Source organism: uncultured Roseibium sp. (genome assembly GCF_947499295.1).
In the GTDB taxonomy this organism is placed as follows: domain Bacteria; phylum Pseudomonadota; class Alphaproteobacteria; order Rhizobiales; family Stappiaceae; genus Roseibium.
On record NZ_CANMNP010000013.1, the window covers coordinates 1 to 57671 of the forward strand.

The 57671-nt window shown below is 54.3% G+C and carries 50 protein-coding genes, 2 tRNA genes and 2 pseudogenes; 23 read left to right on the top strand and 31 right to left on the bottom strand.

Annotated elements, in window-relative coordinates; translation table 11 throughout:
• Positions 1-128, bottom strand: a pseudogene (locus Q0835_RS18890) (carbohydrate ABC transporter substrate-binding protein); the annotation flags it as partial.
• 324 nt (positions 129-452) lie between these two features.
• Here Q0835_RS18890 and Q0835_RS18895 point away from each other — a divergent pair.
• On the top strand, positions 453-869 hold the full coding sequence (locus Q0835_RS18895) for a VOC family protein (protein ID WP_298963736.1): 417 nt from the start codon (positions 453-455) through the stop codon (positions 867-869).
• 118 nt (positions 870-987) lie between these two features.
• Here Q0835_RS18895 and Q0835_RS18900 read toward each other — a convergent pair whose 3' ends face one another.
• Together Q0835_RS18900 and Q0835_RS18905 are read right to left on the bottom strand one after the other, a co-directional pair.
• A complete protein-coding gene (locus Q0835_RS18900) occupies positions 988-1227 on the bottom strand; it encodes a hypothetical protein (RefSeq protein ID WP_298963737.1) in 240 nt (79 codons plus the stop codon).
• A 38-nt stretch (positions 1228-1265) separates the two neighbouring features.
• A complete protein-coding gene (locus tag Q0835_RS18905; RefSeq protein ID WP_298821694.1) occupies positions 1266-1502 on the bottom strand; it encodes a hypothetical protein in 237 nt (78 codons plus the stop codon).
• Positions 1503-2184: 682 nt separating this feature from the next.
• Between Q0835_RS18905 and Q0835_RS18910 the strand changes: the two genes are divergently transcribed.
• A complete protein-coding gene (locus Q0835_RS18910) occupies positions 2185-3315 on the top strand; it encodes a hypothetical protein (protein WP_298821696.1) in 1131 nt (376 codons plus the stop codon).
• 7 nt (positions 3316-3322) lie between these two features.
• Here the strand turns inward: Q0835_RS18910 and Q0835_RS18915 are convergent, their stop codons facing one another.
• Entirely contained in the window at positions 3323-5056 is a 1734-nt protein-coding gene (locus Q0835_RS18915; RefSeq protein ID WP_298963738.1) for a caspase family protein, read from the bottom strand.
• A 282-nt stretch (positions 5057-5338) separates the two neighbouring features.
• Between Q0835_RS18915 and Q0835_RS18920 the strand changes: the two genes are divergently transcribed.
• Positions 5339-6538 carry a pyridoxal phosphate-dependent aminotransferase gene (locus Q0835_RS18920; protein ID WP_298963739.1) on the top strand — a complete coding sequence of 400 codons (1200 nt, stop codon included), beginning with the start codon at positions 5339-5341 and terminating at the stop codon, positions 6536-6538.
• 60 nt (positions 6539-6598) lie between these two features.
• Here Q0835_RS18920 and Q0835_RS18925 read toward each other — a convergent pair whose 3' ends face one another.
• From Q0835_RS18925 to Q0835_RS18940, 4 genes are read right to left on the bottom strand one after another with little or no spacing between them, the layout of a single operon-like run.
• The gene (locus tag Q0835_RS18925) at positions 6599-7510 is read right to left on the bottom strand and encodes a hypothetical protein (RefSeq protein WP_298963740.1); all 912 of its coding nucleotides are present in this window, start codon (positions 7508-7510) and stop codon (positions 6599-6601) included.
• Positions 7511-7547: 37 nt separating this feature from the next.
• Positions 7548-8318 (bottom strand): class I SAM-dependent methyltransferase, encoded by a 771-nt coding sequence (locus Q0835_RS18930; RefSeq protein ID WP_298963741.1) that lies wholly within the window; start codon positions 8316-8318, stop codon positions 7548-7550.
• Positions 8315-9844: a hypothetical protein gene (locus tag Q0835_RS18935; RefSeq protein WP_298963742.1), complete on the bottom strand. Its 1530-nt coding sequence runs from the start codon at positions 9842-9844 to the stop codon at positions 8315-8317. The genes Q0835_RS18930 and Q0835_RS18935 overlap by 4 nt, the downstream gene beginning before the upstream one ends.
• On the bottom strand, positions 9828-10829 hold the full coding sequence (locus tag Q0835_RS18940; RefSeq protein ID WP_298963743.1) for a glycosyltransferase family 2 protein: 1002 nt from the start codon (positions 10827-10829) through the stop codon (positions 9828-9830). The genes Q0835_RS18935 and Q0835_RS18940 overlap by 17 nt, the downstream gene beginning before the upstream one ends.
• Positions 10830-11373: 544 nt before the next feature.
• Between Q0835_RS18940 and Q0835_RS18945 the strand changes: the two genes are divergently transcribed.
• Positions 11374-11853 carry a DUF992 domain-containing protein gene (locus Q0835_RS18945; protein ID WP_298963744.1) on the top strand — a complete coding sequence of 160 codons (480 nt, stop codon included), beginning with the start codon at positions 11374-11376 and terminating at the stop codon, positions 11851-11853.
• 76 nt (positions 11854-11929) lie between these two features.
• Here Q0835_RS18945 and Q0835_RS18950 read toward each other — a convergent pair whose 3' ends face one another.
• Entirely contained in the window at positions 11930-12226 is a 297-nt protein-coding gene (locus tag Q0835_RS18950; RefSeq protein WP_298963745.1) for a hypothetical protein, read from the bottom strand.
• Positions 12227-12702: 476 nt separating this feature from the next.
• Between Q0835_RS18950 and Q0835_RS18955 the strand changes: the two genes are divergently transcribed.
• Together Q0835_RS18955 and msrP are read left to right on the top strand one after the other, a co-directional pair.
• Complete coding sequence (locus tag Q0835_RS18955) at positions 12703-14766, top strand: elongation factor G (protein ID WP_298963747.1); 2064 nt, start codon at positions 12703-12705, stop codon at positions 14764-14766.
• Between the two features lie 270 nt (positions 14767-15036).
• On the top strand, positions 15037-15999 hold the full coding sequence (gene msrP, locus Q0835_RS18960) for a protein-methionine-sulfoxide reductase catalytic subunit MsrP (RefSeq protein ID WP_298963748.1): 963 nt from the start codon (positions 15037-15039) through the stop codon (positions 15997-15999).
• Positions 16000-16500: 501 nt separating this feature from the next.
• On the opposite strand, the gene Q0835_RS18965 is transcribed toward msrP, so the two are convergent.
• From Q0835_RS18965 to Q0835_RS18975, 3 genes are read right to left on the bottom strand one after another with little or no spacing between them, the layout of a single operon-like run.
• Positions 16501-17397, bottom strand: coding sequence for a LysR family transcriptional regulator (locus Q0835_RS18965; protein ID WP_298821722.1), 897 nt, complete (start codon positions 17395-17397; stop codon positions 16501-16503).
• A gap of 54 nt (positions 17398-17451) precedes the next feature.
• Entirely contained in the window at positions 17452-18420 is a 969-nt protein-coding gene (trxB, locus tag Q0835_RS18970) for a thioredoxin-disulfide reductase (RefSeq protein WP_298963750.1), read from the bottom strand.
• A gap of 47 nt (positions 18421-18467) precedes the next feature.
• Complete coding sequence (locus Q0835_RS18975; protein ID WP_298963751.1) at positions 18468-19469, bottom strand: mitochondrial fission ELM1 family protein; 1002 nt, start codon at positions 19467-19469, stop codon at positions 18468-18470.
• Positions 19470-19682: 213 nt separating this feature from the next.
• Between Q0835_RS18975 and Q0835_RS18980 the strand changes: the two genes are divergently transcribed.
• Entirely contained in the window at positions 19683-20150 is a 468-nt protein-coding gene (locus Q0835_RS18980; protein ID WP_298821728.1) for an Lrp/AsnC family transcriptional regulator, read from the top strand.
• 17 nt (positions 20151-20167) lie between these two features.
• Here Q0835_RS18980 and Q0835_RS18985 read toward each other — a convergent pair whose 3' ends face one another.
• From Q0835_RS18985 to Q0835_RS19000, 4 genes are all read right to left on the bottom strand, one after another.
• On the bottom strand, positions 20168-20638 hold the full coding sequence (locus Q0835_RS18985) for a hypothetical protein (protein ID WP_298821730.1): 471 nt from the start codon (positions 20636-20638) through the stop codon (positions 20168-20170).
• Positions 20639-20749: 111 nt separating this feature from the next.
• Positions 20750-21223, bottom strand: a complete 474-nt coding sequence (gene greA / locus Q0835_RS18990; protein WP_298821732.1) for a transcription elongation factor GreA — start codon at positions 21221-21223, stop codon at positions 20750-20752.
• A gap of 121 nt (positions 21224-21344) precedes the next feature.
• On the bottom strand, positions 21345-24707 hold the full coding sequence (gene carB / locus Q0835_RS18995) for a carbamoyl-phosphate synthase large subunit (RefSeq protein WP_298963752.1): 3363 nt from the start codon (positions 24705-24707) through the stop codon (positions 21345-21347).
• A gap of 171 nt (positions 24708-24878) precedes the next feature.
• The gene (locus tag Q0835_RS19000) at positions 24879-25157 is read right to left on the bottom strand and encodes a helix-turn-helix transcriptional regulator (protein ID WP_152500641.1); all 279 of its coding nucleotides are present in this window, start codon (positions 25155-25157) and stop codon (positions 24879-24881) included.
• Between the two features lie 864 nt (positions 25158-26021).
• On the opposite strand from Q0835_RS19000, the gene Q0835_RS19005 reads away from it, so the two are divergent.
• The gene (locus Q0835_RS19005; RefSeq protein WP_298821738.1) at positions 26022-26459 is read left to right on the top strand and encodes a MerR family transcriptional regulator; all 438 of its coding nucleotides are present in this window, start codon (positions 26022-26024) and stop codon (positions 26457-26459) included.
• An 89-nt stretch (positions 26460-26548) separates the two neighbouring features.
• Here the strand turns inward: Q0835_RS19005 and carA are convergent, their stop codons facing one another.
• The gene (gene carA / locus Q0835_RS19010; RefSeq protein WP_298963753.1) at positions 26549-27736 is read right to left on the bottom strand and encodes a glutamine-hydrolyzing carbamoyl-phosphate synthase small subunit; all 1188 of its coding nucleotides are present in this window, start codon (positions 27734-27736) and stop codon (positions 26549-26551) included.
• Positions 27737-27983: 247 nt separating this feature from the next.
• Between carA and Q0835_RS19015 the strand changes: the two genes are divergently transcribed.
• The 4 genes from Q0835_RS19015 to Q0835_RS19030 all read left to right on the top strand — a co-directional run bounded on the left by Q0835_RS19015 (position 27984) and on the right by Q0835_RS19030 (position 34384).
• On the top strand, positions 27984-28484 hold the full coding sequence (locus tag Q0835_RS19015) for a GatB/YqeY domain-containing protein (RefSeq protein WP_298963754.1): 501 nt from the start codon (positions 27984-27986) through the stop codon (positions 28482-28484).
• A gap of 130 nt (positions 28485-28614) precedes the next feature.
• The gene (dnaG, locus tag Q0835_RS19020) at positions 28615-30555 is read left to right on the top strand and encodes a DNA primase (protein WP_298963755.1); all 1941 of its coding nucleotides are present in this window, start codon (positions 28615-28617) and stop codon (positions 30553-30555) included.
• 531 nt (positions 30556-31086) lie between these two features.
• The gene (gene rpoD, locus Q0835_RS19025) at positions 31087-33081 is read left to right on the top strand and encodes an RNA polymerase sigma factor RpoD (RefSeq protein WP_298821745.1); all 1995 of its coding nucleotides are present in this window, start codon (positions 31087-31089) and stop codon (positions 33079-33081) included.
• A 175-nt stretch (positions 33082-33256) separates the two neighbouring features.
• Positions 33257-34384, top strand: coding sequence for a DUF930 domain-containing protein (locus Q0835_RS19030; RefSeq protein ID WP_298963756.1), 1128 nt, complete (start codon positions 33257-33259; stop codon positions 34382-34384).
• Between the two features lie 15 nt (positions 34385-34399).
• Here the strand turns inward: Q0835_RS19030 and Q0835_RS19035 are convergent, their stop codons facing one another.
• From Q0835_RS19035 to Q0835_RS19065, 7 genes are all read right to left on the bottom strand, one after another.
• Positions 34400-34966 carry a hypothetical protein gene (locus Q0835_RS19035; RefSeq protein ID WP_298963758.1) on the bottom strand — a complete coding sequence of 189 codons (567 nt, stop codon included), beginning with the start codon at positions 34964-34966 and terminating at the stop codon, positions 34400-34402.
• Positions 34967-35036: 70 nt separating this feature from the next.
• Positions 35037-35936 (bottom strand): M91 family zinc metallopeptidase, encoded by a 900-nt coding sequence (locus tag Q0835_RS19040; protein WP_298821752.1) that lies wholly within the window; start codon positions 35934-35936, stop codon positions 35037-35039.
• A gap of 163 nt (positions 35937-36099) precedes the next feature.
• Positions 36100-37569 carry an MFS transporter gene (locus Q0835_RS19045; RefSeq protein WP_298963759.1) on the bottom strand — a complete coding sequence of 490 codons (1470 nt, stop codon included), beginning with the start codon at positions 37567-37569 and terminating at the stop codon, positions 36100-36102.
• A 236-nt stretch (positions 37570-37805) separates the two neighbouring features.
• Positions 37806-38960 (bottom strand): slipin family protein, encoded by a 1155-nt coding sequence (locus Q0835_RS19050; protein WP_366142364.1) that lies wholly within the window; start codon positions 38958-38960, stop codon positions 37806-37808.
• 396 nt (positions 38961-39356) lie between these two features.
• Positions 39357-39421 (bottom strand) — tRNA-Leu (locus Q0835_RS19055).
• 1 nt (position 39422) lies between these two features.
• A tRNA-Thr gene (locus Q0835_RS19060) sits at positions 39423-39497 on the bottom strand.
• Between the two features lie 291 nt (positions 39498-39788).
• A complete protein-coding gene (locus Q0835_RS19065) occupies positions 39789-40115 on the bottom strand; it encodes a helix-turn-helix transcriptional regulator (protein WP_298821758.1) in 327 nt (108 codons plus the stop codon).
• A 75-nt stretch (positions 40116-40190) separates the two neighbouring features.
• On the opposite strand from Q0835_RS19065, the gene Q0835_RS19070 reads away from it, so the two are divergent.
• On the top strand, positions 40191-40664 hold the full coding sequence (locus tag Q0835_RS19070) for a DUF6428 family protein (protein WP_298963760.1): 474 nt from the start codon (positions 40191-40193) through the stop codon (positions 40662-40664).
• Positions 40665-40730: 66 nt separating this feature from the next.
• Here Q0835_RS19070 and Q0835_RS19075 read toward each other — a convergent pair whose 3' ends face one another.
• The gene (locus tag Q0835_RS19075) at positions 40731-42878 is read right to left on the bottom strand and encodes a di-heme-cytochrome C peroxidase (RefSeq protein ID WP_298963762.1); all 2148 of its coding nucleotides are present in this window, start codon (positions 42876-42878) and stop codon (positions 40731-40733) included.
• A gap of 291 nt (positions 42879-43169) precedes the next feature.
• Entirely contained in the window at positions 43170-44075 is a 906-nt protein-coding gene (locus Q0835_RS19080) for a LysR family transcriptional regulator (RefSeq protein ID WP_298963764.1), read from the bottom strand.
• Between the two features lie 158 nt (positions 44076-44233).
• Here Q0835_RS19080 and Q0835_RS19085 point away from each other — a divergent pair, with 158 nt between their 5' ends.
• From Q0835_RS19085 to Q0835_RS19125, 9 genes are all read left to right on the top strand, one after another.
• Positions 44234-44539: a DUF1330 domain-containing protein gene (locus Q0835_RS19085; RefSeq protein ID WP_298963766.1), complete on the top strand. Its 306-nt coding sequence runs from the start codon at positions 44234-44236 to the stop codon at positions 44537-44539.
• Positions 44540-44612: 73 nt separating this feature from the next.
• Positions 44613-45407 carry a CmcJ/NvfI family oxidoreductase gene (locus Q0835_RS19090; RefSeq protein ID WP_298963768.1) on the top strand — a complete coding sequence of 265 codons (795 nt, stop codon included), beginning with the start codon at positions 44613-44615 and terminating at the stop codon, positions 45405-45407.
• A 90-nt stretch (positions 45408-45497) separates the two neighbouring features.
• Positions 45498-46466, top strand: a complete 969-nt coding sequence (locus Q0835_RS19095; RefSeq protein WP_298963770.1) for an LLM class oxidoreductase — start codon at positions 45498-45500, stop codon at positions 46464-46466.
• A 10-nt stretch (positions 46467-46476) separates the two neighbouring features.
• Positions 46477-47283 (top strand): SDR family NAD(P)-dependent oxidoreductase, encoded by an 807-nt coding sequence (locus Q0835_RS19100; protein ID WP_298963772.1) that lies wholly within the window; start codon positions 46477-46479, stop codon positions 47281-47283.
• A 123-nt stretch (positions 47284-47406) separates the two neighbouring features.
• Positions 47407-47739 carry a metalloregulator ArsR/SmtB family transcription factor gene (locus tag Q0835_RS19105; protein WP_298963774.1) on the top strand — a complete coding sequence of 111 codons (333 nt, stop codon included), beginning with the start codon at positions 47407-47409 and terminating at the stop codon, positions 47737-47739.
• Complete coding sequence (locus Q0835_RS19110; protein WP_298963776.1) at positions 47732-48844, top strand: permease; 1113 nt, start codon at positions 47732-47734, stop codon at positions 48842-48844. Before Q0835_RS19105 ends, Q0835_RS19110 begins: the two co-directional genes overlap by 8 nt.
• A gap of 7 nt (positions 48845-48851) precedes the next feature.
• Positions 48852-49703, top strand: coding sequence for a transglutaminase-like domain-containing protein (locus tag Q0835_RS19115; RefSeq protein ID WP_298963778.1), 852 nt, complete (start codon positions 48852-48854; stop codon positions 49701-49703).
• 132 nt (positions 49704-49835) lie between these two features.
• Positions 49836-50933, top strand: a complete 1098-nt coding sequence (locus Q0835_RS19120) for an FAD-dependent oxidoreductase (RefSeq protein ID WP_298963780.1) — start codon at positions 49836-49838, stop codon at positions 50931-50933.
• Positions 50934-51392: 459 nt separating this feature from the next.
• Positions 51393-53402: a HAMP domain-containing methyl-accepting chemotaxis protein gene (locus tag Q0835_RS19125; RefSeq protein WP_298963782.1), complete on the top strand. Its 2010-nt coding sequence runs from the start codon at positions 51393-51395 to the stop codon at positions 53400-53402.
• Positions 53403-53504: 102 nt separating this feature from the next.
• Here Q0835_RS19125 and speE read toward each other — a convergent pair whose 3' ends face one another.
• Together speE and speD are read right to left on the bottom strand one after the other, a co-directional pair.
• Positions 53505-54377 carry a polyamine aminopropyltransferase gene (gene speE / locus Q0835_RS19130; RefSeq protein ID WP_298963784.1) on the bottom strand — a complete coding sequence of 291 codons (873 nt, stop codon included), beginning with the start codon at positions 54375-54377 and terminating at the stop codon, positions 53505-53507.
• Positions 54374-54931: an adenosylmethionine decarboxylase gene (gene speD, locus Q0835_RS19135; protein WP_298821778.1), complete on the bottom strand. Its 558-nt coding sequence runs from the start codon at positions 54929-54931 to the stop codon at positions 54374-54376. The genes speE and speD overlap by 4 nt, the downstream gene beginning before the upstream one ends.
• Before the next feature lie 183 nt (positions 54932-55114).
• Here speD and Q0835_RS19140 point away from each other — a divergent pair, with 183 nt between their 5' ends.
• Positions 55115-55702: a GNAT family N-acetyltransferase gene (locus Q0835_RS19140; RefSeq protein ID WP_298963786.1), complete on the top strand. Its 588-nt coding sequence runs from the start codon at positions 55115-55117 to the stop codon at positions 55700-55702.
• A 117-nt stretch (positions 55703-55819) separates the two neighbouring features.
• Here Q0835_RS19140 and Q0835_RS19145 read toward each other — a convergent pair whose 3' ends face one another.
• The 3 genes and pseudogenes from Q0835_RS19145 to Q0835_RS30375 form a co-directional block, all read right to left on the bottom strand.
• Entirely contained in the window at positions 55820-56923 is a 1104-nt protein-coding gene (locus Q0835_RS19145) for a methyl-accepting chemotaxis protein (RefSeq protein ID WP_366142372.1), read from the bottom strand.
• Between the two features lie 12 nt (positions 56924-56935).
• Positions 56936-57106: pseudogene (locus Q0835_RS30370) on the bottom strand (PAS domain-containing protein); the annotation flags it as partial.
• A 36-nt stretch (positions 57107-57142) separates the two neighbouring features.
• Complete coding sequence (locus tag Q0835_RS30375) at positions 57143-57298, bottom strand: hypothetical protein (RefSeq protein WP_366142365.1); 156 nt, start codon at positions 57296-57298, stop codon at positions 57143-57145.
• Between the last annotated feature and the right edge of the window lie 373 nt (positions 57299-57671).

The following is a 57671-nucleotide window of genomic DNA, read 5'->3' on the forward strand; positions in this document are numbered from 1 at the left end:
TTCGCAAACTCAGCAACAGCCGCAGCCTCTCCACCAGACGTCCACCAATGCGTAACTTCCAAATCCGTCGCATGGGCAAAAGAAAGAGCTGCTGCGCTCACCGCAGTGGCCAGGAAAAGTCGTTTCATATTATCCTCCCAGATTTCTGATTGTTTATCGATAAACCTAAAGTCAATTGTGAGTCAAACTTTGAAGAGAGAATCTTCTAAGAATAAGAAAAATATAGAGAAAATGGGAACGTTGTATTTTCTATTGTCAATGAATACAAAAGTGATATGACAAGAAGGGAAAACGTTATCATTCGGAGCTTCGACTGATTGAGTCCGTCAAAACAAGTCCGGCAAGTGAGGTCGTCGCTAAGGGTGTCCAAACAGTGTTGTCATCCAAGCGTTCATTTAGACCTTCCAGCTTCCCAAAATCCAAAGTTCAATTTCAACTAGAAAGATCAAGCAATGCAATATCTGCATACGATGCTCAGGGTTAGCGACCTTGAACAATCCATGGCTTTTTTCGAGCTTCTTGGCTTCAAGGAAACTGCCCGATACGACGAACCTGAAGCCCGCTTCACAATTGTCATGATGGCGCCTCCGGGCGGGGAGGATACGCCTGTTGAACTGACCTGGAACTATGATCCTGAGGAATTGGGGGAGGCAAGGTTCTTCGGTCATCTGGCTTATGAGGTCGATGACATTTATCGAACTTGTGAGGAACTGCAGGCGGCAGGTGTCACCATCAACCGTCCGCCGCGCGATGGCCGAATGGCCTTTGTGCGCACACCGGACAATCAGTCCATCGAGTTCCTGCAAAAGGGTGACCCGCTCGATGCAAGAGAACCGTGGGTGTCTATGGAAAATTCGGGGAAGTGGTAATATCCGGCAAATCAAGCCAGGTTCACAGCATCGAGGCTACTTCTTGCCAGTAGCCTCGAGCAGGACCGTGATCAGCCATGCTTTGTTGGATTTTTGCAACCTTGTCTTGATCGGTTTGTTATTCCGATCTTGCTGGATAAGAAACCGAAGTCTGGTGAATTTGACCCAGTTCCTGCTCCGGAATATTGCCGCCCTGGCCATCCGTCCGGTCGTCCGGATTTGCCATTGCGGCCGCTGCAATCAATGCTGTCGCCAGGACGATGCCCAGAAGGATAGCCTGTAAGAGTGGACGGGCGTCACTCAATTCGTGTTTTTGGGAAGCAACTCTGCGTTTGCTCTGGTTTTGAACTCGAGACATGATCAACCAGTTTTCTCGGTGATGGGATGTTTTAGGTTTTAGTGATTTTGCTCTGTCTGGTTCGAGGCCTGTGTCAATTCATCGAAAACGCGTCTGCCAAGCAGTTGCGTTAAAGCGACCATGGCGAGAAACGCTGCAAACGGAAGACCGATACCAGGCTCTAGCAGCAAGGTTGTCCCTAGCAAAAGGACCGTTGCCAAGAGGAACAGCAAGGCGAGTGGAAAGCCTGCTCCCATCAGTCTTTTCATTTGTGTTTGTGTTTTTTGAACCGACATCACGGCCTCCATCACTTTGGATGGTCGCAATCTGATTGAAAATTGCGCCGCCACGCAGACCTGAATCGGACTGAGGCTGTATGATTTCGTGACGATTTTGCGGCAAATTCGAATTGTGTGAAGACGCCGTTCAACGGCTCATAGTGCAGCGCGGCTGGACTATCGGTTTCGTTGCAATTCCTTGCTTGCTGCCCGTCCTGATCGTATTGGGTTTTGCCACCAAATGCCTGTAACGCGGTTCTGGCGTTTCCTGTGACCAGACGTGCTTGCTCTCTCAAACTATTCTCAGGCGATCAACCCGATGTGCCAATCGAGATATGCGCGGGTCTTATCGATGGCGTACCTCTCATGTATGCCACCAACCGATGCTCGAAATCATCCAGAGAGCAAGGAGCCGCCATATTTCGCATGGTACTGGGCGAGAGCTGAATTTCTGCGCGACCAAAGACCAGTCTGATTTCAATTGCCGGACATTTCTTTATCCATGAAGTGTCAACAGTCGAGCTGTTTAAGTTGGTAAACAACTCATTTCATTTATTTTTGGAAGTGAATATATTTATAAATAATGTTGCTATTTCTACTTATCTTTTTGGATTTTACGGCAAGGTTTTAGTCTTTGTTTGCATTTGTCACACATAGTGTCTGTCACGGGAGAGCTTGCTAAAGACAGGTCAAGAGCGAAATGACGATGAATGCCGCACAAAGCGCACTCGCTGAGACTTCAACAGCTTCGAAAGCTGAACCGGTAAAGGCACCGGCGCTTGATGCAGACGGTCCGGCCCTCGCGCTTGCAGGCCTTCAGTTTTTCATTGCAGACATCAGCAAAAAGACCCTGATTTGGCATGAAATCGGTTCCCAGAGCTTCAATAGTGAAGTGACGGACCTCCAGGAAGCACCTTCAAACCAAGCCTTGCGGCATTTGTCGCCAGAGGACCGGAAGACCATTTTGCATCTCGTGCAAGGTGCGATCAGAGACGGGCAGGCAGGACCGTTTGATGTGGGCGGGGGTCCCGATCATCGCATTCCAGGTATTCCAATCGTTGCATATCGGTACGAGTTACCGGATGGAAAAATCTTGGCAATCTGCTTTCCATCAATCGGACAAAGCGACGACAATCCCGGCCGGATCGCGCTCGGGCTGGCGCCTATCCTCCAGCACTTCGTTGCCTCATCAACACGCGTCGTGTTGCTGGTTGATAATTTCGGTTACGTGCGATTTGCAAGCGACGGATTTCTGAAGAGTTTTCAAATTGAGGATGCCCGATTGATCCTCGGACGCAATATTGCCCACATACAAAACAGGGTCGGCCGGACGATCGTTTCCCTGTCGCTCGCATCGCTGACGCGACGCGCGAGCGCTACAGGCCGGGGTAAGTTTCTGCTGGCCAGCAATGAGAGCCTGGAGCTGAAATACGATGCCATGTATTTTCGGGTTGGCGGGACTGTGGGCGGCGTGCTTTTTTCAGCCGGTCATGCCGGTGGTGACGTCGACTTCACCAAGGTCTTTGAAGTCTGCAGTGCTCCAATGCTGGTGATCAACACCAAAACGCGCATGATCATTGCTGCGAACAACGCGGCCATGAAGACCTACCATCTGACATCCGACGCCATCGACAACCGGCCGATTACCGAAACTCTGCTTCATGCCAATGATTATCAGGCATTGATCGGATCCGCCAAGCAAAGCTCGGACGTCCCCTTGTCGGTATCCGTAAGCAGCCTCAACGGCCAAACCAAGAAAAAACGTTTCAAGTGCGCGCTGATAGATGAAACCACAAATGAGCCCAAGCTGATCCTGGAAACGAGAAGCTGAGGATCGCTCAATTCGTTTTCTTGGGCGGTATCCGCTTCAATTCGATCCGGACCCACATTTCATCCTTGGGCCCATTGCGTTCAAGGCGCGGGCCGGTGAACCCCAACGTGGATCCATAAGCGACAAAGTCTGGCAGTGTCCCCAGGATCTCCACGGATCTGACTTTTCTTTTTCCGAACAGATAGTCTGCTTCCAGTCGTAAGGTGAGCTTCTTGTCTTGCGAGACGACGCCTCGAAAATTGGCAAAGGGATTGCGGTCGTCCTGCCGCGAGGCGCCTGCGAGATTTGTCCAGTCCAACAGAAAAAACTGGCCATCGCGAAACCGAAGATCTGCCGATGATAAATGGGTTCTCGCATTTACCTGGTGGGGATCTTCCGGGTGCTGGTTGAAGCGATGCACCTGGAGCTGCCAGAGGCCATCCAGTACCTTTGGTGTTTCCTCAAATACCTTGATCAGTTGCAAGAGCGCTTTCTGATCAACGTAACCGGTGTCCTCGATTTTGGTGGCAATCTGAAACTCGCGCAGGGCTGATCGCGACTTAGCGCCAAAGACGCCGTCTTCGGTCCCGGCGTCGTGGCCAAGCATATTCAGTGCCGTCTGAATTTTCCTGTAGCCCTCAATACCCAAACCCAGGCTTTGCTCGATAACGTCCGGCGCTGTACTGGCAACTGTCAGAGGTGCTCCCGTGCGGCTCGCTTCGCTCATGCGATCCAAAAGCGTCTGTGCTGATACGGTCAGTTCCGTCTGCTCTTGTGAGGCTCTGCTCGTGCCGGATGTCTTCTCCTGCTGCAGCTCTTTTAGAAGACTGTCAGCGACATCTGAGGCTGCGGTTTTCGGAAACTGCTCAAGGATAGTCCGGTAACCGATAACCGTATTGTTTCTGACAGCTTCCTTGAGTGCGAGTGTGGCAGCAGCTTCTCGTTCGACATCATTGTCATAGGATACCACAGGGGCGACCAATGCGCTGTTGTGAAAGAAATAGAACTCTGAGGACATGGAAGCGACGACTTCCGGGCGCTGTTGATGTCCGGTTGCCTCCAGCACATCGCGAGTGACCCGTTTCAGCATGGTCGAGACTTCTATATTCGGAGTGACAATGTGCTTTGCAAGCGCAGTCGTGAAGGGTGAATTGTGGGTGTCGCCATCCAGCGCGACTTCATTCGGTTTCGTCGCGAATGCGACGAGGGAGTTGGCCGTTTGCTCAGGGATTGCCAGACCGCGGCTCAGACCCAGCGCACGCGCCCGGCCGGCCAGCTTTTGTCTCAGATTGTCGGCAAACGGATTGTTTCTGCAGGCATCAATGAAAACCAGGCTCAAAGGCACGTGCGTTTCCATCATTCCAATGATCTCGTTTAGGTTTTTGCCACTCGTGACAACATCCTGCTGATCAATGATGGCCGCGTCCGTTGCAAGCAGAAAGTTCTCTTCCCGAAACTGCATCCCATGCCCTGCATAATAGAACATGCCAGTTGATGCTGATTTCAGATCCGTTTCGAATTTTCTCAAGGCGGCGGTGAATTTTTCAAAGCTCGCGTCTCTGACCAGATGTACGCGAAAGCCGAGATCCGTCAGTTTGTCAGCGATCAGGGTCGCATCGTTGATGGGGTTGCTCAATTGCGTTGCATGGCGGTAGCTGGCATTTCCAACCACGAGCGCAACACGGTCGCTTTCGGCCATAGCAGCGACGGGCTGCCAGAGAAGGCACAGAACCAATAGAACAAGCAGTGTTGGTTTTTGCATTGAGCCCCCGATCGATGCACTGGACTTGAAGATGCCGTTTCTTCTTCCCTGGAACGATCATGGGACGGTGCAGCGTGACCCGTCAAGGCTTGGCGAACGCGACGTCATCATCAGAGTTGCGTCATAAGGCTTGCGCTAACCCGGGCTGCCGAAAACCGCAGCTGCAATGGGCTTGGCATTTTCTAAGTCATCGTCAGAGAAATGGCTCATGGGTCTTGTCATACTCGATCAGCGGTTTTAGGGTCCGCGCGCTGTTATTCCCGTTTCCCCCTGGAGGACATTATGGGCTTTCTTGCTGACGCATTGGCGCGTGTTCAACCTTCTGCGACCATCGCCGTCACCAACAAGGCGCGCGAGCTTAAAGCCGCAGGCCGCGATGTGATCGGTCTCGGTGCTGGCGAGCCGGATTTCGACACACCGGAAAACATCAAGGCGGCGGCCGTTAAGGCAATCAACGAAGGCAAGACCAAGTACACGGCTGTGGACGGTATCCCGGAGTTGAAGGCGGCTATAGTCGACAAGTTCAAGCGGGAAAACGGCCTTGACTATGAGACCAACCAGATCACCGTCGGAACCGGCGGCAAGCAGGTGCTTTATAATGCCCTGATTGCCACTTTGAACCCTGGTGACGAGGTCATCATCCCGACGCCGTACTGGGTCAGTTATCCTGATATGGTTCTTTTGGCTGGTGGTGAGCCGGTCATCGTGGAGGCTGACAAATCAACCTTCAAGATCACGCCTGAAGCTCTGGATGCGGCGATTACCTCGCGCACCAAGTGGCTTATCTTCAACTCGCCGTCCAACCCGTCGGGCGCGGCCTACACGAAGGCCGAGTTGCAGGCGCTTTGCGATGTGCTGGTCAAGCATCCTCAAGTCTGGATCATGACCGACGACATGTATGAGCACCTCGTCTACGACGATTTCCAGTTCACCACACCGGCGCAGGTGGAGCCTTCCCTTTATGATCGCACGTTGACGGTCAACGGTGTATCCAAGGCCTATGCCATGACCGGTTGGCGGATCGGCTATGCCGGCGGCCCCGCCGATCTCATCAAGGCAATGGCAAAGGTGCAGTCCCAATCGACATCAAACCCCTGTTCGATCGCCCAGTGGGCTGCGGTGGAAGCACTGAATGGAACACAGGATTTCATTCCCAAAAACAATGAGGTGTTCAAGGCGAGGCGTGATCTCGTTGTTTCCATGCTCAATCAGGCCAACGGCATCAGTTGTCCGGTTCCAGAAGGCGCGTTTTACGTGTTCCCGTCTTGTGCGGGAACGATTGGGCGCACTGCTCCCTCCGGAAAAGTGATCGAAACGGATGCGGACTTCGTCACTGAACTCCTTGAGACCGAAGGTGTTGCAGTTGTTCACGGTTCGGCATTTGGTCTTGGTCCGAACTTCCGAATTTCCTATGCGACGTCCACGGAAGCGCTTGAAGAGGCCTGCATGCGCATTCAGCGGTTCTGCGGTAACCTGAAATAGGTCATGTTGCCGATCGACAATTGACGGATAAAAGAGCGGCTTTTGCCGCTCTTTTTTGGATCAGATCTTGCTTTTGTCTGTGTTCCGGAACAGGAACCAGCCGGCCAGAAAAGCAATGAGGTCGCCCAAAACAGTAACAAGTCGAAACAGGGCTGCTGCCAAAAGTGCGGCGTCCTGCATCTGCAGGCTGCTGAGCAGTGCGAAGAGTGTCGCTTCGCGCGTTCCCAGCCCCCCCGGCGAGCCAGGTGTCAGATAGCCAACGAGCCAGGAGAGAATTGCGCTGCCGGCGAGCGTTGCCACTGGCGCTGAGGAAAGCATCAGAAAAATCGCGGCAAATATTGCACCAAGAAGTCCCATGAACAGAATGGACAGACAGAGGCTGAAGGACAGATCCAACAGGAAGGGCCGCAAATTCAAGCCAAGTCGGCTTGAGAAGACTATGCCGACCGCGCTGGAGGCCAGAACTGTAGCACTCCCCAACCACCACAGCCAAACTGGAAAGAAGGGGAGGACGGAACTGAGCTGACCCGCACACCCCAGAATCAGGATTGCCACAATGGCTCCCAAGGGAATGATTGCGAGTTCAAGCAATGTTGCCTGAACGATCTGACCGTCTTTCAAACCGTTGCCGCGAACATAGAGCCCGCGACCGATCAGATGGGCTACATTGCCCGGAAGATATTTGGCAACCTGGGTGATCAGAAATGAAGCGTAGGCAAGCTTCCTTTGAAGGTTGCCGAAAAGTTTCAGGATCCAATGCCAACATTCTGCCAGGAGGAGCAGGGTAAGCGCATAAATGAGAGCGAGGCCAAAAAGGAACGCAACGTCTTGTCCTGTCGGGCGCCATTCGGAAATTCCGGACCAATGCTTGCGCAACTCGAATGCAAGAAAAATCAGTGCCGCCAAAAGCAAGCAGCGCCCCAGCCAAACGGCAAGCTTCTTCAGGCTTGCACGTTTGGCCAACGCTGTCATTTCTTGGTCCGGCGGGGTCCCCACGGTTTCAGCACCTTTATGTCTTTGCTGCGCTCTTCAGCGGAAATGTCAACAAGGTGGTCTCGTCCGGATAAGGGAGCGAAGGCGTCAAACCTGCAAGATGCCGGACAACCAGACCGGAGCCGGCGATAGACTGGCGGTAACGTTTGCGCCGGGAATTGTCGAAGACGATCAAACCGTCCGTCTTCAGGCGAGTGACGGCGTGTTCCAGGCATGCAGCGCGCGCGCGGCCGTCAATGACGATGAGGTCAAAGGCTTCGTCCTGGTCGAGGATAGATTTGGAGTAGTTCTCGAAAGACAGTCCAATGTGACCGGGTTTGACCGAAAGATACTGTGGGTCGGTTTCCGCTTGCGCCTTTGAGGGTTCGATGAGGGTGTGCGAGAGGCTTGTTGCGCCATTGGCCTTTGCAAGCCTTGTGTGGACAAGAGAATGCCAGCCGGCGTCATGTTCTACGCTGACAATGGTTCCCGCACGCTTGGCCAGCCAAACGGTACTGGCACCCGACCCGTATTCAAAAACCCTTGCATTTGGCCTCGAAGCGAGGAAAGCCTCGGTTTCGTCGATTGCCCCATAAGTCCACCAAGGGACATCGAGGTCGATCAGGCCATCGATATCGTGAATGGCAAACAGACTTCTGAGCCAATGTGCCAACCGGTGTTTTTTTGCAGAAGACTGCAGCCAGGACAGCAGCCCTGTGGCTCGCGCAACCGGGTGAACGGCGCGGACTGCGCCGACATAAAGTTGTTTGGCACTAGGCATTGGTGTGATGGCCTTGGATAACGTCATTGTCCGATCCTTGGCGGACGGCAGATCCGCTCAATGTCAGCGTCTGAAAAGTCTTTCTGACCAGCCAGGTGCCGGCATTCTTCCATGCTCCAGAAAGGCTTGCTCTGAGGTGCCATCTGGAAGCCGCGAAGTTGGGCGACGGTGCTGGCGGACACGGCAATTCCCACCAGGAATGCGGCAATCAATGTCGCCTTCAACAACAGTCCGGGCTTGCCTTCGGCGAACAGTTTTGCAATCGCAGATGCGCCCAAGAGCGCCAGCAGCGCGAGCAATGGCCAAAGATCGACCCGGTAACGCAGCGTTATTGTTCCGTAGGCAAGGGTCAAGCCCGCGATTGCGAACCCGCCTGCCAACGGTATGGCCATGCGACGCCAGAACTGTCTGCCTGCAGCCGGTGCACTGACGGCAAACAGTATCCAGAGGGGCCACAGGAACACCATGCCGACATAGGGACTTTCAACGCGGATAAAGCCGAGGTTTTCTGCCAGAGCCGATCTGACCGATCTGTGAAACGCTTCGCTGGCCACCTGGAGAGAGCCGGTCACGGCGGGAAGGTCGAACAGGTAAATCGCCGCGTTGTGCGGAATACGCTTCACATTGAACTTGCCGTGGTCCTTGAACGCCTGGGCTCTTTCGCTGTTTGTGTCTTCTGCACCCCAGTAGACAAATCCGTATTGAACGTCACTTTTGGAGAAACTGCCGTGGGTTTCGGTCGGAGACCCGAAGCGGGCTGCATTGAGACCGAGGTAGCCTACGCCGCCAGCGCCCAAAATGGCCAGGGCGAGTGCGATCCGCAGAAAATGCGCGCGCATCGACATCCAGGCGAGCGATCCAAGGACAAGCAGTGTTGCGAAATAGAGCCCGATCGCAACATTTGGCCTGGCGTGAAGCGCCAGCGCTGCAAGTGCGGCGCAGGGAAGGGCTGTCTTCCACAAAGGCCAGTCGCCAAAGACGACGTTGGCCCAGATCAATATGAACAGGCTTGTTGCTGCAAATGCCAGAGCGATGGGTTCGTGATAGAAGGATGTGCTTGCGCACAGCAAAAATCCCGGTGACCCGAACCAGATAGCAATGCCAAGCATTCGGCTGAGCGTGAGTCCCCGACTGCCGAGCTGTTCAAGCGACCTTGATGTCGCCTTGTGGAACGCGGCGTGAAGACAGAGTGTCCCAAGGCAAGACCATAACCAGATTGCCAGCGGCGCAAGTGAATAGTTTTCAAAGGGCCAGATCCAGCCGAACAGGAAACGGGGTATCAGCGGCCCGATGCCGTGATAGAGATAGGCAACCCCGTCAGCAGTGTAATGACCTTCAAACTGCGCCACACGCGCAGGCAGGTCCATTCGCCCGTCCAAAAGGGCGAGGAAGTATTCGTCGTAGAGATTTTGCCCGAGTGGGAAGCCGTCCACGCTTTTCAGGAGACCGGTTGCCAGCAAAGCGTAAAGGACCATGCCGATTGCGATCAGGTCCCATGACTTTTTTAGCGGCATTGGACCGACTGACCCGGTGACCTCACTGGACATCGTCATTGCGCTGGCCACTGGATTGAAGTTGCGGGTTGGCCGAAGGCGGCAAAGTGTCTTGTTCCAGACGGCGAAGGCGCTGAAGCACAGATTCCGTCAATCGACGATTTGTTGCCAAAGCATCGCTCAGAAACGCTATGACGACTGTGATGTAGCCCGCCAGAAGAAACATGCTGCCCAGAACGAGCGACTGAATTCTGCCGTCTCCATCGCCAATCGCATAAAAATAGAGAAATCTCAGAACCGGCAGAAGGCCGATTGTGATCATCAAGATGCCTGCCCATAGGAAAGCGCTGAGCGAACGATACATGAAATAGCTGCGCAGGATTGTTACGAGCTGTTTTTGCAAGAAACGAATAGTGGATTTTGCCAACCGAGAAGGGCGGGTTGTCGGGTTCGTCGACACAGGAACGGACACCACCTTCAGTCCGTGCTGGCCTGCGTGGATCAAGGTTTCGGTGGTATAGCTGAACCTGGTCATAACGTTGATGGTCAGAGCAGCGTCGCGGGAATAGGCCCTGAATCCGGAGACGGCGTCGCTTACATCGACTTGGGCGAGGCTGCGCACCACATGCGTTCCGAATTTTTGCAGCTGTCGTTTCGCCCAGGAAAATTCCCGATTTTCACCGGGATTGCGGTCACCAATTGCTATGTCAGCGCGGTTTTCGACGATGGGCCTGACAAGGTCAGGGATGGAGGCACCTGAATACTGATTGTCCCCGTCCGTGTTGACGATGATATCCGCTCCCAGATTGAGTGCGGATTCAATGCCGGACTGGAAGCTTCTCGCCAGACCCTTGTTGTGACCGTTTCGTATGATGTGGTCGACGCCGCAGGCGATCGCTGTTTCGACCGTGCTGTCGGTGGAGCCATCGTCAATGACCTGGATTTCAACTTTGTCGATGCCTGGAATGGACCTGGGTATCTCCGCGACAACAAGCGGTAGCGTTTTTTCTTCGTTGAAACATGGAATTTGAACGATCAGTTTCATGAACGACACTATGCAATCATCTGACAAACGGGGCTTGAGTTTCCCTGCTGATGCACCAAACCGGGAAACACATGCTCAAGCATCGTTACAATTAGATATTACAGTTTAAGAAATGGATAACTTCGTTGTTTTCGAATAGTTGATATTTTGCTGTTATTTATATTTGTGAATTTTAAGTATAACACTGAATTATATTATATATGTTGTTTCTGTCTTCCCGGTTCGACGATGTCCGAGAGCGCCCTTCAAGCTTCTATCAAGTGAAGGTCAAGAATTAAAGGCTCAGGAGCAGGCAGGATTTGAAAGACCAAGCAGCCAAGTTCGACTAATCGCGTCCTCTAAAAGGCTGGGGTTCAGTGCACCAATCTGTATTTGTTTTGCTGTCGAATGGCCAGCAATCAGACTTTTCCGCCCGGCAGGTGTGCACGACTTATGCGTGTTTAATATTCTGCCGCGATTTTGACTTGATGCCGACCCATATGGTGACGATGGTCAGGTTTCTCTTCCTGAAAGCCTGCCAGCATTCAATACCAGGAGTTTCAGAATGTGTATTTCAAGATTTGGTTTTGCGGTGGCTGCCGTTCTGTTTGCAGGAACGGCGCTCGCCTCTGAGAGTACACCAACGGTCGAAATCGGGACACTTAATTGTCTGGTCGAGGGAGAGCACAGTTTCATCGTTGGTTCTTCTGCTACGCTCGGCTGCAGTTTCAAACCTGTCGATGGAGGAGCGGTCGAGTACTACAAAGGAAAAGTACGCGATTATGGTCTTGATATCGGCACCACCAAGGAAGCCAACCTTGTTTGGGGCGTTCTGGCACCTTCCGCTGATCGCAAGCCGGGCCTATTGGCCGGAACGTATGGCGGCTTGACCGCAGGCGCGAGTTTGGGAGCAGGTATCAAAGCCAATGCCCTTATCGGAGGGCTGGACCGTTCTATTGCGCTGAACCCTTTCAGCCTGGAAAGTCAAACGGGCACCAACTTGACCATTGGTGTCAGCAAGCTGACGCTCGAGCCTATTAACTGAACCGAATTACAAAGCCCGTTCCTGGCTGGGAACGGGCTTTGCGATCAAGTTTTCGTTTCAAATTCCGTTTGGCCGGCTACTTGTTCTGGCAGCTCTCATTTGCCCCCGCGCAAGGGGTTGATGAGATATCCGGACGAGTGTTGGCCCGATTGATCTGATCGGTTCTGTTCAGCCGGTTTGCCCCTTCAATCTGTTGACGGGTCGAAAACCCCGACTGTTGCCGGTTCCGGTTCTGGTTCAGCTGTTGCTGGGCTGAAGGAAGCAGCGACGAACCGGACTGCGGCAAGCCGCGAAGCTGGTTGTTTTGTGCGCTCGCTGTTCCCGCGAGAACCGTAGAAAGAAGAAATACTGTTGCTGCTGTCATCCGGGTCATGGTGTTTGTTCCTGGTAGTAACCAAGGCGAGGGGCTCACCAAGTGTCATGCGTATCAGCTCACGCCTGCAGAATGTAGACGTTCTCGCTCGCCAGCCCTGACGGCGATTTCTGTCGACCTGGCAGAGGTGACGGGCAGAGTATGCACCCACCTTTGCTGATCGTCATCTTTGTATCCGCGTCAGACTGATGCATATGTGGGAAACTGATTGCCCGTATTCCAGCGGAAACGCGGACCAGGCATCAATCGAATTGTTGCGCTGCGTCATCAATTCTCCTTGCGTTCTGCTCACTTTCGGCGCGACCATGAAGAACCGCCCCCGGTCGATGTGCCTTTCAGTTGGGGCTTGGTGCTTCGGAGTACCGGGTTTTTGGGCCTTCGATCCCATCCGGGCGAGACGCGGCGGGCCCGCGTCCAACCGAACCGGCCTTGCCGCGTAGTTTTAGGGCTCCCCCCTCAAACACGAGAGGCAAATTATGGCAATCGGAACAAACGGAAAAGGAAACGCCGCCGGCACTACGCCGCGCTGTATTGCACTCGTCGGTCCGTTCGGCAGTGGCAAAACCAGCTTGCTGGAAGCTCTTCTCGCGCGAACCGAGAAGGTTGCGCGTCAGGGCTCAATCTCTGATGGCAACACGGTAGGCGACGCTTCACCGGAGGCGCGCGCGCATGGGATGAGCGTTGAAATAAATGTCGCCAATGCAGACTATCTGGGCGACCACTTCGTCTTTGTCGACTGTCCGGGATCAGTCGAATTCCTGAGCGAGATGGACGGAGCCCTTAGCGGCGCCGACATGGCCATTGTCGTCGCGGAGGATGACGAACGCAAGGTTCCCGCCTTGCAAGTGATCCTGAAAGCCCTTGAAGCCCGCGCCATTCCGCGGGTTTTGTTTTTGAACAAGATCGACAAAAGCACCCGCCGGGTGAGAGACGTGCTCAGCGTGTTGCAGCCAGCCTCAGCGGTTCCGTTGGTGCTTCGACAAATACCCATCTGGGAAGACGGCCATGCGACCGGGTTTATCGACCTGGCGCTTGAAAGGGCTCATGTCTATCACGAGAAGGAACCAAGCACGCAGATTGACATGTCTGACGAGGATCTGGCGCGTGAACATGAAGCGCGTTTCACCATGCTGGAGCACCTTGCGGACCACGATGACGACCTGATGGAAGCCCTTTTGGAAGACATTGCACCGGATCGCGATCAGATTTTTGCCGATCTCGTCAATGAAATGCAGGATGGTCTTATCTGTCCGGTCTTTTTCGGGTCGGCCGAACACGGAAACGGTGTCAGCAAGCTGTTGAAAGCACTTCGTCATGAAGTTCCGGGTGTCGATCGACTGAGAGAACGTTTACTGGACGGCGACAAGAGGGCAGCCCTGCAGGTGATCAAAACGCTGCACACACAACATGGCGGGAAACTATCCATTGCGCGCCTTCTGGACGGGCAGCTTTCCGACGGTGACAGCCTGTTTCTCAATGGAGATACCGAAGTCAAGGTATCTGGTCTTTTCAACGTTTTCGGCCAGCACGCTGCCAAAATCGCAACGGCAAATAAAGGAGATCTGGTCGCCCTTGGTCGGCTCGAACATGTTCAGACGGGTGACCTGATTGCCTTTGAGGCAGGTAAAATCGCAGCCAAACCGGCGGACGGGAGGCGAAGTCCGGTGCTAGCAACAGCAATTGCCGCTGCGCAGCGCAAAGATGAGGTTCGACTGTCGACCGCACTGACAAAGCTTGCCGAGGAAGATCCGTCACTTACGATCAGTCAGAACCAGACAACGGCGGAAACGTTGTTGGCGGGGCAGGGTGAAATGCATCTGCGAGTTGCCCAGGAAAGGCTTGCCGGCAAATACGGGCTGGACATAGCTGCCCACGCGCCGCACGTGCCTTATGCCGAGACGATCCGGACCAGCACAAAGGTGCGCGGCCGGCACAAGAAGCAATCTGGCGGGCACGGTCAGTTTGGCGATGTCGTGCTTCAGATCTCACCCCTGCCCAGGGGAGAAGGTCTTCAATTCAGCGACACGATCACCGGTGGTGTGGTTCCCAAACAGTACATTCCATCGGTGCGGGACGGCGTGATGGACGCGCTTGGACAAGGTCCGCTTGGTTTCCCGGTGGTCGATGTTTCCATCTGCCTGACGGACGGTTCTTATCATTCTGTCGACAGCTCCGATCAGGCATTCAAGATGGCAGGTATCCTTGCCATTCGTGAAGGACTTAAAGATTGCAAACCGGTGCTGCTCGAGCCGATCCATAAAGTGACGATTGCCTGTCCCAATGACGCAACTGCCCGGGTGAATGCGATAGTCTCGGCCAGACGGGGTCAGCTGCTCGGGTTCGACGCCAGACCGAACTGGCCTGGTTGGGACGAGGTTCAGGCCCTGATGCCTGAATCGGAGATCAGTGATCTGATCGTCGAGCTGCGTTCTGCAACGGCAGGCGTCGCCAGCTATATGTCGGCGTTCGACCATCTGGCGGAGCTTTCCGGAAAGGCGGCTGATCAGGCTTTGCAAAGGTCAGGCAAGCAGGCGGCCTGATTCTGGATTCGTGACTTAATGAGAGGGGCCTTTCCCCTCTCATTCTCCTCTTATTGCTGCCCGTCTTTTGCAGCTGGAACCCTGCTTTCGATTGGCTGTCATCCGGATCAGCAGGTTTTCATTGGCAAACAGTCCGAATTGAAATGCCGCAAGCATGGGATTGTTCTGGAAAACTGCGTCATTCACTTTCGTATTGCTAATGGTCACCAGGGCGTTATTTGCCATTGAACACCGATTTCGGTTCTCTTCTGGGCAAACAGGAGCCTGAGAATGAATATTTTGAAAAAGCGCAGCTGGGCGATGCCCGAGCGTGACGCGACGCCGGAACATGTCTTCCTGAACCGTCGGCAGATCCTTGCAGGTCTGGCCGGTGGCGGCGCTCTGCTGGGCACAGGTCTCGGACTACGCCCGGCCTTTGCTGAAGAAGATCCAAGCGCCGGCCTCTATCCGGTGAAGCGCAATCCGACCTTCACACTTGATCGCGACCTGACTGACGAGGAGGACGCGTCCACATATAACAACTTTTATGAGTTCGGCTCGCACAAGCAGATCTGGCAAGCCGCACAGGAGCTCCAGATTCGGCCGTGGACCGTCACGCTAGACGGACTTGTCGACAATCCGCAGATCGTGGATATCGACAAGCTGCTGAGCCAAATGCCGCTCGAAGAGAGGCTCTATCGTCATCGCTGCGTGGAAGCCTGGTCGATGGCGGTTCCATGGTCGGGTTTCGAGCTTTCGGAGCTGGTGAAACTGGCGAGCCCCAAAACAAATGCGAAGTACCTTCGATTTGAAACCTTCCATGACCCGTCGGTCGCAAGCGGACAGAAACAGTCATGGTACCCGTGGCCATATGTTGAGGGACTGACGCTGGAAGAAGCCACCAACGAATTGACCTTCATGGCGACAGGCGTTTACGGCAAACCGCTCGCAAAGCAGTTTGGGGCGCCGATCCGTCTGGTCACACCGTGGAAATACGGTTTCAAGTCCATCAAATCTATCGTGCGCATCACCTTCACCGAGGAGCGGCCTGTCAGTTTCTGGGAAGAAATTCAGCCCAAGGAATACGGCTTCTGGGCAAATGTGAACCCTTCGGTTCCGCACCGCCGATGGCCACAGGACTCCGAGCGCCTGCTTGGGACGGATCAACGCCGACAGACACTTCTTTATAACGGCTATGAAGAACAGGTTGCCGGGATCTACAAAAACATGAAGGGCGAATTGCTGTTCATGTAAATGCTGATTAGCGCATTGTGCGCTGCAATAGAGTATTGGCAAAAAAAGAGCCGGGTCTTTAAGGACCCGGCAGTTTGTTTTATTCACTGATAACAGTAGAATCACCTTCCAGAGGGGAACAGCTGGTCTAGACATCACTGGGAGGAGGACGTGATGCCCGCGTGACCAACAGTAGTGCTTATATGCAGTGCACAAGCTGCATAAACAAGAGGCAGCCGCGCAGACCTGCTATGCGTTTTTCGCAAGGCTGGTGTTCAGAAAATCTGGCGACAATTTAAGCTCAGTAAATTCAATGTTTTAGAGGGTGTGCTTTGAGGCGGCAGATCGCTTTCAAGCACCAATTTTGTATAAAATTATTTTTGGACAACGCGAAATATGATGTTCAATTCCGCAGATGCTCCTGGACCAATTGCTCAAATTCTGCCCCCCGGGAGCCTGAAATACGGGCATTTCAGGGGTGAGTGGACGGAGGTTTGAGGACACTTTGGGAAGGTTGCCAGGTTAATAAACCCAATTCTCTGCATTGGTCAGCAAGAACTCACGAAAGGCAGTGACCCGCGCTGTGTTCTTGAGTTCCGAAGGGTAGACGAAATAGGTGTCGAAAGACGGCACCTTGTCTTCCTCTTCCGTGATCACCGGTACCATGTTGGACGCATGATCGATGATATAATCCGGCAGCATCGCAATGCCGACACCTGATTGAACAGCCCGCTTTATGGCAACCAGATTGTTCACCTTGAGTGCAGAACGACGTGGATCGGTCGCGTTTCGTCCGGCGGTCTCCAGCCAATTCATGGAACGCAAATAGGCAGGTGCCTGTTCACCAAACGTGATGATGCGGTGATTGTCGATGTCTTCGATCGTTGACGGTGCGCCAAAGCGGTGGAGATATTCGGGTGCCGCAAACACGTGAAAATGCACGGTGAAGAGTTTGCGCTGAATCAGGTCCGGTTGGGTGGGCTGGCGCAACCGAATGGCCACATCAGCTTCGCGCATGCCGAGATCAAGCTCGTCATCGTCGAAAATCAGATGAAGGTCGACGTCTGGATAGAGATCGATGAAGTTCTTGATGCGGGACGTGAGCCAGGTGGACCCCAGACCAACCGTAGTAGTGACGCGCAGCGCTCCGGAAGGTTTTTCCTTACTGTCGGTCAGGCTGGTCTGAACCGCTTCGAGTTTCATTAAAACATCCGAAGCGGTGCGATAGAGCAGCTCACCTTGTTCCGTCAGCAAAAGACCGCGTGCGTGGCGATGAAAGAGCGGGACACCAAGATCCTGCTCCAGCGCACTGACCTGCCGGCTGACGGCGGACTGGCTCATATGCAGGCTGTCGCCAGCGTGGGTGAAGCTGCCTGCCTGAGCGGCCGCATGAAAAATTCGCAGTTTGTCCCAATCCATGCGTGCCCCTCCACAGGACGTAGTGGGCCCGGCACATTCGGGCCCGGTGGCGGACTATTCAGCCGCCTGTTGGGTGGATTCGGCCTCGTGTTCGGCCAAAAATTTCTCCGCTTCAAGCGCTGCCATACAGCCCATACCGGAGGCGGTGACAGCCTGGCGATAGATGTCATCTGTTACATCGCCAGCTGCATAAACGCCCGGAATGGAGGTCTTTGTCGAATCTGGAGCCGTTTCCAAGTAACCGTTGGGCTTTAACCCAAGCTGGTCCTTGAAGAGTTCCACGGAAGGCGCGTGACCGATGGCAATGAAAACGCCGTCCGCGGAGATATCCTGAGTGCCGCCGGTCTGGGTGTTCTTGAGGCGCACGCCGGTCACAGCTTTCGGTTCGCCTCCACCAAGAATTTCATCAACCTGATGATCCCAGATCACTTCAATTTTCGGGTTCTTGAACAGACGATCCTGCAGGATCTTTTCTGCACGCAGATTGTCTCTGCGGTGGACCAGGGTAACCTTGGACGCAAGATTTGCCAGGTAAAGCGCTTCTTCAACTGCCGTGTTGCCGCCGCCGACAACCACGACTTCCTTGTTGCGGTAAAAGAAGCCGTCGCATGTCGCACAAGCCGAAACGCCTGCGCCCATATAGTCCTGTTCCGAAGGCAGTCCGAGCCAGCGTGCTTGTGCTCCGGTGGCGATAACAAGTGTATCGGCAGTGAAGACAGTACCGCTGTCGGCCTCCAGGCGGAATGGACGCTGCGAAAGGTCGGCCTTTGTGATTGTGTCGTAGACAATCTTCGTGCCGACGTTTTCAGCTTGCTTTTGCATCTGCTCCATCAGCCATGGACCCATCACGGGATCAGCGAAACCGGGGTAGTTTTCAACGTCAGTCGTGATGGTCAGCTGTCCGCCAGGCTGAATGCCAGCGACAAGCGTCGGCTCGATCATTGCGCGCGCAGCATAAATGGCAGCCGTGTATCCGGCCGGCCCGGAGCCGATGATCAGAAGTTTGCTGTGTTCAGTGCTCATGGTCGCCCCTAAGTCCTGTTCAAGTGTTCTTGCCTGGCGGCGAAAGGTTAGTCTGCCGGCTCGTGTTTGTCGTTCCGCCGCAGCGCCGCGTAATCGGCGAGAATGCGTTCGGCAATCACGGGCGTGGCGTCTATCGGCTCGTAGGTAGTGGTTTTCAGCGGACCTGGAAAGGGGTGAATCGCACCAAGACGCTGCAAAGTCCCCAAAAACCGGGTGATCTTTGCGTGACCACCACCTGGATGAAAGACATGGATGGGTCTGCCGGTGGCAGTCGCCTCGCCGATCATGTTGGTAGAGTCCGCCGTGGCAACGATGGCATCGGCTTTGGCGAGAAAAGTCCCATAGGGGTTGGGAAGTTCACCCGTCCAATAGATATGTCCGCCGGACTTGGCGAGACTGGCAAGACCATACGCCAGCCCTGATGGCGTGCGCCGGGAAGCGGTGATCATCAGACCGGCGCCTTGGTGGGCAACTTCCCTCAAACCGCTTAGGAGGAGGTTCTGGTCGTCTTCGCTGAAAGTGTGATGCCGGCTGTCACCGCCGATCAGCACCGCGACGCGCGGTCTCGCCAGTTTGTCTATTTCCGGTGACTTTTGTGCTCTCAGGCCATCCAGTTTTGATACCGAGAAGCGATGTGGAGAGGTCGGTGTTACAAGAACATTGCGACCACGCAACGCGTCGTGCTCCGGAACCCAGATCAAATCTGCGCTGTCAGGCCCTTTCCGTGGGTCCTTCAGGAAAACCGTAAATGTGTGTCCATTGGAGCGTTGCTTGATACGCCTAAGATAAGCTGCTGCCCGGCGACCGGACGCGATTGCCAAGTCCGGGTAGGGAGGGGCGATCGGGCTATTGGGCCTGTTCTCCCACTCACGAGGGTCAGTTGGGCCAAAAGGTAGCCACCAGGAAAAGGGAGCGCGTGGAGAGATTGTGCGGATTTCGAAGGGAACGCAAAGAGCTTCGGCAACGCCGGTACATTGCGCAAGATCACCGGCCTTGCCGTCTGTGAGAACCCAAATCGAGGATGGGGAAATCTCCGGCATGGTTCGCATTGTCGGGAGGGGTTCCCCTATCGTAATCTTTCGAAATCGTGCGCAATTTTGTTATAGTCTTGCACAAACGCGCAAAAAATCATACTTCGGCACAAGAATTGACACGTTAGCGCGAGACGGTTCGCGCCTGCAAGACGCCAATGCGTTCCGGGTGGAACATCCACATCTTGGTCTACCCCGGATGGCGCAAGGTGGAGCTAAAAGGAGACGGATTTGAAAGCGCGGCTCGATGCCATTGACTGGCAGATCCTGAAAGAATTGCAAGCAGACGGGCGAATGACCAACGTGGAGTTGGCGCGGCGCGTCGGCATATCCGCCCCACCCTGTCTGCGCCGGGTCAGGGCGCTCGAAGAGGCCGGACTGATTCACGGATACAGGACGCTGCTGGATGAAAAACAGCTGGGTTACGACGTCACCGCCTTTGCCATGGTCGGGCTGCATAGCCAGACCGAAGCGGATCTGATTGCATTTGAGGAAACGGTCCAGAAGTGGCCGCTCGTCCGAGAAAGCTATATGTTGTCCGGCGAGGTTGATTTCCTGTTGAAATGCGTCGCGCCGGACCTGCAGACATTCCAGAATTTCGTTATCCGGGAGCTTACTGCAGCGCCCAATGTCGACAGTGTGCGCACGGCCCTGACAATCCGTCGGACCAAAGATGAACCCGTCGTACCAATCGATTGAATTTTACCGGAGGCAGGTCAGTCTTGCCGGTCACCGATTTTGCTGAGGCGTTTGCGCAGGCGCCCCATGACCGAGATGTCCCTGAGCGCGGTTGCGACCAGCGTGAAGGCGACGCTGAGGAGCGCGCAGGTGGTCAGAATTGCGATCGGCAGCCACTGGTCGTAGTGGAACGTGTTCAATGCCTGATCAATCGGTTCCAGACCGGAATAAAGACGTCCGCGCATCGTATCGCGGAAGGTGCCGAGTTCCAGTGATCCTTGCTTGAAATAGCGTAGTCCGAGCACCAGCAGAATCACCGACGCGGCCAGTGCCACCAGAAAGCCGAAAACACGCAGGGCAAATCCGAGAGGATTCTCGTGCCGGCGCTTGATAAGGCGTTTGAATGCCAGTCTTTCGCGACCATTCAGTTTGGAGAACGCAAACCAGCGATAGGCCCACAAAGGAACCGAGATCACCAGCAACCAGACGCCAATTGCATGAAAGACCATCACTTGCTCTCCGACACGTGCCGGTTGCTACCTTAGCGATAGACCGGCAGGCGTCAAAGGGTAAAGCGATAGAAAAGTTGCTTGAAAATGAGCTGCTTGCGAAGCGCCGGTTTACATGAACCTGACTTCGACGATCTCATACGAGCGAGCACCGCCTGGAGCTGCGACTTCAACACTGTCTCCAACCGATTTGCCGATCAGAGCGCGCGCAATCGGAGAAGAAATGGAAACCTTGTTGTGCTTAACGTCGGATTCGACATCGCCAACGATCATGTATTTCTTTTCTTCTTCCGTGTCCTCGTCGATCAGGGAAACGGTCGCGCCGAATTTGACGATCTCGCCGTCAAGTTTGGTCACATCGATGACCTCGGCACGGGACAGCTTGTCTTCCAGTTCCGCAATGCGGCCTTCGTTCAGGCTCTGTGCTTCTTTGGCTGCATGGTATTCTGCGTTTTCCGACAGGTCGCCATGCGCGCGTGCTTCAGCAATGGCATCAACGATGCGCGGACGCTCAACCGTGGTACGTTTCTTCAGCTCATCCTGAAGCATTTTGTAACCGGCAGAGGTCATCGGAACTTTTTCCATGGGTCTCAGACCTTCAGCTTATTGGGTCCTCTTCTCACTCTTCATAAAGGACCGCGCATTTACAAAAACAAACCAAGCCGGGAAAGGCGCGCTTTCCCGGCCGGTCACGAGTATAATAGCCTTAGCCGAAGTAGGATTGTAAAGGTCTTACTTCAAGGCTGCCCGCCTTGTGGGCGGTTATTCCTTTGGCGGCAGCAACGGAACCTGACAGCGTCGTGTAATACGGCACTTTGTTCAGCAGAGCTGCGCGGCGCATCGACCGGCTGTCGGCAATCGCCTGCGCACCTTCTGTGGTGTTGAAGACGAGTTGTACTTCACCGTTCTTGATAGCATCGACGATATGCGGTCGGCCTTCAAGCACCTTGTTGATCTTCTTCACTGCAATGCCGTTTGCCTCAAGAAATTTCTGCGTGCCGCCTGTGGCAATGATATCGAAGCCTGCAGCTTCCAGGCTGCGCACGGCATCCACGACGCCAGCCTTGTCATCATCGCGCATGGAGATGAAGACAGTGCCTTTACCCGGCACGCCGGTGCCGCTGCCAAGCTGTGCTTTGGCAAACGCTTTTCCGAAGGCCGTGTCGAGGCCCATGACCTCGCCCGTGGAGCGCATTTCCGGACCCAGAATAGTATCGACGCCCGGGAAGCGCGCGAACGGGAAGACAGCTTCCTTGACCGCGATGTGGTCCAGTTTTGCCTCACTAAGGCCGAAAGATGCCAGGCTCTCGCCGGCCATGACCCGGCTGGCGATCTTGGCAATGGGCTCTCCGATCGTCTTGGCAACAAAGGGCACGGTTCGCGAGGCGCGAGGGTTCACTTCAAGGACAAAGATTTCGTCGCCTTTGATCGCGAATTGCACATTCATCAATCCACCGACTTCAAGCGCCAGGGCCAAGGCCGTTGTCTGGCGTTTCAGTTCGTCGATGAGTTCTTCCTTCAAGGAAAAAGCCGGAAGAGAGCAAGCGCTGTCACCGGAGTGAATTCCGGCCTCCTCGATGTGTTCCATGATGCCGCAAACAAACACGTCCTTGCCATCACACAGCGCATCTACATCAACCTCGATCGCTCCATCCAGGTAGCGGTCGAACAAGAGGGGGTTGGTGCCAAGCACCGTATTGATCTGACCGGTCTTGTCGTTCGGATACTTGGCCCTGACTTCAGCCGGTACCAGTTCGGGCAAGGTGCCGAGAAGATATGAATTGAGCGCTTCCTCATCACGAATGATCTGCATGGCACGGCCGCCGAGAACATAGGACGGGCGCACCACCAATGGCAGGCCAAGCTGGCCGGCAATCAAACGGCCCTGCTCAACGGAATATGCGATGCCGTTTTCCGGCTGCTTCAGGTCCAGTTTGACCAAGAGCTTCTGGAAGCGATCCCGGTCTTCCGCCAGATCGATCATATCGGGAGAGGTGCCGAGGATCGGCACATTGGCCTTGACCAGAGCCTGAGCCAACTTGAGAGGAGTTTGCCCACCGAATTGAACAATAACGCCGTGTAGCGTGCCGTTATCCTGTTCGCGGCGTATGATCTCCAAAACGTCTTCCGACGTCAGCGGCTCGAAATAGAGCCGGTCGGACGTATCATAGTCGGTGGACACGGTTTCCGGGTTACAATTGACCATGATGGTCTCATACCCGGCATCTTCAAGCGCAAAGGCGGCATGACAACAGCAATAGTCAAATTCAATGCCCTGGCCGATCCGGTTCGGCCCGCCACCCAAAATGACGACTTTCTTCCGTTCCGACGGGTCGGATTCGCATGCTGGGTTGCCCATGAAAGGCGTTTCATAAGTCGAATACATATAGGCGGTCGGCGAAGCGAATTCAGCGGCGCACGTGTCTATGCGTTTATAGACCGGGTGCACGTTCAATTCCTGCCGCAATTTAACGACATCGTCGGCTTCGAGCCCTGCAAGGCTTGCCAGTCTTGTATCCGAAAAGCCCATTGACTTGAGCTTGCGCAGGTTTGCCGCGTCTTGCGGCAGGCCGATGTTGCGCACCTTTGCTTCCATCGCAAGGATGTCAGCCATCTGTTCCAGGAACCAGGTGCTGATCCCGCTTGCCTGATGTGCTTCTTCCACGCTCATCCCAAGACGCATGGCTTGAGCAACGTTCAAAAGACGTGTCGGTGTCGCGGTTGAAACCGCTGCCCGAAGTGCATTACGGTCATCACCCTGGTCTAGGCCCGGTATTTCAGTCTCATCGAGACCATTCAGGCCGGTTTCCAGACCGCGGAGAGCCTTCTGGAGACTTTCATTGAATGTCCGGCCGATGGCCATCACTTCACCGACCGATTTCATGGCGGTGGTCAATGTCGGGACTGAGCCTGGGAATTTCTCGAAAGCGAAACGAGGGATCTTGGTGACGACATAGTCGATTGTCGGCTCGAAAGATGCAGGCGTGGCACCGCCCGTAATGTCGTTTTCAAGTTCGTCCAGTGTATAGCCGACAGCCAGTTTGGCAGCGATCTTCGCGATCGGGAAACCGGTTGCCTTAGAGGCAAGTGCGGACGAGCGGGATACCCTCGGGTTCATCTCGATCACCACCAGGCGGCCGGTCTCGGGATCGACGGCAAACTGCACGTTCGAGCCGCCCGTTTCCACACCGATCTCGCGCAGTACTGCGATCGAGGCGTCGCGCATGATCTGGTATTCTTTGTCCGTTAGCGTCAGTGCCGGGGCAACGGTGATGGAGTCTCCTGTGTGAACGCCCATCGGATCGACATTTTCGATCGAGCAAATGATAATGCAGTTGTCCGCTTTGTCGCGGACCACTTCCATCTCATATTCCTTCCAGCCGAGCAGGCTTTCATCGATAAGGACCTGACCAACAGGTGAGGCGTCGATACCCGAACGAACGATCGTCTCGTATTCTTCCCGATTGTAGGCAACGCCGCCACCGGTGCCACCGAGTGTGAAAGCCGGACGAATGATGGCCGGCAGGCCGATCTCGTCCAGTGCGCGCATGGCTTCCAGATATCCGGCGTTGCGGTCATATCCGGTGATCCTGCCGTCTTCTCCTCGAATGGCTGGTGACGAGGCAATGGCTGCGCGAGGGTTTTCAAGGCCGATCACATCCATGGCTGCCCGGAACTTTTCCCGGTCTTCGGCCTTTTCGATGACATCGGCACGGGCGCCAATCATCTCCACACCGAATTTTTCAAGGACCCCCATTTCCTCAAGATCCAACGCGCAGTTAAGTGCTGTCTGCCCTCCCATGGTTGGCAGCAGTGCGTCCGGGCGCTCCTTTTCAATGATCTTAGCCACAAGGTCCGGCGTGATCGGCTCAATATATGTGGCGTCGGCAAGATCGGGATCTGTCATGATCGTCGCCGGGTTCGAGTTCACCAGGATAATGCGATATCCTTCCTCTCGCAGCGCCTTGCAGGCCTGGGTGCCGGAATAATCGAATTCGCAGGCCTGGCCGATAACAATCGGCCCGGCACCTATGATCAGGATGGAAGAGATATCTGTGCGTTTGGGCATCTCGGCTCGCAGCTCGCAGCGGCCAGTCCGGATAACGTCGCCGTTATTCGGTCGGGCTCTATCATGAGGTGAATGACAATGTTGGCTGAGCGCGTCTTATAGGGAAAAGCGCAGCGGTAGGAAACCCCGGCTGCGTATCATTCAGACGTTTTCTGCGTCCAAATTGCCGGATTAATCGGTCTCTTTGCTTTCAGCGGGTAGGGGAGCGGTGCTCTGACCGTCAAAGTCGCCAATTCCTTCGGACAAGGCATAGCAAGCGAGTCGGATTGATTTCGGGATTTCTACCGGGCGGCCGTCCCGGTTGCCTTTTTCATAATACTGGATCATGCGTTTCTTCAGACCGAGCCTGTCGGCAGCGTCCTTTTGCTTCAGTCCCAGGGTGCGACGCCAAATGCGAAACTGCTGCGGGGTCATGCCTTGCACAGGATTTTTTGATTTTGATTCGGCCATATTACCAATGTTCCGGAATATCTTCGTTCCGTACGGACTTCACCAGCAGCCAGCGTGCTGACAAATAAGACAAAAATAACCTGGACGCGGTCTTGTCAATCGGGAAGTGCACAATGTGCTCCTTTTTGTGCGGCGAATGCGCTTTCGCGTCTTGAAATTTGAACAGACGGACAAATATTAGCGATGCGAAAGATGACATGCATGCGCTCAACAGGAACGTTTTCCCGTTCAGTTTGTGCGTATGGTTTTCATTTTCGACAAGATATGCACGTTAAGCGTGCGGCGTGGGTGCAGGCGATTGCCTTGCGGCAGCCGGTTAGGATGCAGATCGATAGCAAGTTCTCTAGATAATATTTAGAGCGTGGCGTCAGCATGTAATAAATGTCAGTGATAAGGTAAAGAAAACAAAGTATTTTTTGAGCTCAATCTGCCGTGGGGTTAGGAAAAATCGTTGTGGATATCGCGACGGAAGATCACTCTATTTATTAGTGCTAGATTATCGATAATTAATATTTATACCTAGAAATCAAATTTCATCAGGAACTATTTATTCAAAGTTGTATGCCCTTTCTGCATTTATTGTAGTTTTAGTTTTCGAAAAGCTGAAACTTGCGCGGAAAGTAGTCAATAATTCCAATTTTACTGTAGATTTTATCTATCATTCTGTTGTATTAGACTGGTGCTTAGTCTCCTAGGAGTCTGATGTTGGGAGCTTCTGAACCGGCAAGCCACGCTTTCCGGCAACAGGAGCTTTAAGTGTAGTGTCAGTGGGACCTGGCGGACCGATGGTGGGATCGGAAAACCAGGGGCGTTGCACGACCCAATCAGCCCTGGAACAAAAAGGACAAGATCGGGCTTAATAGAATGAACAATGTAGCTACCAAGATGGTCGTTGTTCCGGACATCGCTGGTCCGGGGCAAGACGTGGTAATTGAAGATCGCTCGCTTGCGATCTCTGAAATGTCAGAACGTTTCAACGTCACGCTGCGCACACTGCGTTTTTACGAAGAAAAAGGTCTGCTGAACCCCGTGCGCAAAGGCGCAAGACGGTTTTATGGACCGCGTGATGTGTCACGCATGCGTGTCATTATTCAGGCGAAGAAAATCGGTTTGACCCTCGCTGAAATCCGCAGGGTGATCAAGCTGGTTGAAGGAAATTCCAAACGCGAAGATCAGTTCAGGGAACTTCAAGAGATCTGTAAGGGTCAGCAGGAAATCCTGCTGGAACAAAAACAGATGCTTGATGATCAGATCGCCGAGGTTGACCAGATCCTCACGGTGTTCGGCGAACTCGTTCACTAACTTGTTTTCAATTCAGAAAAGCCCGGCAAGCTTGCTTGCCGGGCTTTTCGTTTTCTACGCCGGGTCGGTTTCGATTATGGAGATGGAACCTATGCCGGTTCTGTTTCTCTTGCCTTCATCAAATCCGTAAACCGCTTGAACAGATAGTGACTGTCACGCGGCCCCGGGGAAGCCTCCGGGTGATATTGCACGGAAAAGACCGGCTTGTCCTTCATTGCCAAACCACAGTTTGAGCCATCGAACAGCGAAATATGCGTTTGCTCAACGTTGTCAGGCAAGCTTTCAGCGTCCACTGCGAACCCGTGGTTCATTGATGTGATTTCGACTTTTCCGGTCGTGTGATCAAAGACCGGATGGTTGGCGCCGTGATGGCCCTGGTGCATTTTCAGTGTTTGCCCGCCAAGCGCTAGCGCAAGCATCTGGTGGCCCAGGCAAATGCCAAAAGTCGGGATGCCCTTGTCGACGATTTCCTTGATGGTACTAACGGCATAAATACCCGTTGCGGCCGGGTCACCCGGGCCATTTGAAAGGAATACGCCATCTGGACGATGTGCGAGCACATCGTCTGCCGTCGCGGTTGCCGGCAATACGGTCACTTCGCAACCGGCATCGGTCAGCAAGCGTAAGATGTTGCGCTTGATACCAAAATCGATCGCAACGACCTTGAACTTACCTCCGGTTGCTTCGCCAAATCCTTCGTCCCATTGCCAGGTCGTTTGCGACCAGGGGTGCGATTGGGTCGTCGAAGCGTCTTTTGCCAGATCCATTCCAACCAGGCCGGGCCAGTTCGACGCGGCTGTTACGAGCGCGTCGCGGTCGAATTTGCCATCCGGAGCGTGAGCGATAACCCCGTTGGGCACACCCTTTTCCCGAATGAGAGCGGTCAGCGCACGCGTGTCCACACCGCAGATTCCGATCATGTTGCGGCTTTTCAGCCAGGCATCCAGATGGCGTGCGGCTCGATAGTTGTTTGGATCGGTGACCTCTGCTGCAAGCACCACGCCACGAATGCCGCTGTCGGCCGCCATGTTAACGGTCTCGATATCCTCGTCATTCGTCCCAACGTTACCTATATGGGGAAATGTGAAGGTTATGATCTGTCCGGAATAGGACGGGTCGGTCAGGATTTCCTGGTAACCGGTCATGGCGGTGTTGAAGCAGATTTCACCAACGGCCTGTCCCGTCGCGCCAAGGCCTACACCCTCGATGATGCTGCCGTCGGCGAGCACAAGAAGGGCGGTCGCCGGGGTCTCGGACCATGCGTCTGCAGTCGTCATGTCTTGTTTCCAGGTCTTGTTGGTGACATCATGCGCTGCAGGAAAGGCGTCTGAAGCGGGAAAAAAGGACCCGCATTAGGCCGTCTGCATTAAGCGCGGGACTCTATGGGAAGCGGCTTGGATCGTCAATATTGATCCGTTGAAAAAAGATCTTTAAAATTCAATGACTTGGCTGAGTGGTTCGCGTGGGCGTCGAACGACGTCGAGCCTCAGCACGGCAGGGGTAGAGTAATCCATGGGCGAAGCGATGCGTGACAGAATCAACGCGGCCCTTAAAGCTGCGCAAGATGACGGCAACAAGCGCAGATGTGCGACCTTGCGTCTGGTTCAGACAGCGGTGAAGGACCGCGAAGCTGCGGCACGGGAGAACGGCAAGGACGGCGTCAGTGAGCCTGACGTTGTTGAAATCCTTCAGAAAATGATCCACCAGCGGGAGAGCTCCGCGGTCGAATTTGAAAGCAGTGGGCAGCTTGACCTGGCCGAACAGGAGCGCGTTGAGCAGGAAATCATTCGCGAATTCCTGCCTGCTCAATTGAGCGACGAGGAAGTGCGGGCGATCTGTGAAGAGACCGTCAAGGACATCGATGCCCATGGACTCAGGGACATCGGCCGTTGCATGAGTGAACTCAAGACCCGATATCCGGGTAAAATGGACTTTGTCCAAGCGTCATGCGTCGTCAAGGATATGTTGCGTACCAACGGAAACGGCGCAACCGCAGCTGAAGCCAGCGGTACGGAAGCAGAGTGAAGGCGGTCAGAAATCTCACCGTGCCCTAGCTTCATTCGCATTTACCCACTATTTTTGTCAGCTCGATTGGCAGTCCGTGTGGCGGCCATGGATTGATTGATATTTCTGAACTCCAGGCAGCCATAACCTCATGCGCTTTGATCAGCGTCTTCTTGATGAAATTCGTGCCAGGCTGACGCTGTCAGATCTGGTCGGACGACGGGTCACCTGGGACCGGCGCAAGACCCAGCCCGGCAAGGGCGACTATTGGGCGTGCTGTCCGTTTCATCAGGAAAAGAGCCCCAGCTTCCACGTCGATGACCGGCGTAATCGATACAAGTGTTTCGGCTGTGGCGCGTCAGGCGATCACTTCACCTTTGTCTGTGAAACTGAAGGCCTCAGCTTTCCAGAGACGGTCGAGCGGCTTGCTGAACAGGCAGGTGTTGCCTTGCCTGCTCCTGACCCGCAGGCTGCAAAACGGGAAAAGAGGCGTGCCGGACTTGCAGATGTCTGTGAGATGGCAGTCCAGTTTTTCCAAGCCGAGTTTGCTGGCGGACGTGGCGAGACTGCACGCAAATACGCTCTTGGACGCGGCTTAAGCCGTGAAACGCTCGCCGAATTCAGGTTCGGTTTTGCTCCGGACAGCCGGGACGCCCTGAAAGGCTATCTGGCGGCAAGGGACGTTCCGGAAGCGGTCATGGTGGAAGCGGGCCTGGTGATCAAGCCGGAGGACGGCCGGCCGGGATACGACCGCTTTCGCGGACGACTGATGATACCGATCCAGGATGACCGCGGGCGTGTGGTCGCATTCGGCGGAAGAACGCTTTTACCCGATGGGCAGCCGAAATACCTGAATTCTCCGGAAACGCCGCTCTTTCACAAGGGTGTCATGCTTTTCAATGCGCACAGGGCGCGTGAACCTGCATTCAAGTCGGGTGAAGCTGTGGTGGTGGAGGGCTATCTTGATGCAATTGCATTGTCGCAAGCAGGTGTTCGGCACGTGGTTGCTTCCTTGGGTACGGCCTTTACCGAAGATCAGGTTGTTCGGCTTTGGAAATTCGCCCCGGAACCTGTGATCTGCTTTGACGGGGACGTTGCCGGTGTTTCGGCAGCGCATCGCGCGATCGACAGGATCTTTCCGGTTCTCAAAAGCGGCTTTTCATTCCAGTTCTGCTTCCTTCCGGACGGCATGGATCCGGATGATCTTGTCAAAAAACGGGGGCTGGAAGGGTTCCATGCCGAGGTCGCCCGGGCCCAGTCACTATTCGACGTCGTTTGGGACAGGGAGATTTCGGTCTCGCGACTGGATACTCCGGAGCGCAAGGCAGCTCTTGAGAAGCGGTTTGACGATCTGATTGGTACGATCAAGGACGAACGTGTTCGTCGGCGCTATCAGCTCGATCTGAAGTTCAAGCTTTCCAATCTGTTTTTCGAACAGGCCCGGCAAAATCGAGGCAACGGAAAGAAACCCGCTGACATTCCTTCACTCGGCAGGGTACGTGAAAGCGTGGCCGCAAGTGATGATTTTGGCACCGAACGCCTGTTGTTGGGACTTTGCATGCGGTTCCCGCACTTGCTGGACCGAAATTTTGAACGGTTTTCCAGACTGCCGTTTGTCAACGAACTTCATGTGCAACTGCGCGATATTCTCTGCCGCATTGTCGACGACCTGGAAGAGACACCGATTGCGGACCTGACGAGTGCCTTTGACGAGCCGCTCAAGGACATCATGTATGAGATGATGTTGGAGACGATTGGACTTCAGCAGCAAAAACGCGCGGAATTTTCAGCACTCAATCATCGTTTCCCCCTATTGAAATCAAATCCACCCGAGGATTTTGTCGAAGCGGCCTACCTCCACTTCATCGACGTGTTGGAACTGAATGCATTGGAAGACGAGCTGACAACGGAACTCAAAAGTGCCGATGAAGAACTCGATGAACATTCCTGGGCGCGCATCCAGGCGTTGACGCAGGATCTCAGCCGGCGGCGCGAAGAGTGCGCCCGCGAGGAGCAGGATCTTGCTGAACGAGCCAAAAAAATCAGATTGGCCGGACCGCAAGCACCCGCCGAAACAGTTGCGGCAGGGTAGGTTTGTTCGGCGCTGTCGAAAGGTTCTTGAGTGATTGCCGATAAGTGTCGGCGCAGAGGTTGAGCCTGCTTTCTTAAATGGCAACTGCCGTGCAGGCTTGAAAGATGCCCGAAAAGCCTCTTGTTGCCCCGCAAAAGGCTAAAAAATGCATTTTCCCATTGACCTGTGACGAATCACACTTGCGAATCGTGAGCGTCGAGCTAAATAGGAGTTTTGCAGCCATTGCGCGCCGCAGCCAGCAAGCCAGCTCGCGGCAATAGTCTGAAGAAACGCTGCAACCCGTTTGAACACCACACCCGCGCTCGATCTTCGAGTGTGAGACAAAAAGGTCGTGCGCTTAGTCGATGCTGATTTTTCACAATGTCGAAAAGTGTACGGTTAATTGGGACTTAAGGGACACGGCTTACAAACAACCCACACTGATTCTTTGGATCGCCGCCGCAAATAAAAGCAGGCGCGCCGAAACCGGATTGGGTTGAAGCTAAACAAAGGGCGCTGCGTGGCCGCATCGGCCACGAACTGGAGCACGATATGGTAGCCAAAGCGACACAGGCAGACGAAAATCAGGAGCAGAGCGCGGACGGCACGGATGGCCCGTTGCTGGACCTGTCGGATGCCGCCGTCAAGAAGATGATCAAAGCCGCCAAGAAACGCGGCTATGTCACTTACGATGAGCTGAACGAAGTCCTGCCTTCAGAGCAGGTGTCCTCCGAGAAGATCGAAGACACCATGTCCATGCTTTCCGACATGGGCATCAACGTGATCGATTCCGAAGAAGCTGACGACGGCCCGGACGAAGTCGATGGCGGTGAGTTGGTGACGGCCACTACAACGGCTGTAACCAAGACAACCACGACCAAGGAACCGGCCGACCGTACCGATGACCCTGTACGCATGTATTTGCGTGAAATGGGGTCGGTGGAACTGCTTTCCCGCGAAGGTGAAATCGCCATCGCAAAGCGCATCGAGGCCGGCCGCGAGGCCATGATCGCAGGCTTGTGTGAAAGCCCGCTGACGTTCCAGGCCATCATCATCTGGCGCGACGAGCTGAATGAAGCCCAGGTTTTGCTGCGCGATATTATCGATCTTGAAGCAACCTATGCAGGCCCTGACGCCAAAGCCGGTCCGGCTGTTGCAAACGACGATGTTGCGCCCGGCGAAAAGCCGGCTGAAACCGCTGGCGGCGTTTCGGAAGAGACCGAGGGTGAAGAGGGTGAAGGCGACAACGACGAGGACGATGACGACGAGTTTGAATCCAACGTCTCGCTTTCGGCCATGGAAGCAGAGCTGAAGCCAGGCGTTCTGGAAACTTTCGACAACATCGCGGACAACTACAAGAAGCTGCGCCGTCTTCAGGACCAACTGGTTGAAAACAAGCTGGCCAACAAGACATTGTCGCCCAGCCAGGAACGTCGCTACAAGAAGCTGAAAGAAGACATCATCGTCGATGTGAAGAGCCTGTCGCTCAACCAGAACCGTATCGACGCGCTGGTTGCTCAGCTCTATGACATCAACAAGCGTTTGATGGGCTATGAAGGCCGGCTTCTGCGTCTTGCGGACAGCTACAACGTTGATCGTACCGATTTCCTGAAACAGTATCAGGGTGCCGAACTCGATCCGAACTGGCTGCGCAAGGTGGCAAATCTTTCCACGCGGGGCTGGAAGAACTTCATCGCCAAAGAAAAAGAAACCGTTCGCGAGCTGCGTCAGGAAATCCAGACGCTGGCAACCGAAACAGGCCTTGAGATCACCGAATTCCGCCGGATCGTTGCAATGGTTCAGAAAGGCGAGCGTGAAGCCCGTATCGCCAAGAAGGAAATGGTCGAAGCCAACCTGCGCCTCGTGATCTCCATTGCAAAGAAATACACAAACCGCGGCCTTCAGTTCCTGGACCTCATCCAGGAAGGCAACATCGGTCTCATGAAGGCGGTCGACAAGTTCGAATACCGGCGCGGATACAAGTTCTCCACCTATGCAACGTGGTGGATCCGTCAGGCGATAACCCGGTCGATTGCGGACCAGGCGCGGACGATCCGAATTCCGGTGCACATGATCGAGACGATCAACAAGATCGTGAGAACATCTCGCCAGATGCTGCATGAGATCGGACGCGAGCCAACACCTGAAGAGCTGGCCGAAAAGCTGCAGATGCCGCTGGAAAAGGTTCGCAAGGTCCTCAAGATCGCCAAGGAACCGATCTCGCTTGAAACGCCGATTGGGGATGAAGAGGATTCTCACCTGGGCGATTTCATCGAAGACAAGAACGCCGTTCTGCCGATCGATGCAGCCATCCAGTCGAACCTGCGTGAAACCACCACACGTGTTCTGGCTTCACTCACACCGCGTGAAGAGCGCGTCCTCAGAATGCGCTTCGGCATCGGCATGAACACCGACCATACGCTTGAAGAAGTTGGTCAGCAGTTCTCCGTAACGCGTGAACGTATTCGCCAGATCGAAGCAAAGGCTCTGCGCAAGCTGAAGCACCCCAGCCGGTCTCGCAAGCTGCGCTCGTTCCTCGACAGCTAAGGCTGCAGACAAAACACTATTGCGGAAACCCGGCAGCGATGCCGGGTTTTTGTTTGCTCAATGGCATGGTGTGACAGAACATCGACACCATTTTCAGAAAATGTGAAACTGGATTGACGGCGGGTTTTCGCTCAGGAGCGCTTTTTTGGCCCTAATCGCAGATACAGACAGACCTATGGAGGACGTAAACTCCGAGGAAAAACGGTATCTTGCACTCGGACTGACGGCGTCCTTGCTGTTGCATGGGCTGGCAGCTCTTCTGTTGACCGGTGTGATATCCGGATATGAGCCGACACCCGTTCAAACGCCCATTGAAGTTGAACTGATCACGCCGCCGGAGCCGGAAGTCGCGGAGGTTCCGGAAAAGCCTGAGGCAGAAGAGCCACCTCCGGAATCGGAAGAGCCTGAGGCCGAAGAACTCGAACAATCCGCACCTGCGCCACAAGAACTCGCTGAGGCAGAACAGCAGCAGGAGACGCCAGTGCTGCCGTCGGTTGAAGAGTTTAGCGACGAAGATGAAGAAGGCACCGCTGAACCGAACACTGAAGAAACCGAGACGGACGAGGTTTCAGAAGAGCTTCCTGAAGACGTGCCTGAAGACACTTCTGAAACGGTGGAAGAAGATACCGACTTGCCGCAGGAAGAGATTGAAGAGACCGATACGGCAGACAACTCTGCTTCAGAGCCAGAGCCAGAGCCAGAGCCAGAGCCAGAGCCAGAGCCAGAGCCAGAGCCAGAGCCAGAGCCAGAGCCAGAGCCAGATGTGGAAACGGATGTTGTCGAGGAGCCAGGAGTTGAACAGCTTCTCGGCGACGACGAGGCTGCGCCTGTTGACGACTTCGGAACAGTTGGCCGGATCGCGACATCTCAAACGCCAACACCCAAGCCCGACCGGCCCCAGGCAAGTGCGCGCCCTGCGGCATCAGCAGCTCCTCAGCGTCAGGACCTGTTGCAGGCACGCGAACTCTATTCTGAGCGGATCCTGGACGATACTCGCAGCCGGACGGCCATGCGGGGAATGCCGGCCGGGCAACGGCTGAACCTTTTGTGTATGACGGAGCTGCGTGCCCAACTGACGATTGCCAGCCCGGTTCCACCTGAACTTTTGCCCAGCTTCAGACCGCAACCCGGCACGGTGCTGGAACCCCGGCGGGCCGCGTTTCGAAGTCTGGGGCGATGGTTCGACGTCGCTTTCCGGTGCGAGACGGATGGCGATGTTACGCGGGTCGAAAAGTTCGCTTTCAAGATCGGACCGGAAATTCCCCAAAGCCAATGGGCCGAGCGGGGGCTGACAGGTTTTTAGGAGGCAGTGATTGCCTCAGCCAAGGTCATAGACCCGGACTGTACCAAGTGGTCCAGTCATGAGGTACTTCTGGGACTCTATGGGAAATGGGTCGAAGTACGGGTGCGACCCGTTGTCAGTCTCCGCCACACGAGCGAGTTCGCTCGTTCCTTGTGCTTCCATAAAGTAGCCGATACGAAAATAGGCGTTCATGTCGAGAACACCTTGTGCAGGCGGGAAGTCATCCCGGTCGATATAGGGGGTCCAAGGGTAGACAGGCTGTGGCTGCAAGACGGTTTTTTCAATTGTGCGACCTGGCCTGACAGGTGTGACAAAGGGAATGTTGAACCCTTCAAGCAGCATGCCCTCCGGCACGTCGACAATCTGGCGGCTGAACACAAGTTGTCCCTGCTCGATTGATGCGTAACAAGCCTCTACCAGTGGAAAGACAGAACCATTGAACTCGTCATGAAGGACATCGAAAAGATAGGCGGTTCGATCGCTCAGATTTCTTACCTGATAGCTGAGACGGAGCGTCGGACCGTCCTGCTGGATTTGAACCGCCAAGGATATGTCATTGTTTTGATTGCTGGACGATGACATTGCGGATGCCTTTTTCTGGAAACTGAAATTGAAGCCTGAGGACAACAGCCCGAGCAGCAGGAAGCGTCGATCAATAGAATAGCCGTTCGGGTTGTTTGGGGTCCCATTCCTCACGGAGTTTGTTTTCACTGTAGGGTTCGTTGTCATGTGGCGGTATTCCAACGGTCCTGGCTTCTTCCTTGATGACCTTGGCATTTTTGGTCGGATCTGCAGGATCTGGTTTGCTGTCATTGTCCACTTTCGAGAAATCGAGCTCACCATCGGCGGCATGTTGAGCGTGGATCAACTCATGGCCAAGGCCGATTTCGGGTGGACGTGTCTGCCACGGCTGTGCGGTTCCATAACTCGTCCGATTGGGATTGTAGTGCACAGTCGTATCGCATCCTGACCCTGGATTGCCGCTGGAATCCAGTTTGCCGTCATTTGTAAAACCAGTGACCTTATTCCCGCCAGTTGTCTCTTTTATCGTTATCGTTTTGCCTGAATTGTGCAGATCGGTCAAAAGCTTGGCACCGGATGGTGTCTGCGCGAGTTTGGCCAGTGCCTGAACTGTTTGCTCTCGGAACTTTTCGGTTCCCTCAATTTCGATTGACGGCCCAACTTTGGTGGTGCCGACCGGGCCCGGGCCAGCTGCTCCGCCACCACCAGCTCCGCCGCCGCCTCCTGCGCCCGCAGTTCCGATCAGAACAGTGGGATATCCGGTAACGATCGAACCCGCTTTCAGGGTCAGGTCGGTCATACGCGCCGCAGGTAGGCCCTCAACCAGAACCGTCCAGGCTCCTGTTACGATGGGATCGCCGCCGATGGGCGGGGGCGGGCCAACGCATATGCAAAGATCAGTGACGCGCGCCTGGGGCATCATGCCGGTAAGCACGGTCCAGGCGCACTTCCAGACAATCGGCAACGGCACACCAAAGCACATCGGACAAATATGCTGGTCAATAAGGAGCCGGGCGGCGGGAAATTTCATGTAACTACCGTTTTTCGAGCAATAATGATGAAATTTTCCGCCTTGAGCCCTTTTTAGTCAATGCCTCTACGTCACACTTTTCATCTTTCAGCACCTTCAGGTTTTGCGTTTTCGGAAAAAGGGTCAGAGCATCTTGCATTGTCTGCATGATCGAGAATTGCGCTCAATCAGCTTTAACTTCTCCGCTTTCCGCGTGGATCAGACGCCGCCGCAAAACCAGCATTGCACTTGCCGGCACCAACATTAAGAACGCGTTTGTGTAAAAAACCGAGGGACCGGACTGAGCGATGACGGCCTTGGTCAGCAAGCTTTCGGCACCTGGCGTGATCAGTCCAGTCTGTATTGCTATCAGGCCGGTAAGGCCACCACCGATCGCAATGCCGGCAGAGGAGATGGTTGGCAGAATGCTGGACACAAGGTTCTGCTCCTGTCCCTTTGCCGTATACATCAGCGAGCGCATCAGGATCTGACTGGACAGCCCGTGCCCGGCACCCGCAACAATAGCGGCCAGGGCAAAAAGAGTGAGCGAACGCGTTTCCAGAGAATAAGCTGTCATCGCCAGCCCAATGGCGATCAGTACGGGGCCTGTGACCAGATAGGTCATCTCCCGTTTCCGAGATGGTGCGCGTGCAGACACCCAGGAAAAGACTGTCCACGAAAAGGCAAGACCGGCAGCAACATAACTCGCTTCGGTCACGCTCATGTCCCAATAGACCTGTCCGAAGGTGGTGACAAAAATGGCGCGCACTGCGGCAACCACGGATGTAAGAAAGACGATCCAGGTGCCCAGCCCGATCAGTGTTTCGAGCCGGAAGGCTTCTTTCGGAAAGAGGCTGCGGACGCTGTTTGCATCGATTTTCAACAATATGGTGGCTGCTATTAGACCGGCCAGAATGGTCAGGGTTAACCGGACCGGCGTATGTGCTTCGCCGATTACGGTCAGGAAATAGATGCTTGCGACCAGGAGAAGGAGGCGCAGGACAAATCGGTTGCTTCCTGTCGACTGTGTGGGATTGTGGCCAGAGCGTGCCGCAGCAGACGCTGCGGGCAGCGCCGTGTTCATCAGGACAAAGAGCAACAGGACCAGCGGGATATTCACCAGAAATGCAGCCCGCCAGGACCAGAGCTCTGACAAAAGACCGGCAGAAACGGGGCCAATCCCAGCCGCCAGGGCCCAAACGCCTGATAACAAAGCGAAAACACGTGGTGCGGCATGGTTTGGAAACAGATCAGGGATAAGCCCATAGCAAAGGGCGATGATCATGCCTTCTCCGAAACCCTGAAACGCGCGCCCGGCAATAAGGCCTTCCAGGGAACCGCTGAGACCTGCCAACGTGGAGCCGAATGCAAGCAGGCTGGTCGCCAGAAGAAAGGGAAGCCGCGCGCCGAAACGCACTTTGACCGCGCCAGTCAGGCAGCCTGCCAGAATTGCCATCATTTCAAAGGAACTGAAAACCCAGAAAGCCCGGTCTTGCCCACCGAGATCGCGAATAATGTCCGGGAGAACCGCTGTTGTAACAAAGCCGTTGATGGCATGAGACCCAACCCCGAGCATCAAAGCCAGTGTTCCTGCAGCGCGGTCGCGGGAAAACAAATGCGGGGGGCAATCCTGTACAGGCGAGCTGACGGCCATTGGAACCTCAATAAAAAAACATTTCCCTTTCTATATGGGATGGAAATCAATAAAAAAAGAAAAAACTTTTTTATTATGTGATTGAGCTTGACCCCTCTGTGAAATGGCAATCAGTTTGAGACTGGGAGACCGTTATGAAAGAGGCGAGTTCAGCGCTCAAACTTGTGAGGAACTCACTTTGAAACAACCGCGCGAGAAAAACGGCGCGGGTTTCCCCGCGCCGTTCATTGTCGTCATCAAGCCGTGGTGTCGTCACGCAGCTTGACGAGATCGTTCATCAGGCCTTCCGTCCCGTTGTGAACCGTCAAACGATCCACTTTTCCGGCAATCGCCTCGAGAGCTTCCAGCTCTTTCAGGCGCAACATGACCGGATTTTCGGCCATGACCTTCGCGGTGTTCAGAAGCGAACGTGTTGCGTTCGTTTCCTCCCTACGGCGGATGACATTGGCTTCAGCTTCTTTTTCAGCCGTCACCACCTTGTTGAGGATCTCACGCATTTCGCCTGGCAGGATGACATCCTTCAGAACAATATCGGAAACCTCGATACCGATCTTTGCCATGTCAGTCTTGATCTGCGCCTCGGCTTCTTCGTTCACCTCTCCCTTGCGTTCAAGGATCTGGTCAAGCTTCAACGCACCAAGCTGCTTACGAAACACCAGCTGAAGCGCCCTATAGAGCGTATCCGAGAAGTCCTTCACGTCCTGCGTGGCTTTCACCGGGTCGACCACACGGTACTCCGCAGACAGGTTGATCCGGATCGTGACACGATCAAGTGTCAAGACTTCCTGACCGGTGACATCGAGGCTCTGACGCTTCAGGTCGATCAGCTTCTGCGTCACTTTTCGACCAGTGCTCCAGTAGGCATGCAAGCCTGACTGCAGAACTTTGGTGAGAACCCCATCGACGAACAAAAGCGCTACGCTACCGTCGGTCACCGGGATCACGACGTGATGCTGGGCCTTTTGGGCTTCGCTCAGACGACGCTGCAACTCTGCAGGCAACTCAGGTTCTGCAACCGTGTCGACTACCTGCCAGGTCCAGGGACCGGCTTCGTTCCAGAGAACCAGCTTATCATTCGGACCGACCACGGTATGAATGAGCTTGTCGCGCTCGACAATCGCGATTTCACCAGGTCCGGTTCGAACAACGGTCAGCAGCTTTTCGACAACTTCAGGAAATTTATCGAAAAGTGCCTTCTCGTAGACGGAACGAAACTGAGGTATCGCCAGATTGTGTCGCTCGATCACGAGTGATCCACGGCCGCTTTTCAGGCTGTGGTCCCCTGGTCCGAGGATACCCTTGAGTTTACCCTGCAGAAGGTGAAGAGCACGTTCGTTTTCAGAAATCAGTACGCGGGTACGTCCGCGGATCTTGTTGAGAAAGTTCATCATTTCGATATTCCTTCCGTGGCACTAAGGCACGTGGTTGTCCTTTCTTCGGGTTGAAGTTGGTTAGAGTTGGTTGAAATCCGGCAGACTGACTGGCAGCCTCCCGAGGCGAAAATCTGAGACCTGAAGAAAGCGCGGGCGCTTTCGGCGGGGCGCGGAACAGCGGATCTTGCGGCAACAGCACAGGGTACGCCCGTTCGAAAACCAGTGTTCCCGGCAAGGCTGCGGCGCGATCATGAAACGCGACCGGACGAAGGCCCCCGGCATCTGCACTTTGCACACTTAGGCCAAAGGCCAGGCGCACAAACCGCGTCCGCAAGCTTTCTTCAGGTCCCGCAATGTAAACAGCTTGACGAGCTGCTGGCTTGGAAAGCCAGTCCGGTTTTCAAGACCGGGTTTTGGAGCGGGAGTTGAACCCGCGACATTCGGAGTCTGGATCCGATGCTCTACCAACTGAGCTATCCATGGAGCACAAGACAGGAGTTGAACCTGTTGCCTCCGGGTCACATTCCCGGCGTTCTACCGTTGAACTACTTGCGCAGGTACCGAAATGTTCAGAACAACGTCCGTACGTGAGTGCGACAGCGTCGGATCACGCGGGTGACAAAAACAGCCAAACCGCTGACGTTTGTTCCGAAGCCCTGATCGGTAAAAGGGTGATAATACAAAACAGACGATGAGCTCAAGTATGAATAAGACTGTTGTTTTAAGTTGGTGCAAAAATGCAACATACTGTAGTATTTTCGCAACTATCTCGCTTGGTGGCGTTGTTCTTCTTTTTGAGAGCAGCCGATGACGTGTCTCATTGATGGGTTTGTATCTCGGTGATGGTTAGCAGCCGCACTGTGGTGTGCAACAGGCACGCACTGTCTCATGATTGTTGCAGCAGTCTTCAAGGAGATATCGGATCAAGGCTCCCATTGCAGCAAAGTCCACCTTGTAGCAAATCTGCCGTGATCGCCGGTTTGCCGTGATCAGGCCTGCATCTGCCATGTTCGACAGATGAAATGAAGTTCGCGACGGTGTTCCGTCAGAAGCCTCGGCTATGTCTCCGGCGGTCATCCCGTCTGGACCTGCTGCAACCAGTCTTTTCAAGATCCTCAACCGTGTTGCGCTGGAAATTGCGGAAAGAGCGGCAAGTGCATCGGTTTCATTCATATTTCAAACTTTCTTGAAATTTAAGTTCGTTTGTGAAAGTATATTTCAATAAAAATTGAAATGAAAGGTGACGTTATGTCGTTGAGTGATCTTTTGGAGACGCTTCAGGCTCTGCCGAGCGAAGCGCCGGTCGTATTCCTGACAGATGAAGGTGAAATTGGCGCCGGCTATCATGTAACTGAGCTCAAACTGTCTCATGTGACCAGTATCGACTGCGGCGCTCGCATTGCCAGTTGGTCGGAGGCAGCGCTCCAGTTGCTCGACGGTGCGGACGGCGGCCATATGACAGCTGGCAAGCTCAGTGCCATTCTCAGACAAAGCATAGCTAGAGTAAGCGGCCTTGCCGCCGTGCCTCTAAAAGCGGAATTCGCTCACGGAAATGAGGGAATGCACCTCTACGGGATCGATACGCCGGAATTGGAGGGGGCAAAGGTCGTTGTTCGGCTCACACAACTTCGCGCGCATTGCAAGCCGGCACTGGAGATGCCTGCGAACCAGAACATGTCCGCCTGTTGCGGGACCTCGCCACAGTCTCAATGCTGCGGCTAAGTTGTAACGAGCTAGATCTAAGGTTCGTCCCGGCGCGTTCGTTTGCCATCTGCGCCGGGTCAGGATTCAGAGAGTTTTGATATACTCCAGAAGCGCGTCGAGCTGTTCCGGATTGTCCCTGAAAAATCGTGTGCTGTATTCGTGACCGGTGTTGCTGTTTCCGGGCAGCGAGGTGTCGACCACGAAACCACCGGCGTCAATGAAGCCAAGCGTTTCGGGATCGTAGGTCCTGCTGCCGACTTCAAAAGCCTTTTGGCGGCACAGACGTTGGCCTGTATCCGCGTCTATTTCTCCGCCCGTTTCAGGGCAATCCGCCGGCAACATAAGTTGACGCATTGTTCTGATTGAACCGTTGTGCAGATAAGGGGCTGTTGCCCAAATGCCGTTCAATGGCCTGGCCTTATAGACAAACAGTCGTTGCCGGGCTGCCTCCGCTTCTGCGGCAGATGTATCTTCTTCTGTCGAGGGGTCGCTTCGTCTCAGAATCTCGCGGATCTTCGACCGGAGGATACCGTTGCGGGAAATGTCGAGACCCTGTACCCAGTCGATCAGATTGTCGCGTTCCGCCTCCTCGATGGCGTCTATCAGGATGCGGATGCGCTTCAGATTGCTCGCATCCTGTGCTTCAACAAGGCGGGCCTGAACGCGCTCGAGAAACGCGCGCCGTTCTTCCGGCTGACCTAGCATGATGGCATCTAGGGTGTTCTTGGGGTCGTTGAGAACCTTGTTGACGATCACGCCGCGCACCGCATAACTGACAAGCTCTGCACCGCCGCCCTGGGAGGAGAAGCGGTGTTTGTCGGTCAATGGAAACGTCAGTGGAAGAAAAGCTTTTACCTGTCCGTTGATTTCTTCCGAGATGGGATAGACCTGACCTAAAAAGTTTCCGGCCATCTGGGCATCGGTCCCGAGCTTCTCGATTGAAATGCGTTCTGCCTCGATGCGCCGGTTTGGATCGTCGCGTTTGAAGGCCGTGGTCAGTTCGGTGTTGTCCAGTCGGCCGTCATGGCATTCAAGGCAACGTTGCTCGTAGAGTGCCTTGCCGCGCTCGACCATGGAGGGTCCGTTGCCGGCTTCTGGCTGAGAATTGATCTTGCCCAGAATGTCTTCTGGCCATTCTGGAGACTGCAAATCCCAGAGCAGGGCTTCCAATTTATAAAGACCGTCCGCCTTGATCGAAGAGGCGTGGCCGATGCAGATCGTGTTGTCGAGCCCGCCCCATATGCTTTTCCAAACCTGTGCCAGTCTGCCCAGGAAACCGGTATCTTCAGCCAGGCATTCTGAAAGCTTGCCGTCGATCGGGTTATAATCCAGGCCCCCGAATACGCCCAGAACTTCGCCGACATTCCGGCCCAGTGCACCCGCTCCTTCGTTGGCCACGCTCGCGTTCCACTGGACGAAATCGTGCTGTGGCGTATCCCAAATGAAGGGGTAGCTGACCGGTGCGTTCGCGCGCTTGCCGTTTGCATCGTCCAGTCCTTGCGCGGAAACCGACACGGCATTGAAGATAGCGCCAATGGCGTCGAGCCGGGAAAATCCGTATTCGTGGTCTCCCTTGTTCAGCTCATTCCAGGCTGAACGTGTTTGTGCGAGTTCGGCGAGTTGCTGCTTCAGCGCGGTCTTATCGCCTGCTGTCGTTGCCGGGTGGCCGAGGACTTTTTCAGCAAAGCGTTCGAACCTGGCCTCATCTTCAACGGTTGCTATAAGTGCGTCCTCCAAAGACCACATGAAGCCTTCGAAGTCGGCCATTGCAGGCGCGCCGTCTATCAGGAGCTTCTTGCCGTTGAATTCAACCTGTCCGGTGTGGCAGGCGGCGCATGTCAGTCCGAGCCATTCGGTTGAAACCGGCGCAAGAGGGTCATCTTTGGCAACCTTGTCGCGAGTGAAGCCGATGGGCAGCCCATCGGGATTGAGGGGCGTTGGTTTCTGTGGCAAGTACCGGAAAGTGTCCAGGTGTCCGCTGTCGGAAAATGCCTCCTGTGTGCCTGCCTGTTCAAGCGCCAGGAACCAGCTGTACGGCATGACCCTGGACCCCTGCGGCGTAAACCAGAACTCCTGCTGCTCCTGTGCATCCCAGTTCTGGCAAAGGGTAATCTCGCCATCGAAGGCTCCGTCAAAACTTGCGGGAACGCATTCGTCTGCTGATATTGGTGTTGCAAGGCCGGTTGTGGCAAATGATATGATCAATAAGCTGAAAATCTTGAGTATTTTCATTGTATGTTCTCCAACTAAACTTGGAAATACAATTAAAAGGTGCATAGGGTTGTGTAAAAAATATATGTAATTACGTTAGGTTAGCTTGTCTTTTGTGTCAATGAATTGAGACTTGTTGACTTCCTTTTGTAGTTTATTTGGAAGAAAGGCTACCTAAACTGCAGCGGTCTATCATTAATAAGCTAGAGGTTGTTCTTTCTTGTGTCGAAAGCGACTTTTGATTGTTGCTTGGTTTTGCCCTTCATTCTGGTCGATGTCGTCGCTACGGGTTGCCGGGGCAGCAAGTTCGGGTCAGGGTTTCCAGGGAGGACTTTTCCCAATTTTTTCAAGAAGAAAGTCGATGAAAATTCTGACTTTTGGAGTGAGGACGTTGGCTTTGGGGTAGACCAGCCAGAGCACCGTTCGGTCATCGACTTCATAGTCGGGCAAAACCCTTACAAGCGTGCCGTTTGCCAGTTCGCGATAAACGCTCCAGAGGGAATTTGCGGAAATGCCTGCACCGCCAAGCGTTGCAATCTTCTGACTAAGGCCATCGTCGATCGTCAATCTGGATGTTGCAACCGCAGGATCAAAGTGCCCGATTTCACCGGATTTGCAGACAAGCTTTCTTGCCGATTGATGCCTGAAGGCAAGCAGTTTGTGTGCCTTCAGATCCTCGGGGTGGATTGGCGTTCCGTGTTCGGCGAGATACTCCGGCGATGCACATAAGAGGCGCGTGTCGTTTGCGAGTTTGCGTGCCTTTAAACTGCTGTCTTCAAGAGCACTGTTGCGCAGAGCAAGATCAAAACTCCCGTCGATCAGATCAAACGGAGTGTCTGAGAGCCTCAAATCGAGGTTGAGGCCGGGATGCCGGTCCAGCAATTCGGGCAGGAGCGGCATGATATAGAGTTGAGAAAACGTGCTCGGGGCTGCAAATCTGAGTGTTCCGGCAACATCCTGACGTGTCAGGCCTAGAGCGGCTCTGGCCGCGTCCTCCTGCGCCAGGATTTCCCGTGCATAAGGCAAAAACTCCGCACCTTGCAGCGAAAGCGAGACCTTGCGGGTTGAGCGGTGCAGCAAGTCTGTCCCCAGGCTCATTTCCAGTTTGGCAAGTTTGCTGCTTGCGACAGCCGGTGCCATGCCGAGTTGCCGTCCGGCAGCGCTGATATTCAACTTGTCTGCCGCGAGAACGAACAAGCGAAGGCTTTGCGTGTCCATCTATTATATCCAAAAAACGAATTATGAAACTAGAAATAGCACTCTTATATATTTTTTGAAGATATTTATTTTCTCGTCAGCACCAAACGGGGCGTCGCAAGCCCAGCGCAATTGTCGGGCCCGGTTGGATAAGAAACTGACACCAAGGAACCAATTCAGTGGCCTATTTTTCCGTACTCGCCGTCACACCAACCAGCGAAGACTGGATACCAGACTACATTGCTCCGGCTAACAAACTCGTTGCGAAACATGGCGGCAAATATCTTGCCCGAACCGCAAAACATGAGCAGCTTGAAGGAAAGACCCAGTCCTCAGCACTGCGCATTGTTATCGAGTGGCCTTCCAGGGATGCTGCGGTCAATTTCATGAACGATCCGGAGTATGTGCCGCATCTTAAAGCCAGGACTGCGGGTTCCGAGAGTTTCCACTTTCTGATCGAAGGCAAGGACGATCTCGCGTCCTGAACGGCGATAAAACGGCGATCCGCCGCCCACCACTCCAAAAACTTTTCTGCATGCTCTAGTTAGGGGCTTCATTATGCACGTCGAAGCAAGCGTGAACTATCACGTTACCGCGCCTGGTCGTCAGGCATTCCACATTGACGCAGGCGGTGTTGAAGGCAAGTTGCTGTCGCCTGTTTTGGTTCCCACCAGTGTTTCGGTGCTGGATCTTCGCGACGGTCAAACCACTGTCGATTTTCAAAACGACAGCGTCGTGTTTGTCGACAGCCCCTCATCTGTTGTTGACTTCGGTGCGGACGGAGGCTGGAAACCGGAATACGACCTGCATCTGACTGAATTGTTGAAAGAACAAATTGGTGCAGAAGACGTTCTAGTATTCGACCACACCGTGCGCGTGGATGATCCTGCGTCGGGTCGCAAGCCTGCCCGGAATGTTCACAGTGACTATAGTGAAACAGGTGCGCGTCAACGCCTTGTCGACCTTGTTGGCAAAACCGAAGCCGAAGTCTGGGAAGAGGGGCACTTCGGTTTTGTGAATGTGTGGCGGCCCGTCAAGGCACCAATCATGAGCGCACCATTGGGATTTGTGCGTCCTCGCTCAGTCGCAAAAGAAGACTGGGTACTGCTTGATCTGATCTATCCAGACAGAGCCGGTCAGATCATGGGGCTGGTAAATGCTGCCGGTCATGAATGGGTCTATCTGTCTCGCATGAGGCCCGACGAAGTCGCGATCTTCAACATCTTTGACAATAAAGGCCTGGCATCGATTGCCCATAGCGCTCTCGACAGGGTTGAAAACGGTGGTTTGGGCAGTGTGCGCATGAGCATCGAGAGCCGAACACTTGTGCGGTACGCAGACCGCAACAAATGACCGAAGCTGGCTGTTGCCGGCAAGAACAACGCTGTGAACCGCAGGCGGCAAACCCCGTCTTGTTTCGCACGCCCGAGGAGAGATGCCAAAATGCTCGAAAATGTTGAAAACCAAGGCTTCTTGTCCATCAATCGGGCTTACAACAGCACTTTCGTACCTGAACATCTCAGCCTCGGCCTGGTTGTTCCGATGGAGAATTATGGCAACAAGGCAGTGCCGGACCTGGAACGTCACCTTGAGAGGGCGCAGCTTGCAGAAAGTCTTGGTTTTTCTGCGGTGTGGCTTCGAGACGTTCCGTTCAACGTGCCTTCGTTCGGAGACGCAGGCCAGCTTTTCGACCCGTTTGTCTATCTTGGATACCTGGCAGCTGCCACCGACAGGATAGCGCTTGGAGTCGCCAGTGTTGTGCTGCCATTGCGTCATCCTGCCCATGTCGCCAAAGCCGCTGCCAGCGCTGATGTTCTGTCCGGCGGCCGGCTGTTGCTTGGCATTGCCTCCGGCGACAGGCCAGAGGAATACCCGGCCCTGAACCTGCCATTTGCCGAACGCGGAGCATCTTTCCGCGAAAGCTATGCCTATATCCGCCAAATGGCGACCAGGATGCCTTCCTTTGACAATGCTTATGGCGCCCCAGGCGGTGGTATGGACATGCTTCCCAAACCAAAGGCGGGTCGGTTGCCTATGCTGATCACTGGTGGAAGTCAGCAAAGCCCGGAGTGGCTCGCAAAGAACGGAGACGGTTGGATGACATATCCACGCGGTCTCGATGTCCAGGCGAGAGTTATCGTCGGTTGGCGTCAACGGGTTCTGGAACTGAGCACTTACGACAAGCCGGTCATGCAGCCGCTTTATGTCGATCTGACGCAGTCAGACGACGAGCCGCCACGACCAATTCATCTGGGATTTCGGATTGGGATCCCGGATCTGAAAAAATACCTCAAGTCACTTCAGGCAATCGGTATCAACCATGTTGCCCTCAATTTGCGGTTCAATGGCGCGGACATTGAGACCACGCTGCACCGTCTTGCAGACGGTTTGTTGCCTGAATTCGGACGTTAAGGAGACAAAGATGAGCAAAACAATTCTGATTACAGGTTCGACCGATGGTATTGGACTTGAAACTGCGAAGCGGCTTCGAGAGAAGGGCCACAACGTCCTCTTGCATGGACGAAATCCTGAAAAGCTTGAAGTTGCCAAGTCGGCGCTCTCGGCAATGTCCGGCGCGGGTGAAATATCGGGTTATCTTGCAGATTTGTCCCGACTCGAAGACGTTCAAAGGCTGGCAGACGAAATTGCCGAAAATCACGACCATCTGGATGTTCTGATCAACAATGCAGGTGTCTTGCGGAGCCCTCGTGACAGAACGGAGGAGGGTCTCGACGTCCGATTCGTTGTCAATCTCTTTGCCCCGTATCTGCTGACCAAGTGCCTTCGGCCGCTCATGGATGGCAAAAGCAGAGTGATCAATCTGTCGTCGGCGGCTCAGGCACCTGTCAGTCTCGATGCGTTGTCCGGACGTGAACAGTTGTCTGCAATGGATGCATATGCCCAAAGCAAGCTCGCCTTGACCATGTGGTCGCAGCACATTGGAAAGGAGCGCGGAGCAAGGGAACCGGTCGTGATTGCTGTTAATCCGGGGTCTTTGCTGGCGAGCAAAATGGTCAAAGAGGGCTTTGGCGTTGCCGGCAACGATATCGGTATCGGCGCTGACATTCTGATCCGTGCTGCCTTGTCGGAGGAGTTCGCCGGTGCGTCGGGACAATATTTCGACAATGACTCTGGCCGGTTTGCTGCGCCCCATCCCGACGGGCTAAAGAAGGCCAAGATCGAAGCATTGATGGCCGTATTGCAAGACTTGGTTCCTCTAAAGTCCTGATCTAAAACCTAAATTGATGATTTCAAAGGCCTCAGTTTCCTGTGGCCTTTGGAAAGCTCGGTACCATTGACATGGCAGTAAAAACTATATAACTAGAAATATAGTTATATTGATGAGGTCGATATGGAACCGGAAGTTGTTGCACAAGGCTTTGCGGCGCTAGGCTCTGAAGCCCGGCTGCAGGTGGTTTTGACGCTGGTGAAAGCTGGGCAGAGCGGTTTGAGCGTGGGGGACATTCAGTCCCGGACAGGGATGGCCGCGTCAACTCTCGCGCATCACTTGAAGTTTCTGTCTTCCGCAGGATTGGTACTGCAGGAAAAAGACGGGCGCACAGTGATCAACCGTGCCGCCTTTGATCATCTGGAGAACCTTGCAGGTTACATTCTGAAGGAATGCTGCGCAGATGAAGCTGTTTGCGATCAGCCCCGCATGGCAAGGCGGGCGGCGAATGACTGATACTGCAAACAATCTTCAGGCGTCGCAAGACGCGGCAGAGGCAAGCTGTTGTCCCCCAAAAGCTGACAACAGCAAGGCGCTAATGTCTCAATGGACATGGAAATCCTTTCCCGGTCGAAACTACGTCCTATCGACCTGGATGATTGTGATCGCCGGTCCACTTCTGGTCTTGGTGTTTGACAGTGGCCAGTTTGTTCCGTTCGTCAGTTTTGCCGTTTCCGCCTTTGGTGGCACGTTGCCATATATTGCCTTCGCCGTTGCACTTATTGCATGGCTCAAGGCCGCCGGGGCCGAGGCCTATGTTGGACGGGCATTTGAGGGCCGCGAATCACAAGCCATTTTCCTGGCAGCTCTTTTCGGCGGGCTCGCGCCGTTTTGTTCCTGCGAAGTCATTCCATTTATTGCCGGATTGCTGGCGGTCGGTGCGCCGCTTTCCGCAATTATGGCGTTCTGGTTGTCATCGCCGCTGATTGATCCGCCAACGCTGCTTATCACCGCGGGTGCGCTCGGATGGTCTTTCGCCATCGGAAAGGCGGTGTTCGCGGTCACGCTCGGTCTGTTTGGCGGTTTTCTGGTGTCGGTGTTGTTGAAAATGGGTGTCTTTGCCAGCCCGGTGAAATCCGGTTCCATGGCGGGTGGCTGCGGCTGCGGTGCTTCGCCCTTGACTGGCCGCCCGGTGTGGCGGTTCTGGGGGGAGACGGAGCGCCGGCAAAAATTCGCGGACGAGCTCAAGAACAATGCCCTTTTCCTGATCAAGTGGCTTGCACTTGCCTATGTGCTCGAGGCTGCGTTGGTCACCTATGTTCCAGCCGATCTGATTGCAGGTATCGTTGGAGGAACAGGACTTGGTTCTATCGTGATTTCGGCACTTGTCGGCATGCCCGCCTACCTGAACAGCTATGTGGCGCCACCATTGCTTGCCGGGCTGATGGATCAGGGCATGAGCGCGGGGGCGGCAATGGCTTTCATGATCGCCGGCGCTGTCAGTTCCATTCCGGCAATGGCAGCGGTCTGGTCGCTGGTCAAGCCTCCGGTCTTTGCAATGTATCTTGGGCTTGGATTTGTCGGAGCGGTTCTTTCAGGGCTTGTCTTTCAGCTTGTTTGAGGTCGCTATGCGAACACATGTCTCGATTGTTGTTGAACCACACCAGGATGCAACAAGGCAGTTGCTTGTCCCAACCGGACTGCCGACGCCGCACCAGATGCCAGTGCATTTCGATGTATCCGGAGCTACCTTCGCGCTAACGGGTGAAAACACGACCGGTCAGATGGCGGCGTTGGTGACACCTGTTGCTGGCCAAGTGGTCGAAATTCGTTATGTCTTTTCTGAAGCGGGACCGGGCTATCCGGACTCGATTTTTGTCCCGCATCGAAATCGCTTCACTATGGCGGCTGAGGCGCTGGTGTTCGATGCCATCAACATCTCGGAAGCTCAGCCTGATGAGCACACCGCGATCCAGGCCCTGGTCAATGCCGCGGCGGAGAAATTTCGATATGCGCACCCAAAGGTGCGGTTCAACGATGGTTGCGACGAGGTTCCCTATCTGGCGTGTGGAACGAGCGAGGGCTCCTGTGTTGACATCAACACCTACTTGATCGCCTCATTGAGAGCCGCAGGATTTGAGGCGGCCTATGTCACCGGTTATTTCTTCCCGAAAGAAAAGAGCGGTTGCTGCAGTGACATGCATTGCTGGGTTGTGACCCGGCATGACGGTGTCGTGCTGGAATGGGATATTGCCCATCATCTGAAGATGGGGACCCGGGACATCTGTTGTGGGCTCAATCCAAAACCAGGCGACCGGGTCGCGGTTGCGCATTCCATGGGGCTCACATTTCCCGAACTCGGTATTGAATGCGAAAAACTGATCGCAGAGCCAGCCTGGGTCAACCAGGCCGGTCATTTGGAAGCCGCTGAAGTGACGATCCGGCGCAAGATTGTCAGCGCTTCTGACAAATTTGCTTGATCGCCACAGTGATCGAGAGACAAAGCCTGACCAAAATCCTGTTGTGATTATGCCTGTGTGATTGGAGCAGAAGAGTTCTTGCGCCCTGGGCTTCGCCCGTTAGTCTGACAGAACAGATTTCAGGATTCTCTCATGACCATTCTCATTGTCGGGGCCGGAATTTCCGGTCTTTCCACCGCCTGGGCGCTGACGAAGCGCGGCGTGCCCGTGACCTTGCTGGAGCAGGGCTCAATTCCGAATCCGTTGTCGGCATCCGGCGACCAACACCGCATCATTCGGCGTGCCTATGGCGGGCAGGGGGGATATCAGCGCAGGATCGACGATGCTTATGCTGCCTGGGATGAGATGTGGCTCGATCTCGATGCCAAGCACTTGGTGGAAACAGGCTTCATGCTGCTCTCGCAGGAGCCGGGAGATGGCGGCGATGTCTATCGGGAAGGGCTCGTAGAAGGAGGGTATCCCTTCGAAGATTTGAGCCCCGAAGAAACGGCAGACCGCTTTCCTTTTGTTGATCCGACAACGATCCGCTTCGGCGCCTTGAGCGCGGAAGGTGGTGTATTGCTTTGCCAGAAAATCGCTGACGGCCTCAGAGACTGGTTGCGTAAGGCCGGTGCTGACTTGCGGGATAATACCAAGGTTCATGCTGTGGATGCGGAGGCAGGATCCGTGACGCTCGCCGATGGTAGTGTGCTGACTGGCGAGCACGTCATCGTAACAGCGGGCGCCTGGACACTGGGCCTGTTCCCGAAACTCGCGGCCCAATTGACTACGTATCGGACAGCCGTCGTTTACCTGACGCCCCCGGAAGACCTGCAAGAAGCATGGTCCCAGGCCCCGACAATTCTTGATCCGGGCGGCCCGATTGACGGATATGTTCTGCCACCGGTGCCCGGCACGGGTCTGAAATTCGGCGCAGGAATTCACAAATATCAGGCGGGGCCTGATCAGGACCGTGTTGCCTCCGCGGGTGAAGGCGAGACTTTGCGTAATCACTTTTCACCACCGTTTGCACGCATCGGGGAATACCGCGTCGATGATGTTGTCACCTGCGCCTATACCTTCACGGCCGATGAGCATTTTTTCGTGACTTCGCAGGAGAAGGCAACCGTTGTGTCGGCGTGTTCTGGGCACGGCTACAAGTTTGGTGCCGTCGTAGGGCAAAAAATTGCAGAAGGTGTCACTGGGGGAGACCTTGAGAGCACACGGAGGTGGCTGGAAGCGCGTGACTGAAGTTGTCGCGATGGCGCGGCAATGGGCCGTCAGGAAAGCGCTGCAGCAACTGCTCCGCCTTCAGCGGCGGACTATCGTATGCCGATCGAGTTTCGCGTCCTGCCGAGTGCATTTGACGTGATCCTGCGTACGTAATCGCGTCGATTCCGTTTTTGGATGTCGTAGATGCACAGCAATTGCTCAGTGCTTTACGGTCTGCACTTTTAAGTTGTTTCAAATAAAAACTCTCGCAAAATTCAATTGCTTCCTACGCCACACTAGCAAAACTGTAATCTTCAACAGTTTTGCTATCTAAATAGGTTGGCATTTGATCCAATAACATAACCGTGTTCTATCGCCTATTTAGAGTTTTAGTAAAATTTAACTAATGTAAGTAATATTTAAAGCAGATGTCGGGGAAGTAGTGCCCCGTGGAAGACATTTCTATTCAGATTTGTGGACTTGGCTCGGGGGGAGCTCATGAAACCATCAGGTCAATCTAAGTTTTCGTGGAACAGCAACAAAGGTTTTGGATTGCTGGGCCGACTGCGCATTGGAATGCGTATCAATCTGCTGGTGTTGCTTACACTCGTTGCGACCGGAGCTTTCGGCATCACGTATTTGGCCGGGCGAACGCTGACCGGACAGTCCTTGGACAACAAGGATCAATACGCAAAACTCTATGAACTCGTTCAGGCCGTCGAAATCGGCGCACTTCAAATGCGGCGGAGCGAAAAAGACTTCCTGTTGAGGCGCGATACCAAATATATCGGCAAGTACGATGCGGCAGTTGCGAAAGTCAATTCAGCGCTCACGGACATGGCTCAAATTGATGCCTCGGCCGCTGTTACGGAAAATGTCGCAAACCTAGAGAGTGACCTGGCCCGGCACGCTGCACAATTCCACAAGGTAGCCGCTCTTCATCAGACCATCGGGCTGAATGAAAAGGAAGGCCTTGAAGGCGAATTGAGGCAGGCCGTTCATCAGGTCGAGGAAAAACTTAAGTCCGCGGAAATGGACGCGCTGACCGTCAAGATGCTGATGATGCGCCGGCACGAAAAGGATTTCATGCTTCGCGGCAAGGAAAAATATATCGGGCGCATCGACAAAAGGCGGGAGGAGTATGACCTTCTGCTCAAGGAAGCTGCATTGCCTGCAGACCTGACGAGCGAACTCTCAAGCCTGATGGATGCATATCAGAGCGGTTTCAAGGCCTATGCCGAAACAGCGATGGTCCTCCAGCCGGAGACGAAACAGCTTAGTCAGATTTTTGCAGACATGCAGCCGGACTTTGCAAAGATCCAGGAAGTTTCCGCCAATGGTCAGCTCGCTGCGAACGAACACTTCAGTGCGACGATGCTCAATACGGATCGGACATTTTTGATCACAGGGGCAGGCATCCTGGCTTCTGTGATCTTCCTGGGACTTTTTATCGGTCGAAGCATCACGACACCCATAAATCAATTGAACAACTCGATGAAAGCGTTGGCGGAAGGCGATGTTGACGCGAATATTCCGCTAACCGGAACAAAGACGGAAATCGGCGAAATGGCCGATACCGTACAGATCTTCAAGACAACGTCCGTTGAACGGATTGCGCTCATGAGCGAAAGCGAAGCCGAGCAGCAAGCGCGTGCAGAGCGGCAGGGGAAAGTCGACGACCTCATTGCCGACTTCCGGCATACGGTTCTGGGTGTGCTTGATGCAGTCAACACAGAAAACAGAGAAATGGAAGTTGCTGCCGGCAGCCTGTCTTCAATCGCAACCCAGACAACGTCACAGGCGGACAGCGTTGCCAACGCCTCGAAAGATGCATCGACCAATGTTCAGGCGGTTGCAGTTGCAGCAGAAACTCTGTCTGAATCAATCGGCGAAATTTCCCGGCAGGTCAGCCAGACCAAGAACATAGTGGTCAAGGCGACCGATGCCACAATCGAGACGGACACAAAGATCGCCGGCCTTGCAGATTCTGCGGTCAAGATCGGTGAGGTCATCCTGTTGATTCAGGGGATCGCCGAACAGACCAACCTGCTTGCACTCAACGCGACCATCGAGGCCGCCCGTGCCGGTGAGGCAGGTAAGGGGTTCGCCGTGGTTGCTTCGGAAGTCAAGGAACTGGCAACACAGACGGCCAAGGCGACTGAGGCGATCTCCACGCAGATAACCGACATTCAGCGGGAGACCGAAAGTTCCGTCGACGCCATTCGCGGAATTGCCGAGACCATGCGTGAAGTGTCTTCAGCGACCGAGGCAATTTCGGCCGCCGTTGAAGAGCAAGGGGCATCGACCTCCGAGATTACCAACAATGTGCAATCGGCTGCCACTGGTTCCAGCGAAGTTTCTGAGAACATTGTCGGTGTTCGGCAGGCAGCTGACGAAAGCCAGGCCTCGGTGGAACGCGTGCTTGCGGCAGTCAACGGCGTGTCGGACAACTCCGAACAGCTCCGTCACGTGATCGATGAATTTCTTGGAGACGTTGCCGCGGCCTAGTCGCGCCGGCGCGCTCAAGAAAAGCGGACAATAAGTTCTAGGTTTTCCATTCGGGGGCGCGTCCAAACCGGGCTGCGCCCCCGAAATCTGTTCCGCAATGTGTCAGGCCTTTCTACGGCCTTCCTCAACGGCATCCAGAATGAATTTGGGCAAAGCAAAGGCCGCTGCATGGACCTCCGGCGTGTAGTAGCGGGTCTCAAAGCCGGCGGCCTTGAAACGCTCTTCAAGAACCGAAATGGCTTGACGGCGCAGGTCCTGATTGTCGGAAGCCCATCCAAGTGTCATGTGCCCGCCGAAATAGGTTGGAATTGCCGCAATATAGGCAGCTGCATCCTTGAAGATGCGCGAGAACCGCTCAACGCTGGTGACAAGTTCCTCTTTCTGAAGAAAGGGAACGCCGTTTTGCGTCACAAGTACGCCGCCAGGTGTCAGCATACGGTGAATGTTCCGGTAAAACTCTTCGGAAAAAAGAACGGCACCCGGGCCATGCGGGTCGGTGCTGTCAACGATGACCACGTCGAAACGGCGGTCCGTTTCCGCAGCGAATTTCATTCCGTCCGCAATGACGAGTTCAAAGCGAGTGTCTTCCAGAACGCCTTGGTTAAAGTCCGCGAAATGCTGCTTTGAGAACTCAACTACAGAGGCGTCGATTTCCACCTGGACCAGGCTTTCAACGCTTTTATGTTTGAGAACCTCCTCGGCAAGACCGCAATCCCCACCACCCACGATCAGAACGTTCCGGGCGGCACCATGAGCCAGGATCGGCACATGAGACATCATCTCGTGGTAGATGAATTCGTCCGCCGTGGTGACCTGGGTCACCCCGTCCAGCATGAGAACCTTGCCGAAGACAGGATTGGAAAAGAGCACCAGATCCTGGTGCTCTGTTTTTTCCTGATAGAGGATTTGCTTGCAGCTGTAGCTGACCTGAACCCCTGGATAAAGGGTCTCGTTGAAAATCAACCCGTCGCTCATTCCGCTGCTTCCAATGTGTGAGGCTTAGACAACAGATTGGCGACTTCGCGCCCGCGCAACAGCTCTGAGACTGCCGTTTTGCCGGGATTGAAAGCCCTGCGTAGAACCTCAACGCATTTTTCGGGTTGAGCATCGCCGCACATGAAGACGTCGAAAGCTGCGTATCCGGCTTCCGGCCAGGTATGGACCGAAATATGGCTTTCCGCGAGCACGGCAACACCTGAAACACCCGTCGGTTCGAACGGATGCAGATGGATGTGAAGCAGCGTTGCGCCGGCTTCATCAACACATGTCCGCAACGCTTCTTCAACATGTTGCAGATCGTCGAGCCGTTCGGCATCGTAAAGGTCAATTATCAAATGCGCACCAGCGCAGTGGACCCCTTGCTTCTCGATGAAGTGATCCAGGCGATCATCCGCATATACAGCGGTGGCCGCAGTCGAAACGTTTTCTTCCTTCTGGGTGGTGCTTCTTGGCTCGGCAACGCTCAACGCGTCTTCTTCTACACGAGCCGCCAAGTCCATCCCCAGTTCGAAGAGGGCGTTGCTTTCCATGTCGCTCTCCCAAACCAGCAGATGTACCCGGTGATTTTCCGGAGCGCACTCCTTACAGAAAACGCTGTTTAATCTCAATGGGGTATGTAAGATTTTTTTCCAAAAAACTGCAACGCAGCTATGACTTGACTGCGTATCTGACAAAATCAAAGCAAATCGTTTCGTCAAATGAGAGACTTAGCCGTGACCCTGAAAATTCGAAGTCTGACCGGTAACGACCTGAAAGACGCCCTCGATGCGCTTGCCGATCTGCGAATTTCGGTCTTTCGCGATTGGCCGTATCTTTATGACGGTTCTCTGGAATTTGAAGCTCGGTATTTGCACCGTTACGGTGAAACAGGCGGCGCTGTTATCGTCGGTGCCTATGATGGCAGCAAACTTGTCGGAGCCGCAACGGGCGAACCTCTTGGCGATGAACTCCATGAATTCCGTGCTCCATTGGAGGAACGTGGATATGATGTTGCCAGGATCTTTTACTTGGCGGAATCTGTGCTGGACCCGCGTTATCGAGGGCAGGGGATCGGACATCGATTTTTTGATGAACGCGAAGCGCATGCGCGCCGGCTTGGTTTTTCAGAGGCCGTATTTTGCGCCGTAATCCGCCCGGACGACCATCCCATGAAACCGGCGGACTATCGTCCACTCGGTCCATTCTGGCGCAAACGTGGATATCAAAAACTCGACGGTGTTCAGGTGCGATTTCCCTGGCAGGACCTTGGTGATGAAAAGGAAACTGAAAAACCGATGCAGGTTTGGTTCCGCACGCTTTGATTGCCATTTCAATACGGCAGTCCTTGTGAACAAAGGCAGGTGGCCTTCAATTCCGATGCCATCGCATTGAGTCTGTATTGCAGTTGCTTTCCAGTGTTTCGCAGCGAACCTGGTTGTTTACATGATCGAGCGGGATGCATCGCGAACGTTTTGTGTCGCAGCGTTGATCTGTGCGGTAGCTGCGGAAATGCTTTGCATGTTGTTCGTGATGAGCTCGACACCCTGAGCTGCCGAATGCATGTTCGACGATATGTCATTGGTGACAGTGTTCTGCTCTTCAACCGCCGTTGAGATGCTTGTTGCGATCTCGCCAATCTTTCGGATCACCGACATGATTGCTTCAATTGCATCGACGGCCTGTCCCGTCGTCTGCTGGACAGAATTGACTTGTGCAGAAATTTCTTCCGTCGCCTTGCTGGTCTGCGATGCAAGGCTTTTGACCTCAGATGCAACAACGGCAAAACCCTTGCCGGCTTCACCAGCTCTGGCAGCTTCGATTGTCGCATTGAGAGCCAGAAGATTGGTCTGGTCGGCAATGCCGTCGATCAGTTCGATAACCGAGCCAATCGTCTTGGCATCTTCAGATAGGCCCGACATGATTTCACTTGACTGTTCCGCCTGATTGACTGCGCTTTCGGAAACCTCAAGGGCAGTTTGCACCTGGCGGCTGATTTCCTGGATGGAGGCAACCAGTTCTTCGGCTGTTGCCGCGACAGTCTGAACGCTGGAGGATGTCTGCTGAGATGCGGATGCCGAATTCGTTGCCTGCTCGGCGGCTTCCGAAATCGAATTGCCGATCTCCGTGAGGTCCACATCTATTTTCTGTTGGATATCAGCGCGGCGCTCGCGTTCCTGCACCTGTGCGGTGATGTCGGTAGCAAACTTCACCACCTTGAATGGACGCCCTGCTGCGTCAAGGATCGGGTTATAGGTGGCCTGTATCCAGATTTCGCGGCCGCCCTTGGCAAAGCGTTTGAACTCACCCGCCTTGAACTGACCCGTGCCCAATTCTTCCCAGAAGGTCGCGTATTCGGAGCTTCGGCGATACTCCGGATCGACGAAGATGGAATGATGCTGGCCTACAATTTCATCCAGAGTGTATCCGACGGCCCCTGTGAAATTGTCATTTGCATCCGTGATAGTGCCATCGAGTTCGAAGTGGATGACCGCCTGCGAGCGATTGATCGCATCAACCTGTCCTTCGAAATCTGCGCTGCGCACCTTCCGTGTTGTGATGTCGGATGCGATCTTGACGACTTTCACAACCTTGCCAGCACGATTGAAGACCGGGTTATAGGCGGCCTGGATCCAGACCTCGTTGCCGCCTTTGTCGTAGCGCAGAAATTCTTCTGACTTGAATTCGCCCTTGGCAAGGTCTTGCCAGAAGTCGTGGTATTCCTGGCTGTCGGCAAAATCTGGATCAACAAAGAGACGATGGTGTTAGCCCTGAACTTCAGTCAGCGCGTATCCCATTGCGTCCAGGAAGTTCTGGTTCGCTGTCAAAATTGTGCCGTCCGGCCGGAATTCGATCATGGCCTGTGACCGGCTGAACGCGTTCAGAACAGGCTGAGCTGAGCTCCAATTGACGATCGACATGCGAATCCCCTTACGCAGATGACGTTTCAGCAATTTCGCTAAGATTGAAGGAAAAAAAATAAAAACATATTAATACGCAGACTATCTTCCGATAGATCACATGAAGCAAAATAAATTTTGGAGATGTAAGCGATTTTACTTAATGCAACTTTAGATTTAGTCTTTAGATCTATTCATTTCTTGTCGCGATGACTAGAAATTCTAAAGCATATATTTCTTCGTTGGCCGAGTGTGATTGAGAAAAATTACCACAATTCAGGAGTGTTATTGTTTGTTTGTGATCTGACCGTGGCTTGCACGACGTTGTGCTAAGCATTGTCAAAGAAAACCTGACTTGGATTTGTCGCCGGAATTGAATGCGGCTTTCCGAATA

Bases quoted from the DNA above. Each gene is read 5' to 3' on its own strand.
- Q0835_RS19105 (WP_298963774.1), top strand. From the start codon at position 47,407: ATGGAACCGGAAGTTGTTGCACAAGGCTTTGCGGCGCTAGGCTCTGAA.
- Q0835_RS19100 (WP_298963772.1), top strand. From the start codon at position 46,477: ATGAGCAAAACAATTCTGATTACAGGTTCGACCGATGGTATTGGACTT.
- Q0835_RS19080 (WP_298963764.1), bottom strand. From the start codon at position 44,075: ATGGACACGCAAAGCCTTCGCTTGTTCGTTCTCGCGGCAGACAAGTTG.
- Q0835_RS19050 (WP_366142364.1), bottom strand. From the start codon at position 38,960: ATGATGAACTTTCTCAACAAGATCCGCGGACGTACCCGCGTACTGATT.
- Q0835_RS18950 (WP_298963745.1), bottom strand. From the start codon at position 12,226: ATGACCCGGATGACAGCAGCAACAGTATTTCTTCTTTCTACGGTTCTC.
- Q0835_RS19075 (WP_298963762.1), bottom strand. From the start codon at position 42,878: ATGAAAATACTCAAGATTTTCAGCTTATTGATCATATCATTTGCCACA.
- Q0835_RS19070 (WP_298963760.1), top strand. From the start codon at position 40,191: ATGTCGTTGAGTGATCTTTTGGAGACGCTTCAGGCTCTGCCGAGCGAA.
- Q0835_RS18940 (WP_298963743.1), bottom strand. From the start codon at position 10,829: ATGAAACTGATCGTTCAAATTCCATGTTTCAACGAAGAAAAAACGCTA.
- Q0835_RS19065 (WP_298821758.1), bottom strand. From the start codon at position 40,115: ATGAATGAAACCGATGCACTTGCCGCTCTTTCCGCAATTTCCAGCGCA.
- Q0835_RS19120 (WP_298963780.1), top strand. From the start codon at position 49,836: ATGACCATTCTCATTGTCGGGGCCGGAATTTCCGGTCTTTCCACCGCC.
- Q0835_RS18915 (WP_298963738.1), bottom strand. From the start codon at position 5,056: ATGCAAAAACCAACACTGCTTGTTCTATTGGTTCTGTGCCTTCTCTGG.
- msrP (WP_298963748.1), top strand. From the start codon at position 15,037: ATGAATATTTTGAAAAAGCGCAGCTGGGCGATGCCCGAGCGTGACGCG.
- Q0835_RS19110 (WP_298963776.1), top strand. From the start codon at position 47,732: ATGACTGATACTGCAAACAATCTTCAGGCGTCGCAAGACGCGGCAGAG.
- Q0835_RS30375 (WP_366142365.1), bottom strand. From the start codon at position 57,298: ATGTCGATCGTCAATTGGAGCTCAGCTCAGCCTGTTCTGAACGCGTTC.
- rpoD (WP_298821745.1), top strand. From the start codon at position 31,087: ATGGTAGCCAAAGCGACACAGGCAGACGAAAATCAGGAGCAGAGCGCG.
- Q0835_RS18925 (WP_298963740.1), bottom strand. From the start codon at position 7,510: ATGACAGCGTTGGCCAAACGTGCAAGCCTGAAGAAGCTTGCCGTTTGG.
- Q0835_RS19045 (WP_298963759.1), bottom strand. From the start codon at position 37,569: ATGGCCGTCAGCTCGCCTGTACAGGATTGCCCCCCGCATTTGTTTTCC.
- trxB (WP_298963750.1), bottom strand. From the start codon at position 18,420: ATGAGCACTGAACACAGCAAACTTCTGATCATCGGCTCCGGGCCGGCC.
- Q0835_RS18985 (WP_298821730.1), bottom strand. From the start codon at position 20,638: ATGGTCTTTCATGCAATTGGCGTCTGGTTGCTGGTGATCTCGGTTCCT.
- Q0835_RS18975 (WP_298963751.1), bottom strand. From the start codon at position 19,469: ATGCGAACCATGCCGGAGATTTCCCCATCCTCGATTTGGGTTCTCACA.
- Q0835_RS18965 (WP_298821722.1), bottom strand. From the start codon at position 17,397: ATGGATTGGGACAAACTGCGAATTTTTCATGCGGCCGCTCAGGCAGGC.
- Q0835_RS18895 (WP_298963736.1), top strand. From the start codon at position 453: ATGCAATATCTGCATACGATGCTCAGGGTTAGCGACCTTGAACAATCC.
- speE (WP_298963784.1), bottom strand. From the start codon at position 54,377: ATGAGCGACGGGTTGATTTTCAACGAGACCCTTTATCCAGGGGTTCAG.
- Q0835_RS18935 (WP_298963742.1), bottom strand. From the start codon at position 9,844: ATGACGATGTCCAGTGAGGTCACCGGGTCAGTCGGTCCAATGCCGCTA.
- Q0835_RS19030 (WP_298963756.1), top strand. From the start codon at position 33,257: ATGGAGGACGTAAACTCCGAGGAAAAACGGTATCTTGCACTCGGACTG.
- carA (WP_298963753.1), bottom strand. From the start codon at position 27,736: ATGACGACTGCAGACGCATGGTCCGAGACCCCGGCGACCGCCCTTCTT.
- Q0835_RS19125 (WP_298963782.1), top strand. From the start codon at position 51,393: ATGAAACCATCAGGTCAATCTAAGTTTTCGTGGAACAGCAACAAAGGT.
- Q0835_RS19040 (WP_298821752.1), bottom strand. From the start codon at position 35,936: ATGAAATTTCCCGCCGCCCGGCTCCTTATTGACCAGCATATTTGTCCG.
- Q0835_RS19115 (WP_298963778.1), top strand. From the start codon at position 48,852: ATGCGAACACATGTCTCGATTGTTGTTGAACCACACCAGGATGCAACA.
- Q0835_RS19015 (WP_298963754.1), top strand. From the start codon at position 27,984: ATGCGTGACAGAATCAACGCGGCCCTTAAAGCTGCGCAAGATGACGGC.
- Q0835_RS18955 (WP_298963747.1), top strand. From the start codon at position 12,703: ATGGCAATCGGAACAAACGGAAAAGGAAACGCCGCCGGCACTACGCCG.
- Q0835_RS18900 (WP_298963737.1), bottom strand. From the start codon at position 1,227: ATGTCTCGAGTTCAAAACCAGAGCAAACGCAGAGTTGCTTCCCAAAAA.
- Q0835_RS18910 (WP_298821696.1), top strand. From the start codon at position 2,185: ATGACGATGAATGCCGCACAAAGCGCACTCGCTGAGACTTCAACAGCT.
- greA (WP_298821732.1), bottom strand. From the start codon at position 21,223: ATGGAAAAAGTTCCGATGACCTCTGCCGGTTACAAAATGCTTCAGGAT.
- Q0835_RS18905 (WP_298821694.1), bottom strand. From the start codon at position 1,502: ATGTCGGTTCAAAAAACACAAACACAAATGAAAAGACTGATGGGAGCA.
- Q0835_RS18920 (WP_298963739.1), top strand. From the start codon at position 5,339: ATGGGCTTTCTTGCTGACGCATTGGCGCGTGTTCAACCTTCTGCGACC.
- Q0835_RS18945 (WP_298963744.1), top strand. From the start codon at position 11,374: ATGTGTATTTCAAGATTTGGTTTTGCGGTGGCTGCCGTTCTGTTTGCA.
- carB (WP_298963752.1), bottom strand. From the start codon at position 24,707: ATGCCCAAACGCACAGATATCTCTTCCATCCTGATCATAGGTGCCGGG.
- Q0835_RS19095 (WP_298963770.1), top strand. From the start codon at position 45,498: ATGCTCGAAAATGTTGAAAACCAAGGCTTCTTGTCCATCAATCGGGCT.
- Q0835_RS19000 (WP_152500641.1), bottom strand. From the start codon at position 25,157: ATGGCCGAATCAAAATCAAAAAATCCTGTGCAAGGCATGACCCCGCAG.
- Q0835_RS19035 (WP_298963758.1), bottom strand. From the start codon at position 34,966: ATGTCATCGTCCAGCAATCAAAACAATGACATATCCTTGGCGGTTCAA.
- Q0835_RS18930 (WP_298963741.1), bottom strand. From the start codon at position 8,318: ATGACGTTATCCAAGGCCATCACACCAATGCCTAGTGCCAAACAACTT.
- dnaG (WP_298963755.1), top strand. From the start codon at position 28,615: ATGCGCTTTGATCAGCGTCTTCTTGATGAAATTCGTGCCAGGCTGACG.
- speD (WP_298821778.1), bottom strand. From the start codon at position 54,931: ATGGAAAGCAACGCCCTCTTCGAACTGGGGATGGACTTGGCGGCTCGT.
- Q0835_RS19090 (WP_298963768.1), top strand. From the start codon at position 44,613: ATGCACGTCGAAGCAAGCGTGAACTATCACGTTACCGCGCCTGGTCGT.
- Q0835_RS19005 (WP_298821738.1), top strand. From the start codon at position 26,022: ATGAACAATGTAGCTACCAAGATGGTCGTTGTTCCGGACATCGCTGGT.